The organism is Paenibacillus sp. oral taxon 786 str. D14, from assembly GCF_000159955.1.
In the GTDB taxonomy this organism is placed as follows: Bacteria; Bacillota; Bacilli; order Paenibacillales; family Paenibacillaceae; genus Fontibacillus; species Fontibacillus phoenicis.
Genome location: NZ_GG695974.1, coordinates 5,882 through 59,676, shown reverse-complemented (window position 1 = coordinate 59,676; position 53,795 = coordinate 5,882). Strand labels below are relative to the sequence as shown.

General features: G+C 53.9%; 72 protein-coding genes and 2 pseudogenes. 56 read left to right on the top strand and 18 right to left on the bottom strand.

Features of this window, described 5'->3' with window-relative positions:
• Positions 1-28 precede the first annotated feature (28 nt).
• Positions 29-1,804, bottom strand: coding sequence for a glycerophosphodiester phosphodiesterase (locus POTG_RS08930; protein WP_009224499.1), 1,776 nt, complete (start codon positions 1,802-1,804; stop codon positions 29-31).
• Between the two features lie 20 nt (positions 1,805-1,824).
• Complete coding sequence (locus POTG_RS08925) at positions 1,825-2,169, bottom strand: winged helix-turn-helix transcriptional regulator (protein ID WP_009224498.1); 345 nt, start codon at positions 2,167-2,169, stop codon at positions 1,825-1,827.
• A 209-nt stretch (positions 2,170-2,378) separates the two neighbouring features.
• Between POTG_RS08925 and POTG_RS08920 the strand changes: the two genes are divergently transcribed.
• The 3 genes from POTG_RS08920 to POTG_RS08915 all read left to right on the top strand — a co-directional run bounded on the left by POTG_RS08920 (position 2,379) and on the right by POTG_RS08915 (position 4,297).
• Positions 2,379-3,317 (top strand): aldo/keto reductase family protein, encoded by a 939-nt coding sequence (locus POTG_RS08920; protein WP_009224497.1) that lies wholly within the window; start codon positions 2,379-2,381, stop codon positions 3,315-3,317.
• Positions 3,318-3,335: 18 nt separating this feature from the next.
• Positions 3,336-3,560: an NAD-dependent epimerase/dehydratase family protein gene (locus POTG_RS23135; protein WP_332306501.1), complete on the top strand. Its 225-nt coding sequence runs from the start codon at positions 3,336-3,338 to the stop codon at positions 3,558-3,560.
• A 170-nt stretch (positions 3,561-3,730) separates the two neighbouring features.
• Positions 3,731-4,297 (top strand): 5' nucleotidase, NT5C type, encoded by a 567-nt coding sequence (locus POTG_RS08915; RefSeq protein WP_009224496.1) that lies wholly within the window; start codon positions 3,731-3,733, stop codon positions 4,295-4,297.
• Between the two features lie 8 nt (positions 4,298-4,305).
• Here POTG_RS08915 and POTG_RS24290 read toward each other — a convergent pair whose 3' ends face one another.
• Positions 4,306-4,497, bottom strand: coding sequence for a hypothetical protein (locus tag POTG_RS24290; protein ID WP_198136181.1), 192 nt, complete (start codon positions 4,495-4,497; stop codon positions 4,306-4,308).
• Between the two features lie 145 nt (positions 4,498-4,642).
• Between POTG_RS24290 and POTG_RS08910 the strand changes: the two genes are divergently transcribed.
• Positions 4,643-5,212 (top strand): thymidine kinase, encoded by a 570-nt coding sequence (locus tag POTG_RS08910; RefSeq protein WP_009224495.1) that lies wholly within the window; start codon positions 4,643-4,645, stop codon positions 5,210-5,212.
• A 52-nt stretch (positions 5,213-5,264) separates the two neighbouring features.
• Here POTG_RS08910 and POTG_RS08905 read toward each other — a convergent pair.
• Positions 5,265-6,149: pseudogene (locus POTG_RS08905) on the bottom strand (deoxyguanosinetriphosphate triphosphohydrolase family protein); the annotation flags it as partial.
• A gap of 110 nt (positions 6,150-6,259) precedes the next feature.
• Between POTG_RS08905 and POTG_RS23770 the strand changes: the two are divergent.
• Entirely contained in the window at positions 6,260-6,451 is a 192-nt protein-coding gene (locus POTG_RS23770) for a hypothetical protein (RefSeq protein ID WP_009224493.1), read from the top strand.
• A 275-nt stretch (positions 6,452-6,726) separates the two neighbouring features.
• On the opposite strand, the gene POTG_RS08900 is transcribed toward POTG_RS23770, so the two are convergent.
• Positions 6,727-7,671: a S24 family peptidase gene (locus tag POTG_RS08900; protein ID WP_036644870.1), complete on the bottom strand. Its 945-nt coding sequence runs from the start codon at positions 7,669-7,671 to the stop codon at positions 6,727-6,729.
• A 207-nt stretch (positions 7,672-7,878) separates the two neighbouring features.
• Here POTG_RS08900 and POTG_RS08895 point away from each other — a divergent pair, with 207 nt between their 5' ends.
• From POTG_RS08895 to POTG_RS08740, 32 genes are all read left to right on the top strand, one after another.
• Positions 7,879-8,094 carry a hypothetical protein gene (locus tag POTG_RS08895; RefSeq protein WP_036644869.1) on the top strand — a complete coding sequence of 72 codons (216 nt, stop codon included), beginning with the start codon at positions 7,879-7,881 and terminating at the stop codon, positions 8,092-8,094.
• 75 nt (positions 8,095-8,169) lie between these two features.
• On the top strand, positions 8,170-8,532 hold the full coding sequence (locus tag POTG_RS08890; protein ID WP_009224490.1) for a hypothetical protein: 363 nt from the start codon (positions 8,170-8,172) through the stop codon (positions 8,530-8,532).
• Between the two features lie 84 nt (positions 8,533-8,616).
• Positions 8,617-10,689, top strand: a complete 2,073-nt coding sequence (locus tag POTG_RS08885; RefSeq protein WP_009224489.1) for a Mu transposase C-terminal domain-containing protein — start codon at positions 8,617-8,619, stop codon at positions 10,687-10,689.
• Between the two features lie 16 nt (positions 10,690-10,705).
• Positions 10,706-11,692 carry an AAA family ATPase gene (locus POTG_RS08880; RefSeq protein WP_009224488.1) on the top strand — a complete coding sequence of 329 codons (987 nt, stop codon included), beginning with the start codon at positions 10,706-10,708 and terminating at the stop codon, positions 11,690-11,692.
• A gap of 13 nt (positions 11,693-11,705) precedes the next feature.
• Positions 11,706-12,035, top strand: coding sequence for a hypothetical protein (locus POTG_RS08875; RefSeq protein WP_009224487.1), 330 nt, complete (start codon positions 11,706-11,708; stop codon positions 12,033-12,035).
• Between the two features lie 14 nt (positions 12,036-12,049).
• The gene (locus POTG_RS08870) at positions 12,050-12,562 is read left to right on the top strand and encodes a host-nuclease inhibitor Gam family protein (RefSeq protein ID WP_009224486.1); all 513 of its coding nucleotides are present in this window, start codon (positions 12,050-12,052) and stop codon (positions 12,560-12,562) included.
• Positions 12,563-12,571: 9 nt separating this feature from the next.
• On the top strand, positions 12,572-12,985 hold the full coding sequence (locus tag POTG_RS08865) for a regulatory protein GemA (protein WP_036644868.1): 414 nt from the start codon (positions 12,572-12,574) through the stop codon (positions 12,983-12,985).
• Positions 12,978-13,130 carry a hypothetical protein gene (locus POTG_RS24285; RefSeq protein WP_009224484.1) on the top strand — a complete coding sequence of 51 codons (153 nt, stop codon included), beginning with the start codon at positions 12,978-12,980 and terminating at the stop codon, positions 13,128-13,130. The genes POTG_RS08865 and POTG_RS24285 overlap by 8 nt, the downstream gene beginning before the upstream one ends.
• A gap of 5 nt (positions 13,131-13,135) precedes the next feature.
• On the top strand, positions 13,136-13,498 hold the full coding sequence (locus POTG_RS08860) for a hypothetical protein (protein ID WP_036644867.1): 363 nt from the start codon (positions 13,136-13,138) through the stop codon (positions 13,496-13,498).
• Positions 13,386-14,237 carry an ATP-binding protein gene (locus tag POTG_RS08855; RefSeq protein WP_036644866.1) on the top strand — a complete coding sequence of 284 codons (852 nt, stop codon included), beginning with the start codon at positions 13,386-13,388 and terminating at the stop codon, positions 14,235-14,237. Before POTG_RS08860 ends, POTG_RS08855 begins: the two co-directional genes overlap by 113 nt.
• 223 nt (positions 14,238-14,460) lie before the next feature.
• Entirely contained in the window at positions 14,461-14,649 is a 189-nt protein-coding gene (locus POTG_RS08845; RefSeq protein WP_157273374.1) for a hypothetical protein, read from the top strand.
• 7 nt (positions 14,650-14,656) lie between these two features.
• Positions 14,657-15,082 (top strand): hypothetical protein, encoded by a 426-nt coding sequence (locus tag POTG_RS08840; protein WP_009224479.1) that lies wholly within the window; start codon positions 14,657-14,659, stop codon positions 15,080-15,082.
• A complete protein-coding gene (locus tag POTG_RS08835; protein ID WP_009224478.1) occupies positions 15,082-15,312 on the top strand; it encodes a hypothetical protein in 231 nt (76 codons plus the stop codon). The genes POTG_RS08840 and POTG_RS08835 overlap by 1 nt, the downstream gene beginning before the upstream one ends.
• A gap of 129 nt (positions 15,313-15,441) precedes the next feature.
• Complete coding sequence (locus POTG_RS08830; RefSeq protein WP_036644865.1) at positions 15,442-16,188, top strand: DUF1906 domain-containing protein; 747 nt, start codon at positions 15,442-15,444, stop codon at positions 16,186-16,188.
• A 54-nt stretch (positions 16,189-16,242) separates the two neighbouring features.
• Positions 16,243-16,551, top strand: coding sequence for a Mor transcription activator family protein (locus tag POTG_RS08825; RefSeq protein WP_009224476.1), 309 nt, complete (start codon positions 16,243-16,245; stop codon positions 16,549-16,551).
• 124 nt (positions 16,552-16,675) lie between these two features.
• Positions 16,676-17,098 (top strand): hypothetical protein, encoded by a 423-nt coding sequence (locus POTG_RS08820; protein WP_009224475.1) that lies wholly within the window; start codon positions 16,676-16,678, stop codon positions 17,096-17,098.
• Between the two features lies 1 nt (position 17,099).
• Positions 17,100-17,408 carry a hypothetical protein gene (locus tag POTG_RS08815; protein WP_009224474.1) on the top strand — a complete coding sequence of 103 codons (309 nt, stop codon included), beginning with the start codon at positions 17,100-17,102 and terminating at the stop codon, positions 17,406-17,408.
• Complete coding sequence (locus POTG_RS08810; RefSeq protein WP_009224473.1) at positions 17,398-17,706, top strand: hypothetical protein; 309 nt, start codon at positions 17,398-17,400, stop codon at positions 17,704-17,706. Before POTG_RS08815 ends, POTG_RS08810 begins: the two co-directional genes overlap by 11 nt.
• The gene (locus POTG_RS08805; RefSeq protein ID WP_036644863.1) at positions 17,706-18,263 is read left to right on the top strand and encodes a phage protein Gp27 family protein; all 558 of its coding nucleotides are present in this window, start codon (positions 17,706-17,708) and stop codon (positions 18,261-18,263) included. Before POTG_RS08810 ends, POTG_RS08805 begins: the two co-directional genes overlap by 1 nt.
• On the top strand, positions 18,256-20,019 hold the full coding sequence (terL, locus tag POTG_RS08800; protein ID WP_009224471.1) for a phage terminase large subunit: 1,764 nt from the start codon (positions 18,256-18,258) through the stop codon (positions 20,017-20,019). The genes POTG_RS08805 and terL overlap by 8 nt, the downstream gene beginning before the upstream one ends.
• 18 nt (positions 20,020-20,037) lie before the next feature.
• Positions 20,038-21,588 carry a DUF935 domain-containing protein gene (locus POTG_RS08795; protein ID WP_009224470.1) on the top strand — a complete coding sequence of 517 codons (1,551 nt, stop codon included), beginning with the start codon at positions 20,038-20,040 and terminating at the stop codon, positions 21,586-21,588.
• The gene (locus POTG_RS08790; RefSeq protein WP_036644861.1) at positions 21,572-22,315 is read left to right on the top strand and encodes a phage head morphogenesis protein; all 744 of its coding nucleotides are present in this window, start codon (positions 21,572-21,574) and stop codon (positions 22,313-22,315) included. Before POTG_RS08795 ends, POTG_RS08790 begins: the two co-directional genes overlap by 17 nt.
• A gap of 115 nt (positions 22,316-22,430) precedes the next feature.
• The gene (locus POTG_RS08785; protein WP_009224469.1) at positions 22,431-23,450 is read left to right on the top strand and encodes a phage protease; all 1,020 of its coding nucleotides are present in this window, start codon (positions 22,431-22,433) and stop codon (positions 23,448-23,450) included.
• 3 nt (positions 23,451-23,453) lie between these two features.
• Entirely contained in the window at positions 23,454-23,852 is a 399-nt protein-coding gene (locus tag POTG_RS08780; RefSeq protein ID WP_009224468.1) for a hypothetical protein, read from the top strand.
• Positions 23,853-23,867: 15 nt separating this feature from the next.
• Positions 23,868-24,755 carry a Mu-like prophage major head subunit gpT family protein gene (locus tag POTG_RS08775; RefSeq protein ID WP_009224467.1) on the top strand — a complete coding sequence of 296 codons (888 nt, stop codon included), beginning with the start codon at positions 23,868-23,870 and terminating at the stop codon, positions 24,753-24,755.
• Positions 24,700-25,215: a DUF1320 domain-containing protein gene (locus tag POTG_RS08770; protein WP_009224466.1), complete on the top strand. Its 516-nt coding sequence runs from the start codon at positions 24,700-24,702 to the stop codon at positions 25,213-25,215. Before POTG_RS08775 ends, POTG_RS08770 begins: the two co-directional genes overlap by 56 nt.
• Positions 25,216-25,220: 5 nt before the next feature.
• Positions 25,221-25,724 carry a phage virion morphogenesis protein gene (locus tag POTG_RS08765; RefSeq protein ID WP_036644857.1) on the top strand — a complete coding sequence of 168 codons (504 nt, stop codon included), beginning with the start codon at positions 25,221-25,223 and terminating at the stop codon, positions 25,722-25,724.
• Between the two features lie 3 nt (positions 25,725-25,727).
• Positions 25,728-26,231 (top strand): hypothetical protein, encoded by a 504-nt coding sequence (locus POTG_RS08760; RefSeq protein ID WP_009224464.1) that lies wholly within the window; start codon positions 25,728-25,730, stop codon positions 26,229-26,231.
• Entirely contained in the window at positions 26,224-26,442 is a 219-nt protein-coding gene (locus POTG_RS08755) for a hypothetical protein (RefSeq protein WP_009224463.1), read from the top strand. The genes POTG_RS08760 and POTG_RS08755 overlap by 8 nt, the downstream gene beginning before the upstream one ends.
• Positions 26,435-27,856: a DUF2586 domain-containing protein gene (locus POTG_RS08750; protein ID WP_009224462.1), complete on the top strand. Its 1,422-nt coding sequence runs from the start codon at positions 26,435-26,437 to the stop codon at positions 27,854-27,856. The genes POTG_RS08755 and POTG_RS08750 overlap by 8 nt, the downstream gene beginning before the upstream one ends.
• 6 nt (positions 27,857-27,862) lie before the next feature.
• Positions 27,863-28,294 carry a hypothetical protein gene (locus tag POTG_RS08745; RefSeq protein ID WP_009224461.1) on the top strand — a complete coding sequence of 144 codons (432 nt, stop codon included), beginning with the start codon at positions 27,863-27,865 and terminating at the stop codon, positions 28,292-28,294.
• A 45-nt stretch (positions 28,295-28,339) separates the two neighbouring features.
• Positions 28,340-28,705: a DUF6848 family protein gene (locus POTG_RS08740; RefSeq protein WP_009224460.1), complete on the top strand. Its 366-nt coding sequence runs from the start codon at positions 28,340-28,342 to the stop codon at positions 28,703-28,705.
• 219 nt (positions 28,706-28,924) lie between these two features.
• Here POTG_RS08740 and POTG_RS08735 read toward each other — a convergent pair whose 3' ends face one another.
• On the bottom strand, positions 28,925-29,167 hold the full coding sequence (locus POTG_RS08735) for a hypothetical protein (protein WP_036644856.1): 243 nt from the start codon (positions 29,165-29,167) through the stop codon (positions 28,925-28,927).
• A 78-nt stretch (positions 29,168-29,245) separates the two neighbouring features.
• On the opposite strand from POTG_RS08735, the gene POTG_RS08730 reads away from it, so the two are divergent.
• From POTG_RS08730 to POTG_RS25140, 15 genes are all read left to right on the top strand, one after another.
• Positions 29,246-31,618, top strand: a complete 2,373-nt coding sequence (locus POTG_RS08730) for a phage tail tape measure protein (protein ID WP_009224458.1) — start codon at positions 29,246-29,248, stop codon at positions 31,616-31,618.
• 14 nt (positions 31,619-31,632) lie between these two features.
• A complete protein-coding gene (locus tag POTG_RS08725; RefSeq protein WP_009224457.1) occupies positions 31,633-32,232 on the top strand; it encodes a hypothetical protein in 600 nt (199 codons plus the stop codon).
• Between the two features lie 2 nt (positions 32,233-32,234).
• Complete coding sequence (locus tag POTG_RS08720; RefSeq protein ID WP_009224456.1) at positions 32,235-32,984, top strand: hypothetical protein; 750 nt, start codon at positions 32,235-32,237, stop codon at positions 32,982-32,984.
• A 12-nt stretch (positions 32,985-32,996) separates the two neighbouring features.
• Positions 32,997-33,281 carry a hypothetical protein gene (locus POTG_RS08715; RefSeq protein ID WP_009224455.1) on the top strand — a complete coding sequence of 95 codons (285 nt, stop codon included), beginning with the start codon at positions 32,997-32,999 and terminating at the stop codon, positions 33,279-33,281.
• A gap of 13 nt (positions 33,282-33,294) precedes the next feature.
• Positions 33,295-33,693: a DUF2634 domain-containing protein gene (locus tag POTG_RS08710; RefSeq protein WP_232282261.1), complete on the top strand. Its 399-nt coding sequence runs from the start codon at positions 33,295-33,297 to the stop codon at positions 33,691-33,693.
• A complete protein-coding gene (locus POTG_RS08705; RefSeq protein ID WP_009224453.1) occupies positions 33,690-34,820 on the top strand; it encodes a baseplate J/gp47 family protein in 1,131 nt (376 codons plus the stop codon). Before POTG_RS08710 ends, POTG_RS08705 begins: the two co-directional genes overlap by 4 nt.
• Positions 34,821-34,825: 5 nt before the next feature.
• Complete coding sequence (locus POTG_RS08700; RefSeq protein ID WP_009224452.1) at positions 34,826-35,551, top strand: hypothetical protein; 726 nt, start codon at positions 34,826-34,828, stop codon at positions 35,549-35,551.
• A gap of 12 nt (positions 35,552-35,563) precedes the next feature.
• On the top strand, positions 35,564-35,875 hold the full coding sequence (locus POTG_RS08695; protein WP_232282269.1) for a hypothetical protein: 312 nt from the start codon (positions 35,564-35,566) through the stop codon (positions 35,873-35,875).
• Positions 35,865-36,173 (top strand): hypothetical protein, encoded by a 309-nt coding sequence (locus POTG_RS08690; RefSeq protein WP_036644854.1) that lies wholly within the window; start codon positions 35,865-35,867, stop codon positions 36,171-36,173. Before POTG_RS08695 ends, POTG_RS08690 begins: the two co-directional genes overlap by 11 nt.
• A complete protein-coding gene (locus tag POTG_RS08685; RefSeq protein WP_009224450.1) occupies positions 36,166-36,447 on the top strand; it encodes a hypothetical protein in 282 nt (93 codons plus the stop codon). Before POTG_RS08690 ends, POTG_RS08685 begins: the two co-directional genes overlap by 8 nt.
• On the top strand, positions 36,401-36,748 hold the full coding sequence (avd, locus tag POTG_RS08680; protein WP_009224449.1) for a diversity-generating retroelement protein Avd: 348 nt from the start codon (positions 36,401-36,403) through the stop codon (positions 36,746-36,748). Before POTG_RS08685 ends, avd begins: the two co-directional genes overlap by 47 nt.
• A 256-nt stretch (positions 36,749-37,004) precedes the next feature.
• Complete coding sequence (locus tag POTG_RS08675) at positions 37,005-38,075, top strand: reverse transcriptase/maturase family protein (protein ID WP_009224447.1); 1,071 nt, start codon at positions 37,005-37,007, stop codon at positions 38,073-38,075.
• A complete protein-coding gene (locus POTG_RS08670) occupies positions 38,047-39,915 on the top strand; it encodes an Ig-like domain-containing protein (protein ID WP_009224446.1) in 1,869 nt (622 codons plus the stop codon). Before POTG_RS08675 ends, POTG_RS08670 begins: the two co-directional genes overlap by 29 nt.
• Positions 39,912-40,097, top strand: coding sequence for a hypothetical protein (locus tag POTG_RS08665; RefSeq protein ID WP_036644851.1), 186 nt, complete (start codon positions 39,912-39,914; stop codon positions 40,095-40,097). Before POTG_RS08670 ends, POTG_RS08665 begins: the two co-directional genes overlap by 4 nt.
• The gene (locus POTG_RS25140; RefSeq protein ID WP_269724331.1) at positions 40,094-40,228 is read left to right on the top strand and encodes a CD1375 family protein; all 135 of its coding nucleotides are present in this window, start codon (positions 40,094-40,096) and stop codon (positions 40,226-40,228) included. Before POTG_RS08665 ends, POTG_RS25140 begins: the two co-directional genes overlap by 4 nt.
• A gap of 117 nt (positions 40,229-40,345) precedes the next feature.
• On the opposite strand, the pseudogene dgt reads toward POTG_RS25140, so the two are convergent.
• The 8 genes and pseudogenes from dgt to POTG_RS08620 form a co-directional block, all read right to left on the bottom strand.
• Positions 40,346-40,873: pseudogene (gene dgt / locus POTG_RS08660) on the bottom strand (dGTP triphosphohydrolase); the annotation flags it as partial.
• A gap of 146 nt (positions 40,874-41,019) precedes the next feature.
• Positions 41,020-41,784 carry a hypothetical protein gene (locus POTG_RS08655; RefSeq protein WP_009224444.1) on the bottom strand — a complete coding sequence of 255 codons (765 nt, stop codon included), beginning with the start codon at positions 41,782-41,784 and terminating at the stop codon, positions 41,020-41,022.
• Positions 41,781-42,239 carry a flavodoxin gene (locus POTG_RS08650; protein ID WP_009224443.1) on the bottom strand — a complete coding sequence of 153 codons (459 nt, stop codon included), beginning with the start codon at positions 42,237-42,239 and terminating at the stop codon, positions 41,781-41,783. Before POTG_RS08650 ends, POTG_RS08655 begins: the two co-directional genes overlap by 4 nt.
• Before the next feature lie 346 nt (positions 42,240-42,585).
• Positions 42,586-43,413 (bottom strand): molybdopterin-dependent oxidoreductase, encoded by an 828-nt coding sequence (locus POTG_RS08640; protein ID WP_083791445.1) that lies wholly within the window; start codon positions 43,411-43,413, stop codon positions 42,586-42,588.
• A 47-nt stretch (positions 43,414-43,460) separates the two neighbouring features.
• Positions 43,461-43,706 (bottom strand): hypothetical protein, encoded by a 246-nt coding sequence (locus POTG_RS08635; RefSeq protein ID WP_009224441.1) that lies wholly within the window; start codon positions 43,704-43,706, stop codon positions 43,461-43,463.
• A gap of 215 nt (positions 43,707-43,921) precedes the next feature.
• Complete coding sequence (locus POTG_RS08630; protein WP_009224440.1) at positions 43,922-44,590, bottom strand: TetR/AcrR family transcriptional regulator; 669 nt, start codon at positions 44,588-44,590, stop codon at positions 43,922-43,924.
• A gap of 50 nt (positions 44,591-44,640) precedes the next feature.
• Positions 44,641-45,693, bottom strand: coding sequence for an ABC transporter permease (locus POTG_RS08625; protein ID WP_009224439.1), 1,053 nt, complete (start codon positions 45,691-45,693; stop codon positions 44,641-44,643).
• Positions 45,690-46,421, bottom strand: coding sequence for an ABC transporter ATP-binding protein (locus POTG_RS08620; protein ID WP_009224438.1), 732 nt, complete (start codon positions 46,419-46,421; stop codon positions 45,690-45,692). The genes POTG_RS08625 and POTG_RS08620 overlap by 4 nt, the downstream gene beginning before the upstream one ends.
• 225 nt (positions 46,422-46,646) lie before the next feature.
• Here POTG_RS08620 and POTG_RS08615 point away from each other — a divergent pair, with 225 nt between their 5' ends.
• Positions 46,647-47,399 carry a stalk domain-containing protein gene (locus POTG_RS08615; RefSeq protein WP_009224437.1) on the top strand — a complete coding sequence of 251 codons (753 nt, stop codon included), beginning with the start codon at positions 46,647-46,649 and terminating at the stop codon, positions 47,397-47,399.
• 107 nt (positions 47,400-47,506) lie between these two features.
• Here the strand turns inward: POTG_RS08615 and POTG_RS08610 are convergent, their stop codons facing one another.
• The 3 genes from POTG_RS08610 to POTG_RS08600 all read right to left on the bottom strand — a co-directional run bounded on the left by POTG_RS08610 (position 47,507) and on the right by POTG_RS08600 (position 49,791).
• On the bottom strand, positions 47,507-48,262 hold the full coding sequence (locus POTG_RS08610) for an exodeoxyribonuclease III (RefSeq protein WP_009224436.1): 756 nt from the start codon (positions 48,260-48,262) through the stop codon (positions 47,507-47,509).
• Between the two features lie 88 nt (positions 48,263-48,350).
• On the bottom strand, positions 48,351-48,686 hold the full coding sequence (locus tag POTG_RS08605) for an antibiotic biosynthesis monooxygenase (protein WP_009224435.1): 336 nt from the start codon (positions 48,684-48,686) through the stop codon (positions 48,351-48,353).
• A 43-nt stretch (positions 48,687-48,729) separates the two neighbouring features.
• Positions 48,730-49,791 carry an ABC transporter ATP-binding protein gene (locus POTG_RS08600; RefSeq protein WP_028539953.1) on the bottom strand — a complete coding sequence of 354 codons (1,062 nt, stop codon included), beginning with the start codon at positions 49,789-49,791 and terminating at the stop codon, positions 48,730-48,732.
• A 358-nt stretch (positions 49,792-50,149) separates the two neighbouring features.
• Between POTG_RS08600 and POTG_RS08595 the strand changes: the two genes are divergently transcribed.
• The 3 genes from POTG_RS08595 (at position 50,150) to POTG_RS08585 (ending at position 53,116) form a co-directional block, all read left to right on the top strand.
• Entirely contained in the window at positions 50,150-50,479 is a 330-nt protein-coding gene (locus tag POTG_RS08595) for an ArsR/SmtB family transcription factor (RefSeq protein ID WP_009224433.1), read from the top strand.
• A 102-nt stretch (positions 50,480-50,581) separates the two neighbouring features.
• Positions 50,582-52,360: a SulP family inorganic anion transporter gene (locus tag POTG_RS08590; RefSeq protein ID WP_009224432.1), complete on the top strand. Its 1,779-nt coding sequence runs from the start codon at positions 50,582-50,584 to the stop codon at positions 52,358-52,360.
• Positions 52,361-52,672: 312 nt separating this feature from the next.
• A complete protein-coding gene (locus POTG_RS08585) occupies positions 52,673-53,116 on the top strand; it encodes a hypothetical protein (RefSeq protein ID WP_009224431.1) in 444 nt (147 codons plus the stop codon).
• 63 nt (positions 53,117-53,179) lie between these two features.
• Here POTG_RS08585 and POTG_RS08580 read toward each other — a convergent pair whose 3' ends face one another.
• A complete protein-coding gene (locus POTG_RS08580; protein WP_009224430.1) occupies positions 53,180-53,632 on the bottom strand; it encodes a hypothetical protein in 453 nt (150 codons plus the stop codon).
• Positions 53,633-53,795 lie beyond the last annotated feature (163 nt).

Here is a 53,795-nt window from a genome sequence, read left to right as displayed (position 1 = left end):
TGGCGCCAGAAACCGGCGCCTTCACCATTTACAGATCCACTTCTACCATCGACTGGGCGGTCTCCGGATAATCGGTGATGATGCCGTCGATCGGATATTTGAGCACTTCCTTCATGTCCCTCCGGGTATTCACGGTCCACACCCAAACCTCGCGGCCGTCGGCATGGGCCTGGTTCACCAGGAAATCGGTTAACATCACCTGCTCAATCGTATAGAAATCGACGTCGAGCACCGATAGATCTCCGAGGGCGAAGAACAGAATTCGCCCGATCTTGATCTCGGGAGCCAATTCACGGATTCGGCCAAGCACTTCGCCGTCGAAGGATTGCACTCTCACCTCTTCCTCGGCTCCAGCTTCCTTGATGAGGCGGACAACCTCCTCCGCCAGCGCTTCACTAGGGGAGCCGTTGGGCTTCAGGTCCAGCAGCAGCTTGATTCGCCCTTGCGCCTCGGCGAGCACGCTGGACAACGAGGGGATATGTATCGGATAACCGTTCGCATCGATGCCGATGCTCAGTTGCTGCACTTCGTTGAAGCTCATATCCGCGATCCGCTTCCGCAAGCCTGTCATCCGTCGCAGGTCGGAATCGTGGTTTAACACAGCGACGCCATCCTTGGTCAACTGCACGTCCAACTCCACGACTTGAAGGCCTTTGTCGATCGCGGAGATCAGGGCAGGCAGCGAATTTTCCGGAGCATTCGACGTATCCCCGCGATGCACTGCGATCTGCACGTTCCATTTTGCGTAGACGAGACTCTCGTTCGCCCGCAAACCGATCAGCAGCGCTAGCGAAATATAAAGGGTCGCGCTTAGGACATACACCATCCTTTTCCACTTTAGCCCCTTCCACCAATCTACGATCTGGTTCTCCAGACGACCGATTCGGCTGCGGCGCACCTGCAGCTGATCCCTTGGCCGAATCCATTTTAAGCGGCCCAACGCATAATAAAGTCTCGTCAGCACGAACAGGTTGATTGGCAGCAGCAGAAGCTCCAGCAGATAAGCCAGTACCGTCGTAACCGGCAGTGAATAGTGCTGGGACACCAACGCAAGCACATCCAGATCAAGCCAGGAAGGGATGTGCCCAAGGGCAGTCACCACCGCGGAGGTGACCCCGACCACCGTACAGTTAAACAGAAGCAGCGTTCCAAACAGCCGCCACCGCCGACCTTGCGTCAGCTCATGGCTTTGGCGAACCGCCTGCCGGAGATTCATATCCTCGAGCACGATACAATGCAGGACGAAAATCCAGCGGAGCAAAGTATAGAGCAGCCCTGCGATCAGCACGAGATAAGCTACGGTCATGGTGAATGAGGCATCCAGCACTTGATTGTTCAAGAAGATCGGCACGTTAAACAACGCGTAAAACGAAGCCGACAGCGGCGAGTCCACAAACGGAATCAAGAGCAGCAACAACAGCAGCAGCTGGAATACGCCAAACCCGAACAGCTTGGGCATTTTATGCAGCACCGTTAACACAGCATCAGAAATGGCAATCGACTTGCCAAAAAAGCGCTGCTGAATCAGCACGATGAGGACCAACAATTCAATCAGCAGGGTAAAAGAGGCAACAAGCCCGATGAGAGTCAGTCCCGCCATACCTTTATAGCTCAACCCGATCCGGTAAACCTCCCCGTTCAACAGGGAACCGGAGCCGACCACCCGGAGAACCCGGTTGAACAGGAACGTCGTAACCGGCAGGACAAAGACGCTTGTGGCCAGCATATACAGCAGCTGAAACAGCAGCAGCTTACCGGAATACTTGCGGAAGTCACGGATGCTTCTGCCGATCAGTTTAAGCATGGACCCCCTTCCCTGTTCCATCAGGTCCACCGCGCAGCCCAAACCTTCATCTCATGACATATGACATGCAAGTCCATCCCCTTCGGCGTAAGCGTGTATTCGACCGTCACGGGAACGGTAGGATACACTGTACGCTCCAGTACGCCCTTCTCCTCCAGATGGCGCAACGTACTGGTTAACGCCCGTGGACTCACTTGAGGGATTCGGCGTTGCAGCTCCCCAAAGCGCAGCGTCCCTCCAAACAGCTCGCGGATCACGAGGAACGCCCATTTCCCTCCGAGGACGTCCAACGTTTTTTCGATATTGCATTCGATATGCTCCGGCGTTTTCGGAATGTAATTGCTAGCCTTGCGGATGCTGTTCATTCGTAAAAACCTCCCCTGGAAGTGTTGCTTTAGTGATGTATAAGAGTTGCTATTTCAGGCGATATAGGTTCGCTATAGAGCACTATACTTTTTATAGTAAGTATCACAGATATAATTTAGTGAAGGAGTTTTCACTTCTTTCAATTGTATATGAACTTTTATAGAATGAAAATGGTTCCAACACAAATGCTCAAGGAGGATGATGAAACATGGAATATAGAAGACTAGGCGGAAGCGGCCTCAAAGTCAGTGAAATCAGCTTGGGAAGCTGGCTGACTTACGGCGGGTACGTCGAACGTGAAAACGCGGAGAAATCGATCAAAACCGCTTACGATCTAGGGATCAACTTCTTTGACACCGCCAATGTATACGAAAAAGGGGCCGCCGAAGAGCTGGTGGGCAAAGCGCTTAAAGCTTACCCCCGGGAATCCTATGTATTGGCTACGAAAGCGTTCTGGCCGATGGGGGATGGACCTAACGATCGCGGTTTGTCGCGGAAGCACGTCATGGAGCAGGTCCATGCCAGCCTGAAGCGTCTTGGCCATGATTATATCGATATCTTTTATTGCCACCGTCACGATCCGGAGACACCGCTTTACGAAACGCTGCGCACGATCGATGACCTGATCCGTCAAGGCAAAATCCTGTACGCCGGCGTCAGCGAATGGCAAGCCTCACAAATTGCGGAAGCTGTTGGCTTGGCCGATCGTTACCTGCTGGATCGCATCGTCGTGAATCAGCCGGTATATAACATGTTTAATCGTTATATCGAGAAGGAAGTCATCCCGGTCAGCGAACGTCACGGCATCGGCCAGGTGGTCTTCTCTCCGCTGGCTCAAGGTCTGCTAACCGGTAAATATACATCTGCAACCGATATTCCGCAGGACAGCCGTGCAGCCAAGCTGGAATGGGTTCGCAAAGGCATTACGGAAGAGAACATCGCCAAGGTGAAGCAGCTTGAGGGAATTGCCGCTGAACTTGGCATCACGGTAGGTAACCTGGCCCTGGCTTGGATTTTGCGCCAAAACAACGTGGCCAGCGCACTGGTTGGCGCCAGCCGTCCGGAACAGGTGATCGAGAACGCCAAAGCTTCCGGCATCAAACTAAGCGAGGACGTGCTGACGCGGATCGAAGAGATTCTGAACTAAGAAGGAGTCGAAGCAGCCATGGCTAAAGTCGTAGTTACCGGGGGAAGCGGGATGTTAGGACGCTATGTGGTACGCGAATTCGTCGAACACGGATATGACGTGCTGAACGTAGACATCCGTCCATTTAGAAGACCCGGTCTGTCCGACATTGAGCGCCGATCTGGAGCAGCTTGGCGAATGCTACAGTGCGCTGGCCGGAGCGGACGCGCTTGTTCATCTCGCTGCCATTCCCGCTGCGCATGAAGTAAAGCTGTAAACCTCCTATGGCTGTTCATGCAGAAGAACCCGGTTCCGTTGATATGGAGCCGGGTTCTTTTTTTACTAGCCTTACTGTATCCCAAAACCGCGTTTTTCTGATATCTTAGAGGAAGTCATACCAATCAACGAATACATCGAATCAGGAGATTTCCGTTATGCGCAAACACATTGTAGCCATCGATATGGACGATACCCTATGCCATCTCGTGCCCAAAGCGATTTACTATCATAATCTGCAGTTTCCCGACCGTCAGCTCACCATGGACCAAATGACCAGCTTTGATATGACACAAATCTGGCATCCCGAGTGTAATGAAGATCTCTTCTTCGGACGCCCCGGCTTGTATGAGGAGCTGGAGATCTTTGATGAGCATACCGTCGAGGAAGTACGCAAAATGACGCAGGAGCATGATGTGATCATCGTTACGGCCGCCCGCCCCTCATCTGTACAGGAAAAATGGAACTGGCTGCAACGCTGGATGCCGTTTATCCCGTTTGAGAACTTCTTCGTCGCCAAGCGAAAAACGCTGCTGGACTTCGACCTGATAATCGATGACGGGCCGCATAATTTGCAGCCTGCCAAGGAAGCTGGCCGGCTCACCATCGGGATCCCACGCCCGTGGAACGCCTCGATTCAGCAGCAATTCCTCATGAAGGATTCATGGGAAGGCATGAGCGACTTGGTGAACCAGCTGTTGGCTGAACGTTTCCCAAGGGAATAGCTCAGCGGCTACTGCAGATGCCCCCGGATGGGAGCCGAAGTTGTTTCCCCGAAGGACACGTTTACGGCATGGCGGATCTCTACGCCTTCCTCCAGCAGTTCGATTTCGATGCTGGACCGGAACGGCGTCTCCAAACTCAGCTTCCCGCTCCGAATCCGCCTGCATCCGAGGCGGCTCCAAAACCAGCCCCTCCAGGACATGCCGCAGCTCTTTGATGCAGCGATGTAACATTTTCCAGGCGCTGAATATCTCCAAATTTCGCGCCAGCCTATCCAACAACCGAATCGAAGTATGCTAGAATAAAGAGCATGGTTGCGATAGAACGAATAGAAAGGGACGTCATCGTTGGCACAATTATTTTACAAGTACGGAGCAATGAACAGCGGCAAATCTATCGAAATTTTGAAGGTTGCCCACAATTATGAAGAGCAGAACAAACCGGTGCTGCTCTTTACTTCGGCGATCGATAACCGTGACGAGGTTGGTTATGTCTCCTCGCGGATTGGATTGCGCCGGCAGGCTATTCCGATTTATCCGGACACGAACCTCTTCGAAATTGTCAAAAATCATACCCCGCGCTTATACTGCGTATTGGTCGATGAATGCCAATTCCTCGGTGAGAACAACATTAAGCAGCTGGTCCGCATCGTCGATGAGCTGGATATTCCCGTGATGGCTTTCGGGTTGAAAAACGATTTCCAGAACCAGTTGTTCGAGGGCAGCCGCCTGCTGCTGATTTATGCGGACAAAATCGAGGAAATGAAAACGATCTGCTGGTTCTGCGCCCGCAAAGCAACGATGAACCTGCGGGTGGAGAACGGCAAACCCGTTTACACCGGCGAGCAGATCCAAATCGGCGGCAACGAGTCGTATTACCCGGTATGCCGGAAATGCCACGCCAACCCGCCGCTGTAATACTTCCGAATCTAAAAAAACGGACCGGCTAACGCCGGTCCGTTCGTCGTTTTTAATCCATATCGTAAATCGTGCCCACCTTCAGCCCGTACAGCTCGTTGTAGATCTTTTCTGCATAGGCGTCCGTCATGCCGGCAATATAATCGATGATCATATGCTCCCATGTCCAGATCGGTTTGGGCTTGGCCTGATCCCGGTCAAACCGGCGCAGCCAGTCACCGGGAATGATCGACTTGCTTGTCTCCGGATCCACGAAGGCATCCCACAGCCGCTTGATAATCCATGCGCTGCGCTTCTGCAGCCGTTGGACCCGCAAATCGCGGATCATCGTCACCCAAGCGAAGCTCTTCAGCACGCTCACCGTCCGCAGCATATCCTTATCCTCCTGCCCGTCCTTCACGAACGTGACCTTCTGCCAATCGCCGTCATCGATAACTCCCAGGCAGCCGACGAACAGGCTGACCCAATAGGCCTTCACCTCCCGGCGCGTGCGGGAATAGTCATGATCACACACCGGCATTTTGACATTCCAGATGCGCAGGAAATCGTCCAGCACCTCGGCCACCTTGACCTGAATTTGCTGCGGCTGCCATCCCGCCCAGCAAGCATCCTCCAACGTCATGATTTTCTCGACGATCAGTCTCTGAATGTGCGAGTCCTTGAGGAAATGCTCGTGCACCTCGATTTTTCCCGCCTTGATGCCATCCTCGAGATCGTGGGCCGAATAAGCGATGTCGTCGCAAAGGTCCATCAGCTGCGCCTCAAACGTCTTCTTCCCTTCGGGAATGCCCCAGCGGTCGCGAATGAAGGAGATGTACTCCCATTCATGCAGATATAACCCTTTCTTGTTGATCGTACCGGGATAAGGGTATTTATTTGTTCCAAGCAGCACCGCATCGGATAAGTTCAACCCGTCGATGTTTTCCCGCTTCTCCAGGTGTACTCTCTCAAAATAAATGACAAAAACGAGATACCAAAAAACGAACCGGGAAAACGCGGGAAAACCCGATTTTACTAGGGATTTGGTGGGATGAGGTTGGAAAACCTGTGACAAAAATCTTGAGAATGAAAAAACGGGCCGATGAGGTCGCAAAATTTGAATCAAAAGGCGCGGAAGCCTTGAAACACAAGGGAATCCGCGCTTTTTACTTTCGTGCTGCTATTTTACCACAGTTGGAGCGGGAGCAAAAAGCGGCGCGCCGTTTTAACGGGACGTTAATGGCCGTTATTCGGCGTTAATTCGAAAATGCGAAGGGCGGGAAAATCCAAGCATATCAAGGGATTTCGGAAATAACGCGCCCGTTAATGGGGTGTTAATGAAACGTCAAAAAACGCCATCAAAAAGCCGAATTCTTTAGTCCAGCAAAGTGACATTTTAGAAAAAACCGCAAAACCCTGTCACTTTGCAGTCGTGACGCGGGTTTGCGGTTTTTTTCTTGACATAAAATTTTAGTGCTTCAAAGTGACAAAGAAATAGCTGAAAACCAATCAAAAATTGGAAGAAAATAAGGGGGTCAGAACGGTTCTTCGCGAAGTTTTGCCCTCCCTTCTTCCCCTCGAATTTTGTATATGTATTTCCCGACCACCTGAACATTTCGTTCGGGTACAGCTCGTTTCGGATAGGCGGGGTTTGATGATACAAGGATAATCTTCCCGCCTTCTCGCTGAATACGCTTCAGCGTGATCTCATCTTCGATTCGAAGCAGCGCGATATCGCCATTCTCTACAACCGGTTGCTGTTTAATGACGACGAAGTCCCCGTGCTCAATACCGTCTCCGTTCATGCTATCCCCATCAACCTCTAAGACGAAGCATGTTCCTTTGATGACCTCTTTCGGGATCGGGACGTACCCGCGAATGAATTCGTAGTACGTTTTTTCGATCCCCGCTGCTGTCTTACCGACCAGAGGGACGAGGGTCTCCTCCACATGTTCCGCAGAGGTTTCTTCAAGAGCCGGTTGATCTTGCTTCGATTGAACTGACGTTACCGCGTGTTCCTCTCTCGCGGCGGCCTCCTCATTCTTGTGTTGCTTCTCAAAAAGTGCCAGCTCGATGAATCGTTTGATAAAAGCGCGATCCTTCTCGTCCAGTTCCCCTATCAGTTTTTCAAAGTGGGAAGTAGTTTCCCACTTGTCACGAAAAAAAAGAGCGGACGTTCCTTTGTCATCACTAGGTGTCTGCTCTTTTTGTGACTTTTCTAATCCTTCTAACACGCCTTCAACAAATGCTTTATCTTCCGATCTTTTGAAAGCATTCTCTTTACCAGTTAGCAGCCAATCTGTAGAGACATTAAAAAATTTTGCAAGAGCAATAATGTATTCCGCACTCGGAAGCCGCTGATCATTCTCCCAATAAGTGATGGTACTTGAACTTGAGTTTATGCTTTCAGCAAGCTTGTCCATAGAAATTTTTGCTTCGTTTCTCAGATAACGAATCCTCTTGCCTATAGAATCCAACATGATAATCACTAACCCCTCTCTCACAATTGTGAAAACACAAAAACCAGCACTCAATTAAAGGAAATTTTTACTCGCAAACAGGAGGATTTCTATTGACATTACTCAATATTAGGAGTAACATTTTATTGGGTGGTAGATTCCCAACAAAAGTATAACGCAAATGTGAGTAAACTGGCTATCACTAAGTTTGTCGAAGGAGGCGATAGGATGGCACGTAAACGGCCAATCACGGCATTCGGGTGGGAGATCAAGAAACGATTGGCTGAGCTGCGAATGGATCAGCGGGAATTCTGCCGACTGTACGACATCCCGGAAAACCGACTGGGAGACATCATGACCGGGGCGCGCAAGGCGACCAAGCACCGTGAGAAGATCGAGCGCGTTCTCGGCATCGGCAACTTCCCGGAGAAACGGGCAGAGTAACCGCGTCGTCAAGCATGCTCTTTGAAAACTGAATAGGGGGACACAAGCATATCGCGCGAAAGGAGGTGGGACGCCATGAAGGAAAAGAACGAACTGCCGACCGGGGAACGCCCCATCGATATCATCAGCCGTAGAATGCTGATAAACGCTGCACCCTGCACCATCGAACTGGCTCTGAAAGTGGATTATCTGGTTTTCCATCAAAGCATCATCGACCAGCAAATCCGCGCCCTGGAAGAAGAAGCAAAGAAGGCCATCATCGAGCGCGAACGTTGGAACCAAAGATTCCAAGCGTTGGATGTGGAGCTTCAGAAGCTGTATGAACGACACAACGAGCTGGCCGAAGCCATCGAAAAAAAGCGCGCGGAGTCGCATGATACGGAGGGGCAATCTGGTGATTCGGCTACCAAAAAGGAAGGAACGACTCATCAGCGCTGAGCCGTTCCTTCGGTCGAATCATGCGGAAAGCTGATTCCCCTCCATTATACACAGTTGCAAGTTCGTTGGAAAGGAGGAGACCGTTTGGGAGAAATATACATCACGCTCGAAGAAGCCGCTGGGCTTGAAAACGTGAAGTACAACACAATGATCCAGCGCATCAAGCGCAACCCGAAAGCTTTCCGGACGAAAACCGAGCCAGTCTCGGGCGGGAAAGACCGGGTGTTGATCGCGTTGTCATCGTTAAGCAAAAAAGCAAGGCAAGCATACAAGAAGGCTGCAAGCATAGATGGTGTGGACGTGGTCATCGAAGAAAACGCCAGCACAGAGGAAATGCCGTGGTACGTCGGCATTGACCTTGCCGCATACATCGAGAAGAACAGCAAGGAATATTACGAAGCGGTCGAGCGGGCCAAGATCATTCGCGAGTTTCTCAACTACGGAGACCGCGACCGCACCGAGTTCGCTGCCCGCTTTGCCGAATCGCACGGCATGAGCTGGCGGACGCTTTACCGATACGCACAAAGCTATCTCGAAGCCAGCGCGTGGGCAATGAAGATGAACAAGCAGGACGGAGGCAACTACGATTTCTTCAAGGTGCTGGCACTCTGCCGCAAACCAAAGCAAAAGCATACGTTTCCGTCGCTCACGCCGGAGGTCAGGGCGTTCATCGAAAACTTGTGGTTCGACCGCGCGTTCGCCGAGAACAACGGCACGCGGGAAATGTTGTACAGCAAGCTCATGAAAGTCGGTTCGGCGAATAGCTGGGACATTCCATCGTACCCGACGGTCGCCCGCTACATCGACTATCTCATGAATGTGAAACGCGGCAAGAACGCAAGGCTGCTCGCCGAAAAAGGGCTGCGCGAGTTCAAGAACCAGCGCATGGTCAAAGCGTCGCGCAATACGCGGGCGCTGCCGGTAATGGGACTGGTGCAAGGCGACAGCCACCACTTCGACCTCTGGGTCAAGTACACGTACCCGAACGGAAAGGTCAGGGCGATCCGGCCGCAGCTCGTGGCGTGGGTCGATACGCGAAGTCGGTGCATCGTCGGCGACGTGATCTGCGTCCAGCCGAACTCGCAAGTGCTGAAGCAATCGCTGCTCAACATGCTGTATAGCGAGATCGGCGGCGTGCCGGAGTGGCTGCTCATCGACAACGGCAAGGATTACACCGCCGAGACGATGACCGGACGCAAGCGCAGCGAGCGCGTCAGCTTCGACAGCGAGACGAAAGGCTTCTACCGCAGCATCGGCATTCAGGATGACATGCGCAGCTTGCCGTACCAGCCTTGGTCGAAGGCGCAGATCGAACGCTTCTTCGGTACATTGATCAGCAAGTTTGAAAAGTGGTTCGCCAGCTACACCGGCACGCTGACCGGCAAGAAAACGTCGGCGAAAGTCAAGAAGGACATCCAGAAGATGCTCGAACAGGACGAGCTGATTTCGTTCGAGGAATTTTGCGAGCTGTGGCGCAAGTGGCGGGATGAGTATCACCACTCGTTCCATCGGGGCCTGAAGGATCAAGGCGAAAAATGGCATACGCCCATCGAAGTGTTCCGAAATGCCGAGGAGCGCTACATAAAAGCGCCGCCGCCGAAGTCCTACGCAACGATCCTGATGATGAAGGCCGAACGCGTACTCGTCCGCAACATCGGGATCAAGAAATTCGGCTACGAGTACCGGGCCGACGAGCTCTGCCACTACATCGGCGAAAAGGTTGACATCAAGTGGGACCCGAACGACGTGACCAAGCTCTACGTGTACACGACGGACGGCGAGAAGATTTGCGAGGCGTACAGCCAAGAGCTGCTCCTCATCGCGCCGAAGGTTCCGCAAAAGGCGCTCGAAGAGCATCTGAAAATGCAGAAGCGCCAGCTCCGCCGGACGTTGGACGAGCTCGCCTACTACACGACGCCGCTGGAAGAGCGCGATCCAAACTTCGAAGGATACGGCAACGACGTGGCCGGGTTCATCTTCAAGAACGAGAAGCCGCAAAATACGGGCGCATCGAAAGTCATCGCGCTGCCGGATGACCAGCAGTTCAAAGAAGAGCTGCGCTCCCGGAAAGCGGCCAAGGCTGCAAGCAATGATGTGGATCATTTCTATCAAAAGAAAGCGGAGAAAACGCTCGCCGCGCTCCGCAAATTGAGTTGATAATGGAGGGATTGATATGGCGGAAACAGCAACCCTTTATCCGATTCATGGCGGCGGCACGCCGACCGCCTTGGCAATTCAGGTCAAGAGCCTGATGGACGAGAAAGGCATGACGATTACGGAGCTCGCGAAGGCGATCAACTATTCGCGCCCCGCGCTCTCGCAATACCTGAGCGGGAAATACCCTTCTGACCCGACGGAGATCGAGCAAGCGATCACCGCCTTCATCGTCGCCAACGGCGGCGAAGTGGCCGCGACAAGCGAACGGGTCAACGAGCCGCTGGCGAAGCCCGGCTTCATCGAAAGCCGCGATGCAACCGCGATCATCGGCGCGTGCCAAGCATGCCAAGAATTTACGGGGCTGGGCATCGTCGTCGGCAAGTCGGGATTCGGCAAGACCTACACGCTCAAGTATTATGCCAAGCTGCCGAAAGTCGCGTACATCGAATGCGACGACACGATGGGGCAGCGCGATCTGGTCAAGGCCATCGAGAAGGCGCTGGGCCTTCCGATCAGCTACGGCACGATCTGGGAGCGCGTAAACGGCATCCGCGAGTTCTTCAACGTGAATCCGGGGTATTTGCTCATCATCGACGAAGCGGACAAGCTCGTCAGCAAGTACAGCCAGAAGAAGATGGAAATCCTTCGCTCCATCTTCGACCAGTCCGACGTCGGGCTGATCATCGCCGGGGAACCGAAGCTGGAAGCGCAGATCAAAAGCTACATCACACGCTTTGCGAACCGGGTCGATTTCTACGTATCGCTCAAAGGGCTGACGCCGGACGAGGTTCGCCGGTTCCTCGCGAGTTACAACTTTGACGAAGAAGCGATTCAGGAAATGATCGTCCGCGCCACCAACCCGAAAAACGGCTGCTTCCGTCTCTTGGATCGCACGTTGAACAACGTCCTGCGCCGATTGAAAGTCCTTGGCGAAGGCGCGGGAAGCACGACCGTCATCACCGCCGACCTGATCGCCAAAGCCAGCAACATGATGATGTTATAAGGAGGAATGCCACATGGCCATGATCAGCCCGTATTACGAAAGCGGCATCAGCCGCCTGTACGTCTTCCTTGCGCACGTCAAGCATTTTCCTGCGCCGGTGCGGTTCGCGGCGATCACCGCCGGAATCAGCGAGCAGGAAGTTTGCCGCGCGCTGGAGCGCACGCCTTACACCGCCGTCTGCGACCAGATCATGCCGCGCGAGGAGCTGGATCGACTCGGACGGATGACCATCGGCGAGGCAAACGATTTGTATCACACGCGCGGGATCACCGTTCTCTGCCGGGACGGTCGCCCGGTCTCGCAAGGCACGGAAGACCCCGGCGCATTCGCGAATTTTGAATAAGGAGGAATTTCCCCATGGCAAGAGTACGCATACCGGATCAACCGGCACTCAAAAGCTGGGACGACGTGGATTTGACGCTGAAGGAGATCGGCGAGTGCCAGCTCGCCATCGAGCGCATCGAGGCGGAAATGAACGCCCAAATCTCGGACATCAAGCTCGCCGCCGAAATGAGCGCGAAGCCGCACAAGGAACGCATCAAGCTGCTGGAGCTCCAGATGAAGGCATTCGTAGAAGCGAATCGCGACGATCTCGGCAACAAGAAGACGAAAGAGATTAATTTCGGGCGGACGGGCTTCCGCAAGAGCACGAAGATCGTGCTGCCGCGCGCGGCGGCCAAGCTCGCGGAAGTCATCCGCCGCCTCAAGGAGTTTGGTATGACGGACTGCATCATCCAGCCGCCGGAGAAGATCGACAAGGACAACCTGAAGAAGTATCCGGAAAACGACATCCTGAAGGTCGGGGCGTCGCTCACGGTCGAGGATACGTTTTGGTACGAGGTAGACCGCGAGAAACTCGCCGATCTGTAGGTGGCCGCCATGAAGGGCATCACCTACCCGCAGATCAAGAAGATTTACGCGCTGGCGCGGGAACGCCAGATGGATAACGAAACGCTGCACGAGCTGGTTCACGCTGTGACCGGCTCGGACAGCATCAAGGCGCTTTCCTCGCAGCAGGCCGCGAATGTGATTGACCACTTGACCGGCGGCAAGCAGCCGACGCGAGCCGCGACGATCCGCCGCCCCGGCATGGCGACGCCGGGGCAGATTCATAAGATACGCGCTCTGGAACGCGAATTGGGCTGGACTGACAACCCGAAGCGCCTTCAGGCGTTTATGGACAAATACTGCGGCGGAATCGTCCGTCTGGAATGGCTCACGTTCAATCAAGCCGGGGCGCTGATCGAATCGCTGAAAGGCGTCCTGCGGTCGGAGCGTCGCCGTCATGGATAAGCAGCACAACAACGTGATCGATTACCGCGATGTATACGAACGGCTAAAGGATATTTCAGCGGCCAGATGGACGCGGGAAATGGAGTTGTTTTCCCGGCTGTACTTATGGAAACTGAACGATCAACGCGATGCGAAAGGAGGATAACCCAAGTGCCAAACTTGCTTGACCGATACACGCCGGAACAGCAAAAAGTTATCGAAGCGTATTGGGAAACCGTGCGCTTTACCCGTTCCACGGGCAAAATCTCGGACGGCATCAAGCGCAGGGAAATGGAATACTGGGCGAAGTACGACCCGGAGCTGGTCGTTCGGGCACTCCGCATCCATATGCAAAAGCACCCGAACATCAAGGAGAACTACACACGCGGCATCCTTCGCAACCTGAAAGGAGGGTCGGCTTATGCAGGGAATGAAAGAAGCGCTGTCCGGCATGATGGAACGGCTGCAAGCAGCGCGGGCAAACGCGACATCAGCGCCGAAGCAGCCTTCCGCCGAAGACTCCAAGGTCTATGAATGCCCGAAGTGCCGGGACGACGGCGTCATCTTCGACCCGGATCGCAACATCGCGTACCGCTGCGAATGCTTCGAACGCAAGAAGCTGAAGCGTATGCTCAAATCCACGAACATGAGCGAGGACGCGATGCACAAGACGTTCGACAACTTTTGTCTCGACGGCCTCGATCCGCGCGTCGTGGCGGCGTATGAGTTGGCCAAGGAATATTCCGACGGTCTCGTCGCCCGCGTGAAGAGCGGCAAGGACTTGCGCGGCGTGCCGTGGTTCGGGCTGCTCGGCACGAGCGGCTCGGGCAAGACGCATCTGATCACGGCAGCCGTCGCCCCGCTGATCCAATACGGCGTCTACCCGCTCTTCTTCAACTGGGTGCAGAGCTTCACCGAATGGTTTGCGCATTACAACGATCCGGACGGCGCGTACAAGGTCGAGGAAATTCGCCAGCGCATTTACAACTGCGAGCTGCTCGTCGTGGATGACATCTGCAAGGAGAGCCAGAAGGACACATGGGTGAAGGAATTTTACGGGATCGTCGACTATCGGTACCGCAAGCAGCTCCCCATCGTGTACACGAGCGAATATTACGCAGAGCTGATCGGCTTCCTCTCCAAAGCGACGGCGGGCCGACTGTTCGAGCGGACGCGCAGTCCGAAGGGCAAAATGTATCTCGGCAATTTGCTCCTGCGCGAAGGCGAAGACCCGCTGGCGCTGGACTACCGGTTTCGGGGGCTGATGGCATGAAAGGACTCACGGTCTTTCAAGATACAAGGGGCAATGTTTACGTATCAGCCGAACGCGCCCGGAACCTCCATAAGCTGTGTGACCGTCTCGGACGAGGGCGCAATACCATCCGCTGGAACAGCGATCTGCGCTGCTATGTGATCGTACTCTCGACCAAACAAGGCAAAGAGGTTGCCCGCGCGTTCTCAAAATCGCTGACAAAAACATCTAAGGAGGGGTGCGGGTGAACAAGCATGACCAGAGCCGCAGGAACAGTCTGATCAAAACGCTCAACAAGGCGCGGGAGCAAGCCGAGACGGCGCGGATGTACCTGATTGCGAACGAGCGCGATCCGGAGGACATCGCGGCAACAAGCCTCGCTCTCGAACATATCGAAATTGCTTTATCGCATTTGGGAGTAAAGGGGGATTGAAATTTGAATGGAAACGGCTGAAAAGCAGCGCGTGACGCGTGCTGTATCTGCGCAGGACTGGAAAGACATCGAGCGAAGGCTGAAAGGATTTTATGACCCGGTGAAGCTCGTTTGCGACGGATACGAGCTGACGCTCATACTCCAGCGCACCGGACAATTCACCAACGCGATTGCCGTTTATATCAACGGGAAGATCGACGGCAAATGGTTGATCGAAGATTGCGAGGAGCGACGCCGATTCTTTTGCCCGAAAAGCAGAAGCTTTTACTCCAGAAAGGACATGGCCAACATCAAGAAAATCTCCAAACGCATGTTCAGAGAAATGCAGGCCAAGAACAAATACGTGTATTACGAACCATTCTGGACTTCCTTCCGCTCGCTGAAGAATCATTTGATCAAGAACAACAAAAGCATCGAGTTGGTGGTCGACTGATGGCCACGAAGAAAACGAAGACCGAACCGAACCTCCTCGCCACACCGAAAAACCCCAACCTCTGCTTTGTCCTCTTCCCCAGCGCGCACCTGACCGCCTCCTCGGCGGCGGTGAGCCTGCGGAGCCTGTACCTTCAGCTTGAGCGCGAGGGCGACCGGGTGATCGAGTCAATCCAATACGATGAGGCGGCTCGCCGTCTTGAAATCAAATTTGAACCGAAAGGAGCATGAACATGGATATCTGCCCGAAGTGTTATGGCGATCAACGATTCGTGGGCTCCTTCGAGAAAGGCGTCGGCAAATTCGTTTGCGAAGATTGCGGCCATGAAGGAGCCATCGTTACACCCATCGGAAAGGAGGATGAAGGACGCGATGAAAGGGATTGATTGCGCCACTCCCCTCACCGCCCAGCTCGCCAAGCAGATCGCGGCGGCGGGATACGAGTTCGTCATCCGGTACCTCGTCCCGCAACGCTACGCATGGAAGCGCCTGACGAAAGCGGAAGTCGAGTGCATCAAGGCGGCGGGCATGCAGATCGGCTCCGTCTTCGAAACTACCGCCTCGCGCCCTGCTGGCGGCGCAGCCGCCGGAGAAGTAGACGGCCAAGAAGCGTACAACGAGGCCGTGCTGATTGGCCAGCCGCCCGGCAGCGCGATTTATTTTGCCGTTGACTACGACGCGCAGCCGAAGGACTTCAACGCCATCGAACAGTATTTGCGGGCGGCGGCAAAGAAAGTGAAAGGCTACGCGGTCGGCGTCTACGGCTCCTACGCCGTCATCGAAGAAATGGCCCGGCGCGGAGCGGCGCAGCATTTTTGGCAGACCTACGCATGGAGTCGTGGCAAGCGCAGCCAGCACGCAAACATCTGGCAGCACAAGAACGACACGAGGCTGCCGGGCATCAACCTCGCGTTGGACTTGAACGAATCCTATGGAAATGAAGGATTTTGGGGGGTGAAACCGAAGATGAAACCGGAAGACGCCGAAAAGATCATCGCCTTCCTCGGTGCCGCTTGGAAGGCCACCGAATCGAAGGAAGCGCGGGATGAGTTCCACCGTCTGGCCAACGAAGTCCGCAAGGCGGCAGGGATTCCCGTCCAGTCCTAAGCCCGCAGGGCTATTCAATCGTTTGACGTTCAGGTTATAATTGGGGGTGACGCCGTGAACCATCTGGCAAAAGAACTGACGATGGAGATGATACCGGAGCGATATCGACCCATCGCCGAGCTGATTGGCATAGACAATCTGCTGAAGCTGGCCGAATACGTCCACGGCGATGAGTTCTACATCCCAGCCCCTTCCTTCTTCTTGCGCCCCGTGCGCGACAAGAAAATCCGCGAAGAGTACGACGGTCGTAATCATCATGAACTGGCAAAGAAGTACGCGCTCAACGAGCGGACGATCCGGGAAATTTGCGAGGGGTTGAAGCCGGTGCCCGAGGAGGACGACCGACAGCTTACCCTGTTCTGAAGGGCCGTTGTCGTGGACTCCTCCAACTAAATCAATCGCGAAAGCTGGTATAAGCTACCTGTAGATAGGCGATACGCCTGCACAGGTAGCTTTTTTATTTTGCCAAAGCGAAGGAGGAATAACCATGCAAGAAACCCTTCAAGACGTCCTGCACAGTCTTTCGGTGGCTGTCATTACGCTGATGGGCACCTACGCGCTCTTTTTCATTCGCAAGGGCATCGCTAAGGTGCAAGCCGAGGCGGAGCAGATCAAAAGCGACGAGCAGCGGAATCTGGTGCTGATGGCGATTAAACGGCTGGACGATGTGGCCACCAAGACGGTGCGCGCCATTGAGCAGACGACGGCCAAGGAGCTGCGCGAGGCGGTCAAGGGTGGCAAAGCGAGCCGCGAGGAACTGAAGCAGCTCGCGAAACAAGCCTACAACGAGATCGTGCAGACGCTGGAACCGGAATATCTCCAAGCGCTACAGGGTACGCTCGGCGATCTGGACACGTATATCCGCAACACCATCGAAGCCAAGGTTTTGGAGCTAAAGGAGGCCATCTAGCTTGGAACTGTCCTGGATCATTCAAACGGCCACCATGCTCGGGATCGGCGTGATCGGGTACTTCCTGAAAACGACCATCACCGAAATGAAGGAACAAATCCGGATGAACAGCCAGCGCGTCGATCAGACGGAAGAGAAGATGGAGCAAAAGCTCATCGAGTTGAAGAAAGAGCTCGAAGACTTGCGCTCTGACCTCCCGTTCATTTACGTGACGCGGGAAGACTTCATCCGTGCGCTCAACAACGTTGACAACAAGCTGGACAAAATTTACGACGGGCTGCTGAAAGGAGGATCGGGTTATGGACGATAGGGACATCGCCCACAACAAGGCCGTTCGCGGGTACATTTTGCGCTCGCTGGCCAAGGGGTTCAACAACACGCTGCTTTGCCGCCAGCTCGTGAACGTGATGATTTCCGACGGGATCATCGTTTCGCCGGACATCTCGAAGCACTTGGATTACCTCGTGAACAAGGGGTACATCGAATTCACCAACAAGAAAGTGAACAGCTACAACGCGTATGCCAATGACGCGGCGATCCGCTTGACCGTGGACGGTGTGGACTTGATCGAAGGGTCACGCCCTGACGATCCGGGAGTGGACATCTGATGGCGGACAAACGACGCCGCACACGTTCGAAAGTGGACGATCTGCCCCTTCACATCAAAGACCAAGTGGACGCGATGTTGGCGGATACCCGAAACACGTATCAGGAAATTTCGGAATACCTGTACGAACAGGGTTTCCTCGTTTCCAAGAGCGCCATCGGGCGATATGCGCTTCGCGTGGGCCGAGCGACGCAGCGGCTTCTGGAGGCGCAAGAGCAAACCAAGGCGCTCATCGAGCTGATCAAGAAGAACCCGGATGCGGACTACACCGAAGGCGGGCTTCAGATCATGGCCGGAGAGCTGACAAAAAAGCTGGCCCAAGCGCAAGAAGAGTGGGACGAGATGCCGCTCGATAAAGCGGCGCGCGTCATGGTCGCCCTCTCCCGGACGAAGGTGTACAAAGATCGCGTCCGGCAGGAGATGCAGAAGAAGATCGAACTGGCTTTCGCGGGCATGGAAGCCGATCTGATGGCCGCGATTAAGTCCGACCCGCAGCTTGCCGCCGAGCTGAAGGCCGTGCTCTCCAAAGCCAAGGAAAAGATGATGGCCGATGATTAAGCTCGACGAGTACATTCGGCAGCTCGACGAGGATATTGGCCGCGAGGAAAAGGAATCAGCCCAGTTCCAAAAAGAGTTGTTCGAAGCGTACTGCCTGCGCAACGAAGAACACGGCGACCTGCGCAGACAGCTCTGGAAGGAATACAAAAGCGGCGCGGAGCTGACGGGATCGCGCGGCTTGCGGAAGCGGCTCGCTGCCATCGACCTCGGCTACTTCGGGCGGGCGTATCTCCCCCACTATTTCGTGCGGGAATCGCCGAAGTTCCACGAAGAGCTCGACGCGATCTGGACGAAAGGCGTCATGAAAGGGCTGAACCCGCTTACCGACCAGCTTCGGATTTCGCGCGCCAAAGGGTGCCGTCGGGCAGCGGCAGCGCCTCGTGGGCATGCCAAGTCTACGAACTTCACCTTCAAGGACACGCTGCACGCCATCGTCTACGGATACAAGCACTATCCGATCATCCTCTCGGACAGTTCCGAGCAGGCTGAGGGATTTCTCACCGACATTAAGACAGAGCTTGAGGAAAACGCGGCGATCCGCGAGGACTTCGGCAATTTGAAGGGCAAGGTTTGGAAAAGCAGCGTCATCCTGACCTCGACCGACATCAAGGTCGAAGCCATCGGCAGCGGCAAGAAGATTCGCGGACGGCGGCATCGCAACTGGCGGCCCGATCTGATCGTGCTCGACGACGTGGAAAACGACGAGAACGTCAACACGTTGGAACAGCGCAAGAAACTGGAGAGTTGGTTTTACAAGGCGGTTTCAAAGGCGGGCGACACGTACACGGACATCGTGTATATCGGGACTATCCTGCACTACGACTCCCTACTCTCCAAGGTGCTGAAGAATCCGGAATACCATTCGGTCAAGTATCGCGGCGTCATCAGCTTCGCGAAGAATCAGGCGCTTTGGGACGCATGGGAAGCGATCTATACCGATCTGGACAATCCGCACCGGCAGGAGGAAGCGAGGGCGTTCTTCGAGGACAACAAGGCCGACATGCTGGAGGGCACGGAAGTCCTTTGGGAAGCGAAGCTCTCCTATTACGACCTGATGGTGATCCGCATTTCCGAGGGCGAGGCATCGTTCAATTCGGAGATCCAGAACGACCCGATTGACCCGGACTCCTGCACGTTCAACGAGGAATGGTTCGACTTCTACGACGACGATCCGTCAATCGATTTTTCGGCCAGCAAATTCGTGTTTGTGGGGGCAAACGACCCATCGCTCGGCAAGAACAAGAAGAGCGACACGTCCTCGATCATCGTGATCGCCAAGGATACGGTCAGCGGCTACATGTACGTGCTGGAAGCCTCAATCGAAAAGCGGCATCCGGACGTGATCATCGACGACGCCATCGAGATGAACAAGCGGCTGCGGCGTGACTTTAAGAAGCCGCTCATGAAGTTCGGCGTCGAGACGGTGCAGTTTCAGCACTACTTCAAGGACGTGATGGCCAAGAAAAGCGCCGAGGCGGGCGAGTACCTCCCCATCGTGGAGATCAGCAGCGTGCAGAACAAGGACGTCCGGATCAGCTCCTTGCAACCGTTCGTCAAAAACCGATACCTGAAGTTCAGCCGCCGCCACAAGACGCTGCTCCAGCAGATGAAGGAGTACCCGATGGGCCGCAACGACGACGGCCCGGACGCCTTGGAAATGGCCGTGCGGTTGGCGCTCGACATCAAGACGACGAACCGGACGGAATACAAATCGGTGATCAGCCGGGCGCTAAAGTTCCGGCGCGGCGGCTACTAAAGGAGGGGGTGAAACCGATTGGCCAAACGAAACAGTCCACGCAAACCGAACCTTCTGGAGATCGCTGTCGCGCAAGTGCATGACAAATATTCGAGCTATCCTTCGAACGGCCTCACCCCGCAGCGGCTCGCGCAAATTTTCCGGGAGGCGGACGCGGGCGATGTGATGCGGCAGATGGAGCTGTTCGAGGAAATGGAGGAAAAAGACCCGCATCTGTTCTCTCAACTCCAGACCCGAAAGAATGCGGTGACGGGGCTTGACTTCGAGATCATCCCGTTTTCGGACGATGCGCGAGACAAGGAGATCGCCGAGTTCGTCCGGCAAGAAATCGAAGGGTTGGAAAGCATCGAGGATGTGTTCATGGACTTGCTGGACGCGATTGGCAAAGGCATCGCCTTCAGCGAGATCATCTGGGATTACTCCGAGGGCCACTCCACGATTAAGGACATCAAGTGGAGGCATCAGAAGAAATTCTTCTGGGACAACACGGACACGCTCAAGGTGCAGACGCTGGAGTTCCCGCAAGGGATCGAGCTGCCGGAAAACAAGTTCATCATCCACCGCTACAAGGCAAGGTCGGGCCATCCCTCTCGGGCGGGCGTCCTGCGCGTCGTCGCATGGATGTATCTGTTCAAAAACTACGACCTGAAGGATTGGGTCAGCTTCTGCGAAGTGTTCGGGATGCCGCTTAGGCTCGGCAAATACAACCCGTCGGCATCCGAGGAGGACAAGGCGGCGCTCATGCGGGCGCTTGTGCAGATCGGCAGCGACGCGGCAGGCATCATTCCGGAAGGCACGGAGATCGACTTCAAGGAGTCGAACAAGGCCACGAGCATCAACGTCTACGAGTCGCTGGCCAGATACTGCGACGAACAAATCTCGAAGGCGATACTCGGCCAGACGCTCACAAGCGACTCCGGCGGCGGCAGTTACGCGCAATCGAAGACGCACAACGAAGTACGCCACGATCTGACGGTCGCCGATTGCAAGGCGCTGGCGGCGACGCTGCGGCGCGATCTGATTCGTCCGCTCGTGTACTTCAACTTCGGAGATGACCGCCGCATCCCCTACCTCCGCTTTGATTGCGAAGAGGCGGGCGACTTAAAAGAAGCAGCGGAAATCTACACGAAGCTGATCTGCGAAATCGGGCTCAAAATCCCGACGAGCCACCTGTACAAGAAGTTCTCGATTCCCAAACCGGAGGCGGGCGAAGAAGTGGCGGCACCGCCCACCCCTTCCGCGCTGCCGCTGAAAGCCGAACCGTCCTCCCTGCTCATCGCCAACAAAGCAGGCGACGAGAAGCTCGGCACGCAGGAGAATGTGGACAAGCTGGCCGATGCGGCGATCCGGAAAAGCGGCAAGCTGTTCGCGGAAATCTTCTCCCCTGTTCTCAAGTTGCTTGACAAAACGGACAGTCTGGAGGAGCTGAAGGACAAGCTGTCGGACGACTCTTTCGTCGCGGAGCTGTACAGCCAGATGGATAATGAGGCGCTCGACGATCTGCTGCAAAAGTCGCTGTTCTGGGCGGACTTGCTTGGAAGGGTGAAGGAAAATGAACGATCTGTTTGATCTGCTGACGGACAAAGAGATCGTCTTCGAGGAGGCGGTGAAGTATTTCGGCGACAAGTTGCCGGTCACGGCGAGCGAGTTCCAGAAGCTCGCGGAAGAGTACAAAAGCCATGCCTTCACGGTATCCGGATACACCAAGATTCAGATTTTGAAAAAGTTTCACGACGAGTTGCTAAAGGCCATCGAGGACGGGCTGACGCTGAAAGAGTTCAAGGAGAGCATGAACGACTTCTTGGAACGACGGGGCTATACGGGGCTGACGAACTTTCAGGCGGACAACATCTTCCGGACGAACGTGCAGACGGCGTATCAGGTCGGCCACTACAAGCAGATGACGTCACCCGAGGTCATGAAGCTGCGGCCTTATTGGATGTATGACGCGGTCAACGATCAGAGGACGCGGCCTTCGCATCTGGCGATGGATGGCCGGGTATTCCGGGCGGACGATCCGATCTGGAACACGTGGTATCCGCCCAACGGCTTTCGCTGCCGGTGCAGCGTCGTCACCCTGTCGGAAAGGCAGGTTCGGGAGCGTGGCCTGAAAGTGGAAACGGAGCCGCCGGTGGCGGCGGAAGTAAATGGTCGGTTCGTCAACATTCTGCCTGACCCGCAGTTCGCGACCAATCCGGCCAAGAACGCGTTCAAGCCTGATCTGAAAGATTACCCTCCCGCCCTTCGAAAAGCGTATGAAAGGCGGCAAAGGGAGCGGGCCTCTAAAACGCCCTAGAATCGTTTTTGCGTGTTCCGGGGTATAAATGCTCCTGATTCAAATTATCCCCCCGTTATAACGCGTTTTAACGGGGTCTGGCGACGCGATAAAGCTTCCGGAAGGAGGTGACAAGATGGCGAAGCTGATTGCCTGCCAATCCCCGGCCACTCAAATTGAAGGGGTGCCGGACAAGATCAAGATCATACCGCTTGGGCTTGTAAAGAGCCAAAAAGGCAATTTTGTCGTCGATAGCGAAAGCTTCGCCGCCATGAAAAAGGCGTTTGAAGAACGAGGGGTTGACGTGGTGATCGACTACGAACATCAGACGCTCGCCGATGTTCAGGCTCCGGCTGGCGGTTGGATCAAGGAGCTCTTGCTCGAAGATGACGCCATCGCCGCGAAAGTCGAATGGACGCCGAGGGCGGCGGAGTATCTGAAGAACAAGGAATACCGGTATCTCTCGCCCGTCGTGCTCGTGCGGAAATCCGATCAGAAAGCGGTCGTTCTGCACTCGGTCGCGCTGACCAACACCCCGGCCATCGACGGGATGTTCCCGATCATCAATTCGTTGGATATCAACACTTCCGAAGGAGGAGAAAACGACATGGAAGAGTTTTTGAAGAAGTTGGCGGCCCTGCTGGGGCTGCCGGAAACGGCAACGCAAGATGACATCATGAAGGCGCTGCAAGAGGCGCTCGGCGGCGGAAAGAAGGACGACGGCGGCGGAGAACAAGAGGTCGTGGCCAACAAAACGATCCTGTCTTTGCTCGGCGTTCCCGAAAACGCCAAAACGGAAGACGTGGCGGCGGCCATCATGGCGCTGAAGAACCCGACCGGGTTCGTGCCCGCAAGCGAGTTCGCCGCGCTCAAGGCGCGCCTCGACAAAATGGATGCCGACAACCTGGTCGCAAAGGCGCTGAAGGAAGGCAAGATTTCAGCCGCGCAAAAAGCATGGGCGGAAGAATACGCGCTGAAAGACCCGTCCGGCTTCCAGAAGTTCGTCGAGAAAGCGCCGCAAGTCGTGCCGGTCGGTGAACTGGAGATCGACAACAAGTCGCAAGCGTCGGCCAAGCAGGACGAAATGACGATGACCATCTGCAAGATGCTCGGCGTTACGAGCGAAGACCTCGAAAAATACGGAAAGGACGTGTAATCCATGTTGACGCAAGGACGCAACACAACCGAACTGGCAGACGGAAAGACGCTGGTGCTGCCCGTCAAAGGCGGCGTGAAAATTTTCGAAGGCGCATTCGTTGCCGTCGATGCGGATGGCTTCGCGATCCCCGCGACCAAAGCGCCGGGACTTTTGGCGGCTGGCCGGGCGGAGCAATTCGCGGATAACACGCAAGGAGAAGACGGCGACATCCGGATCGTCGTTCGCCGGGGCGTGTTCAAATGGAACAATGCGGCGAGCGGCCCCGTGACCGAGCGGGACGTGCTGAAACCGTGCTACATGAACGATGACGAATCGGTCACGATCACGGAGACAGACTCCAGCGTTGCAGGAAAAATCATTGGCATCGACGGCGACCAAGTCATCGTCGAAACGCTGTAAAGGAGGAACTGACACATGATCATCAACCAGCAAGCGCTTCGCGGCCTGTACACGGGCTTCAAAACGATTTTCTCCAAGGCGTTCGATACGACGCCGACCCTTTGGAACAAAGTGGCCACGAAGGTCACGAGCGAAAACGGCGAAGAGAACTACAAGTGGCTGGGCCGCATCCCGCGCATGCGCGAATGGATCGGCGACCGCGAAGTGCAAAACCTGTCCGCATCGGACTACACGATCAAGAACAAGGACTTCGAGCTCACGATTGGCGTGGATCGCAACGACATCGAAGATGACCGCATCGGTCTGTACACCCCGGTCATTCAGGACATCGCGCAAAGCGCGGCGCAGTTTCCGGACGAACTTGTGTTCCAGCTTCTGAAAGACGGCTTCGTCAATACGTGCTATGACGGGAAACCGTTCTTCTCCACCGACCACAAAGTCGGTAAAAAGACGGTTAGCAACAAGAGCACCAAACGGCTTTCCCCGGAAAGCTATGCGGCAGCCCGCAGCGCCATGATGTCGCTCGTCGATGAAAACGGCAAAAGCCTGAAGCTCGTCCCGAACCTGCTCGTCGTACCGCCCGCGCTCGAAGATGTTGGCCGCAAAATCCTGAAGGCGGAAATGATCGACGGTTCCACCAACATCTACAAAGACACCGCCGAGCTGCTCGTCGTGCCCGATCTGGCCGGGGCGGATTCCGCTTGGTATCTGCTCTGCACGACCAAGGCTCTGCTCCCGCTCATCTATCAGGAGCGCAAAACGCCGAAATTCGTGGCGCTCGATACCGAAACGGACAACAACGTCTTCATGCGTAAGCAGTATTTGTACGGCGTGGACGGGCGCGCGAATGCCGGGTATGGCTTCTGGCAGATGGCCTACGGCAGCACCGGCGAAGAAGCGTAAGGACGTGGTGCGCATGTACTGCACCACGGAGGAAGTCCGGAGCATGATCAAGGATGACGCGCTGAACGCGCTCATCGGCGACCGCTATATCGAAGACGAAGCGGAGCGCGAGGCGAAGATCGCTCCGATCATTGCGGAAGCCATCGCGGACGCGTGCGGGGAAATCGACGGGTATCTGGCCAAAAGATACCCCGTCCCCCTCTCCCCCGTTCCGAAGGCGATCAACAAATTCGCCAAGGATATCGCCGTCTACAACCTGTTCAGCCGGATCGGCATCGATGAGAGCAAGGAGGAAAAAAACTACCTGAACCGCTACAACGCTGCCGTCCGCTTCTTTGAGAACGTGGCCAAGGGCATCATCGACCTCGGGATCACGGATAACACGCAGAAGGCCGCAAAAGGTTTTGCGCTTGACTCCGCTTCCCGGCGCTTCTCGCGCAACAGCCTGCAAGGGATGTGACGGCGATGGCAACGACGAGCATACGGCTGGAAGGCGATATCAGGCGGCTGCGGAAACGCCTGAATCAATTGGAGAATGTGGACTTGAAGGGCGTGAGTCTGGCGCTCGCCGAATCGCTCCGAACGTCTACGAAAGAGAGGTTTAAGACCGAAAAAGACCCGGAAGGCAAACCGTGGCCGAAGTCCATCCGCGCCTCGCAGACGGGCGGTCAGACGCTGACGGACAGCGCGAGGCTTAAGAATTCGATCAAGTCCGAAGCCAATGCGTCGGGCTTTGCCATCGGGACGAATCTTGTCTATGCCCGGACACATCAGTTTGGCGAGAAAGGCCGAATGGTCACGATCAGGGCCAGAACGCCGAAAGGGCTCGTCTTCAAAATCGGCGACCGCTGGATACGCAAGAAGATGGTCAGGGTCAATATCAAGATTCCGGCGCGACCGTACCTCGGGATCAGCGAGGAGGACATGCTCGAAATCAAAAGCACGCTGGAAAAGGCGCTGGAGGAATGACGCATGATCGGAACGTGCAGAGAGTATCTGGTCGGCAAATTGCGGCAAGCGGGCATCAAGTCCACCGTCCACACCAGCATGAAGAAGCTGAAGGCATCGCAGGAGAGTCACATCGGCGCTGTTCTCTTCGAAGGCGACAGCTTCATCCGCGAGTTCGGGAAGCGAATCTATTACGACGAAACAGGGAAACACAAGCGCCGCAAGCAGTTCGCGCGCGAGACCTCCTTCGTCGTCGTGATCGGCGAATACGAGCAGGAAGCCTGCGAGCGCATCTTCGAAAACTTCATGCTTTCGCTCGACCGCGGCATCTACATCGACGGGAATTTCACGGAGATCGAACCGGGCGAAGCGGACTGGGTGGATGAGGAGGACAGCATTTTGAAGTCGAAGATCGCGGTTCAGCTCAAGGTCAAGTTTTTGGGCGGCCTGTACCGCGACAGCGATTTCGCCAAGATCAGCGAACTGGACGCGGAAGTCCAGATCGAAAAGGAGGAAGAACATGGCTAAGACGCAAGCAGAAACAACGGGCGCGCCGCAGCTCGTGCCCATTGAAGAGCTGCAATCCCGGCACAAAACACCCGTTGCGGTCTTTCGCGGCGTGCTGGCCGCAAAAGGCTGGAAGCCGGGAAAACACGTGGAAGAAAACGAATATATCCGGGCGGTCGCTGAGTTTCTCGGCAGCCCGGTCAGCGGAAAGAAGGTGAAATCCGATGCTTAGGGACGTGAAGACCATCGTTTCCGATGGCGGGCTGGGTGTTCAGACGGCTAAGGGCGAAGGGGTTCACGTGAAGATCGGGGCCTCCCCCGTCGCCTCAACCTCCCCGATCCTGATCACGGGCAGCATGAGCCACCAGAAAATCAAGGAGCTGCTCGGATACAGCCCGCTCGCGGATGCCGTCATGGACAGCGTCGAAAACGGTTCGGGCAAATTGTACTGCCTCCCCGTTCAACCGTCCGTGGCGGGAACGATTGGCACGGTAAACAAGGAAGGCGGCGGAACGGGAAGCTGCACGGCAAACGGAATCCCGAACAATGCCTATGATGTGGTGGTGGTGTTCACCGGCGCAGGCGGCTTCAATCAGGCGACGCTGCAATATTCCATCGATGGCGGGAACTCTTTCTCTGGAGAGCTCACATTGTCGCCGACCGGCGAGCTCGTCATCCCGAACACCGGCGTCACGCTCACGTTCAGCGAAGCCATTGACAACCCGTCGGATTCGTTCAAGGTGGGCGATCAGTACACGGTGAAAACGACCGCCCCGCAACTTTCGAATCAGGACGTGCTCGATGCGCTGGCCAAGCTGCGCAATGCCGTCATCCCCTTCGAGTTCGTCCACATCGTCGGCGAATCCGCCCGGCCTCTGTGGGTTGCGGTCGCAGAAGAAGTCACGGCGTTTTTCGAGGTGTACAAGAAGCCGCTGTTTGTCGTGATGGAAGCAACCCGCAAGGCTGACAGCGAAACGCTAAACGACTTCTACAACCGGCTTGCGGCGGATCGGCGTGGCATCGACCATACCGACGTGCAGATCGTCGCCTCGTGGTCGCAGTACAAGCGGATGGACGGTCGCGTGGCCGAGATCAACAACGCCGGTATCGTCTGCGGTTTGTACGCGAGAGCCCTTGTCCAGCAGTCCATCGGGGAAACGAAGTCCTTCAGCATCCCTGAGACCAAAATGCTCAAGCTGCTTCCGGAGGGCATCGAAGATTACATCGGTGCGCTGGATGACGAGAAATACCTCACCTTCCGCCAATACGAGGGGCTGAGCGGATTTTACGTCACCAACGCCCGCATGATGGCCCCGGATGGCTCGGACTACCGTTACGCGGAGAACGTCCGGGTGAAAAACAAAATCATCCGGGAAACGCGCAAAGAGGCGCTGAAGCAGCTCCAGAGCATGGTCGATATGGAGGATTTGCAGGGCAGCCTTGAAGCCATCGCCAAGTTCATCGAAATTCCGCTCGACGATATGGTTCGGGCGAAAGAAATCTCTTCGGCCCGCATCGAAGTGCCGGAAGATCAGGACATTTTGGTCTCCGAAAAATTGCGGGTCGTGATCCGCTTCGTGCCGGTCGGCTACGTTCGCGAAATCGAGATCGACCTCGGCATGGAAAATCCATTCAGGAGAGGGTGATGACGCATGATCATAAACGGCAGAGCCTACGACTGGGGCGACGTGAACGTCCAGATTCCGGGGCTCGTTCTCGAAGTGCAGGAAATCTCCTACGACGACGAGCTGGAAAAAGAAGTCGTCTACGGCAAAGGGCAACGCCCGCGCGGGTACGGCGAAGGGAACTACAAGTCCGAAGGCAAGCTCTCCCTCCTTCGGGACGACTTCGACGATCTGATCGCCTACTGCAAGCAGCAGGGTATCGGGCTGTACAAGCTGGTCATCCCGAAGATCGTTGTCAGCTACGCGAACGGCGCGGAGAAAACGAAAACGGACGTGCTGAACACCGTCACGTTTACGAAGGCGAGCCACAAGAATGCGCAAGGCGACAAATCGCTCAAGATCGATCTGGATTTCATCATCGTGGGCGGCATCGAGCGAGACGGCGTTAAGCCGCTTTGATGCGGTTCATTCTCAAAATAAATGACAATTTTGGAGGGATAAACGATGAGCGAAGTGAAAACTCAAGCGGCCAAAGAAACGAACAAGGAAGGACTGGCGGAAAGCTACAAGGCCAAGTACGGCAAGGTGTACCGGGTGGTCGTAACGCTGGAGCCTGACGACTCCACGAGCATTCAAAACGAATACTTCTTCAAAAAGCCGCCGGTGGCCAGCTACGACCGCTATATCAAGACGACCGCCCAAAGCGCTTCGAAGGCGCTGAAAACGTTCGTGTTGGACAACGTCGTCGAGGAGCAATACAGCAAGCTTTCCGACGATCTGGAGGAATATCCGGCGCTCGCGATCTCGCTTGGCGAGAAGCTGCTGGCCATGCTGGGGCTTAGCAAGGACGTAAATTTGCGGCAACTTTAGAGAGCTGTCTCCGGGAGGTAAAATCCAATTTCCTTGAAGCGGCGACGCTGGAAATCTATCGGTTTTTGCCTCCTGCTCTTCTAAAGAAGGAACCCGGAGACATGGATATCGAGGAGTTTATGATGGCGCTCGCCAAGGCGAGATATGTGCAGGAGCTGGAGGAAAACATCGTGGCGAGGGCGATCTACAAGGTGTTCGGCGAATAAAAAAACCGCCCCCCTAGAAGGACGGTTCTTTCCGCGTGATCCAGCTCACGTACAGCTTGGTTGCATTCCGGACGGTGCGCCAAAATCGCTCCTTTTTCTTGTCGAGATGTTTGCCGACCTGATTTTGGAATCCAACCCAAAGCGCATAAGGAATGACGTATATCATCAGCGGCAAATAAATCAAGATGGCCAACACCACGCCCGCACAAATGACGTAGAAGAAGAAAGTCAGTAGAGCCATGATAATTCCGAACATGATGATCGCTCCTTTGCAAAATCTTCTGACTCTACTATAGCACATTAGAAATTTATGTAAAAGACAGGAGGTGAAAGCGTGGGCTTGGAATCGGTTTTCCGCCTCTCCGTCATCGTCAGCATGATCGATCGTCTGTCCGGCCCGATTTCTCGCGTCAACGCGAACGTCGATAACTCGGTCAGCCGGATCGATAAGCTGAATGAAAGTTTTGGCGGAATGGCGAAATCGGGTCTGGCGTGGGCAGGGATCGGAGCCGGGATTGCACAGGCTGCTCTCGCCCCTGTCGAAGCGACATTCGAAACCCAGCGGGCGCTCGGCGTGCTCAAGTCGATGGGCGTGGAAGACCTCAAAACGTTGGAAGATGCGGCGACGAGCTTCAGCAATAAATGGCCCGGAACGACGAAATCGGAGTTTCTGCGGGCGGCGACGGACATCAAGGGCGGTATCGATTCCCTGACGGACGAAGGGGTCGCGCAGTACACGGAGATTGCGGGCATTACGGCCAAGGCGACCGGCGCAACCATCGACGAAATGACGTCGCTGTTTGCAACGGGGTACGGGATTTATAAAGGGTACTACGACGAGCTGTCCGATCTTCAGTTCGGAGAGATGCTGTCGGCGGGTCTGGCCAAATCGATTCAGGTCTTCAAGGCGTCTGGCAAAAGCATGGCGGACAGCATATCCACCTTGGGCGCGGCGGCCACGTCGGCGAATGTGCCGCTCGAAGAACAGCTCACGGTGCTCGGGATGCTTCAGGCCACCATGAGCGGCAGCGAGGCGGGGACGAAATATAGAGCCTTCCTCCAGTCGGCGGCTCGGGCAGGGCAAGAGCTCGGACTGAAATTCACGGACGCGAACAACCAGCTCCTCTCGATGCCGCAGATTTTAGCCACGCTTCGCAGCAAGTTCGGCGAGACGATTGACGCCGCCGAAAAGCTGAAGATTCAAAAAGCGTTCGGGACGGACGAGGCGGTCGCGCTCATCGACTTGCTGTACAACAAGGTGGACAACCTTCAGGAGAACATCCTGACGATCTACGATTCGATGGGTCAAGGCACCGCCCTTGCACGGGAAATGGCAATGGCCATCAACGAGACGGAGCCAGAGAAGTTCGAGCGGCTGAAGCAGCGCCTCCACAACGTCACCGAAGAGCTCGGGCACCAGCTATTGCCTACCTTCAACTCGTTTATGGCCAAAGGCGAACAATGGATCAGCAGGATCAGCGCATGGATCGGCAGCCATCAGGAACTCGCGAAAGCGATCATGATTGTGCTGCTGGTCATCGGCTCCGTTTTGATGGTGGGCGGATCGTTAATCGCGGTGATCGGCGGTATTGGGCTTGTATTTACCCGGACGGCAGGATATGTTTCCGGCTTTGTGGGAGTAATTCGACGCATCCCTGACACGATTACGACCATACGAATCATGGCCATGTACGCCGGGGACGGCGTAAGGGCTGCGTTCAACCAGATGATGATCGGCGCGAGAATGGCAGTCACCAGTCTGCGAAACGTCGCCGTCGGCATGGCGAACATGGCGAGGCAAGCCATCTTCACCGCCGCGCGCGCGATGCCGGGGCTGATCGCTTCGGTGTGGAGCTTCACGGCAGCTTTGCTCGCGAATCCCATCACGTGGATCGTCGTCGGTATTGTCGCTTTGGTGGCCGCACTCATTTTGCTCTGGCAGAATTGGGACTCCGTGGTCTCGTGGATACAAGGCGTTTGGAACGGCTTCGTGAGCGGCATCAGCGCCGGGTTCGACTGGATTCGAAATCTGTTCTCGTCCATGCCGACATGGCTGCAAATCGCGATTGCCGCATTCATGCCGTTCATCGGGATTCCGCTGCTCATCATCACGCATTGGGATTCCATCGTCGCCTTCTTCTCCAATCTGTGGACTCGCATCAAGGACGCATTCGTCAACGGGATAAACGCAATCAAAAATTTCTTCGCGGGCATTCCGGCATGGTTCAGGGAGAGCGGCGCGAAAATCATCGACACGATGGTCGAAGGCATCAAGAGCGTTGCCATGAAGCCGGTCGAGGCGGTAAAAGGCGTCCTTCAGAAAGTCAGAAACCTCCTTCCCTTCTCCGACGCCAAGGAAGGGCCGCTCTCCGAGCTGACGCTTTCGGGCCGACGGGTGTTTGAAACGATTGGCGCGGGGATGGAAAAAAGCCAGCACATCCCCGGCGAGATTACGGAGAACGCCTTTGCGCAAATGGGACTGTCCGCAAGCGGCGGCGAGCCCAAGAAAATCAACCTTCGTGAGACGGTTTCGGAAAGCTCGACCGACAGCTCCTCTTCCAAAGACAAGGAAAACGGCACGGTCATTCAGCAGCTTGTGCTGAACATCGACCTGAATAACCTGAAGGACTTGCAGACCTTGTTCAAGCTCTTGAGAGAGATCGAAGACCAAGTCAACGCGAACGGGGCTACCCCGTCGCCCGCATAAGGAGGGGACGAGCCGTGATACTGGTGGACGAAAGTACAGTCAAAGTCGGGGGCGTCGTCCTCCCCGGTCTCTTCAAGAGTATCGAGGTTAAGGCCGACGCACAGGTGGAAGAGCAACAAGTCGAAGGCAAAACCCAAAAGCCGAAGCAGGCCATCGGGTATGAGGATGCGAAGATCACGCTGGAGCTCGTGCTGGAGGACGGGCCGCAGCAGACCAAGCTGGAGAAGTTGGCCGTCATTCAGAACCTGTTCAAGAAGCCGGGTCAGCAAAAGCCGGTCGTGCACGACTTCGTTCATGCGCACACCGCCGTCCGAGGCATTTCGAAGGTGATCTTCAAGAACCTCACGACCAAGGAGCAGAACAAAAAAAGCGAGCTCGCTGTCACAATCGAATTCTGGGAGTACATCCCAATGAAGATTACGGCAACCAAGTCTGCCGCTGCCGGACGCAAAGCTTCCGGAAGCGACATCAAATTGAACGCAGATTATAAGCAGTATTTGACATCGCGCGGCGCGGCACCGAAGATGAGCGACAAAACAACGGCCACTCCGGCGAGAGACGACGCGAAGACGGCTTACTACAAAGCCAAAATGGCGCAACTGGAGGCGATGTAAGCATGGAGGTCGATCTATTCTACCCCGACATGCTGGCGCAGATTGGCCGCTACGCCTTCCAACAGGGCATCCAAATCGAAGTTTATTCCTCCGCCGATTCATATTTCGATTGGGCGAAGGTACGGTTCACTGAGAAGTTCAGGGACAAAATCGCGATCAATCGCCGGGACGAAGCAAGCATCCAGCTCGGCTATCACGAACAGTTCGTCACGGTGTTTGACGGGTATGTGGTCAGCCCGTTTAGCGGCGTCGAGCAAAACGAGATCGTACTGAAGGACGACATGATATTGCTGGAGGACACGATCATCACGAATACATTTCTGGATGCAACGCCGCAGGAGATATTGTCCTTCTGCCTCAACAAAGCCGGTATCCAGAACGTGCAGCTCACGACGAGGATTTTTCCGAAGAAGAGCGTTGTCCCAATCCGGCAAAAAAACGTCATCGCCGTGATCGAGGCAATCCATGCGATCTGGGGGATAAAGGAGCGGTTCTTCTTCGCTGACGGAATTTTCTATTGGGGGCAGGAGCCCAAACAATCCTACATCTACACGTTCGAGTACGCGGAGAACATCATTTCTTTGCGCCGCGCAGATGGTTTGTGGGAACTGGAAACGGTATCCGCTCCCTTCATCCGCCATTCCAACCTGATCCGGGTGAACCATCCGCAAGTCACGGGGGAATTCGCGGTCAAGAAAACCGTGTTCCGCACGAACGACAACGGGTTTATCCGAACGAACATTTACTTTTAAGGTGGTGATCCCATGCTGGAGCAATATGTGCATACAGTCGTCAATCGAAAAATTCGGCAGGAGTACCCGCACATCGAGTTGCCGGGCGCGGTCTTTGCGCAAATCACGAAGGCGCGAACCGACGGAAGCGGCTACGTGTACAACGTCAAAATTCTCGATGCAAACCGCAACGTGGACGAGCGCTTCCCGGAAATCCCGAATGTGAGATCGGAGCTCGCGCTCGATCCGGACGACATCGTGGCCGCGTTGCTCCTGTATGGGCAGCTTAACCTGTTCATCGTCGGGAAGGTGATCTGATATGGCGGGATTGATGGACACAGACATCCGGCTTGACGAAAGCTGGCAAGTCACAGCAGCGGCGAACGGCGACGCGCTGCTTATTTCCGGGCTGGATTGCTTCCTGCAAGACATACGGATCGAAGCGCTGACCCAAGAGGGCGAAGTCTTTTATGACGAAACGTGGGGCTGGTCGCTGCTCGACTTTATCCAGTCGCAAGACGACGAGTTGCTCCGTCTGGAAATTGCGCAGCGAGTCCGTTCGAAGCTGGCAAGGCGAACCGAGATCGACCCCGAAACAATTAAGACGACCGTTGATTTAAGGGAAGACGTTATCGCCATTCAGGTCTCTTTCGGATTCGCGGATAGCGATCAGACCGCCATTCTCGACATTGAACTGGACAGGGTTTCGGTGGAGGTGAGATTGGTTTGATCGAAGAGAAAATTTTGGATGAAATATTACCCGTCCCGGATCGCGACGAACTGGCCAGTTCCATTCAGGAAGAGCTGAAGAACGAAGGGTTTGCCATTACAAACTTTGCAGCAGGCGGAATCTTCTACACGCTCATGATGATCTTCATCCAAATCCGGATCGAGTTCGTTAGGCTCCTGCGAACGGTGCTCAACAACATGTTCGTGCAGCATGCGGAAGGCGACTGGCTGGAGCTTAAGGCAGCGGATTTCTCGAAGAAGCGAAAGCAGCCGCAGAAGACCAAAGGATACGTCACGCTTCAGCGCGATACGCCGGGAAATGCGGTCAAGATTTCGAAGGGCGATATCTTCAAGACCGAGCCGGATATTCTGGGCGAGGAGCTTCGGTTCATTGTCACGGAGAATGCCACGATGCCCGCGAATGCCACCAGCTTCAAGGTTCTGGTCGAGGCCGAAAAGCCGGGGTCAACATATAACGTTCCGCCGGGTCAAATCAAAAAGTCGCTGACGCATATCGAGGGCGTGGACAGGATCACCAACGAATCCGATTGGATCGTCCAAGAAGGCAGCGATCTCGAAGATATCGAGAGCCTGCGGGAACGAACGCTGAACGCATGGGCGGAGCTGGCCACCCTCCCCATCGCGGACAAATACAAGAACGTATGCGAGGCCGTGCCCGGCGTGCTGTTCGTCCGTGTGGACGACCTCCACCCCAGAGGGCAAGGCACCATCGACATCATCGTCACTGGCACGGCTGGAGAAGCGACGGAGGGGCTTTTGGCGGCCGTCAGCGCCGCCGCGAATCAGATCAAAGGGCCGTATGACGATGTGCTGGTGAAGTCCTCCGAAACGGTTCCGCAGGATGTGGCCGTGACGATCTGGATTCCGCCGGATGCGGATGCCACGGGGCTTGAGTCCCGCGTAAAAGCGATCCTGACGGACATGTTGCGACTCCAGAAAGGGCGCAATCTGAATGAACTCTACCATGCGGACATCATCTTCGGGATTCGAAAAGACATCCCTATCGTTCGAAATGTACGGGTAACAAGCCCGTCCGCCGACGTTGTGCTGGATACCGACAAGGTGATCGTTCTGGGCGAAGTGTCCGTCACGATTGAAAGGGGGTAACGGAGATGTTCGAGAAGTTTGGCGACTATATGTATCATCTCCTGTTCGGCCCCCTCAAGAAAGTAGCCAAGGCGAAGAACCAGCTTTACATCTTCCTGAAGGTGATCGGGAAGCTCGCGGATCAAACGAAGCAAGACATCCTGCGCGTCCGCGAGGAGTCCATGATCATAAGCGCCAGCGAGCTGATGCTGGAGCAACACGGCCAAGAACGCGGCATGCGGCGGCTCAAAGGCGAGAGCGTCGAAAACTACCGGATGCGGCTGATGATGAAGCACAAGATTGCCGAGCTGGCGGGAACAGAGCAAGGCATCCTGCTCTCGCTTCGGATGCTCGGATATGAGCAATCTTACATCGAGCCCTATCGCCTTTACGATCCGGAGCGCTGGGCGGAATTTATTATCTATTTGGCTGGCAAAAACCCGAGCGGCGTCAACGACATCGCTGTCATCGACAGCGAAGTCATGAAGGTCAAACCGGCCAGCGGCAAGCCGAGCTACGCCGTCGAAGAACAAAACCGTCTCATGATCCGCTCGGCCTTTCAATCCGGCTATTCCGGATATGCGCTCTGCAATACGTTCGCATGCGGCACTTGGCCGACACAGAGCAATTTTGGGAGCTTGGCGCAATCGGACGCCGCGATCAAGTCGCAGTTCGCATTTGGGCAAGTGCAGTATCCGCTGGCGGACACGATTCGTGCTTCGGAAAAACTTTATCAGCCAAGGGGTGGTTAAAACGTGAAAACAATGACGGAAATCGGCTTGCGCAAACAGGCGCAGCGGTTCGTCGATTCGCTCGCCCGCGCCGAATACGAGCTGAACGGCGCGACCCAAAGCATCGACCTGTTCAGGACGAGCGTCGAGGGCGACGTCGTGAAAGTGTTCGTGTTCTTCGATGACTCGGTCGCAGGCGAGATCGGCAACGTCCGGCTCGTTGATCAGGACGGCGATATCGTCGCAAACGCGGAACGAACATTCGTCAAGCCGCAGTCCAAAGGGTTGTATGTGGTATTCAAGTACAGGTATTCGGAAATGGAGGTCGAGGGAAATGCCTTATAACAAAACGGACTGGAAAGACCACATCGTCGATACGACGACAGGCGAAGTCATTCAGGAGGGGACGCCGGTCAGCGCGCGGAACCTCAACAACATGGAAACCGGCATTTACGAGGTCACGGAAGCGTCAGCCGCCAACGCGGCGGCCATTGCCACCCTTCAAAGCGAAGTGGAGGTACTGAAGAACGCCTCGCTGAACAACCTGACGAACAACGTTTTTCTGGAAAACTTCAGCACGCTCGATGCGATCAAGCTTTCCAATGGCATTTATGACCCGGCAGCCAGACGACTCTATGTATAAGGTGGCCTGCACGAAAAAGGAAATGAGCTGCCTGATTTCCAACTTGTTTCAGGAACTCATTCCCGCGTGCGAACCGTGCCGTTCCCAACGCTTCGATGACGACTTCGTTTTAACCGGCGTGCTGGCCGGGATGAATGAAATCGCCACGATCCGGGTGACGGACTACGGATTTGAATACTACGGCAACATCGACGTGCTGAATCAAATCAGAGGGAGAAAGTGCTTGTATGCAACCATTGCTCCTACAGAAGAAAGCGGAAGTATTCTTAAATAACCTCTATCCCCTGCTGAAGAACTTTCCGAAAGCGGAAAAATTTTGTCTTTGTCAGGAGATGAAGCAGGCATGTTACCGCGTGATCCGCAATGCCATGACGTACAACTCGCTCAAGATGAATGACAAAATTCATTATCTGCACCAAGTCGATGCCGATATCAAGCTGCTGCTCGTGCTCATTAGCGTGGCTCGCGGACAAAAGTACATCACGGAGCGAAAAGCATACGAGTTGCAGGAGAAGGTTTCGGAGTTGGGACGGATCACCGGCGGCCTGATCAAATCGCATCACACGAAACGATAGGATCATAGGGTTGGCTCTGTTTGGTCTCCTACCGTGCGATTCGCGGCTACAACTCGGCCCGCAACTGGAATTACAACACGTCGTCCAATCGCAACGACAACATCGGCTGGCGGCCCGCCTTGTTAGTCGTTCGTCCGGTGCGGCTACGGCTTCACCGGCGAGTCCTTGAAAACTTCAAGGGAGAGCCAATCCTTCACCGCAAGGTGTAAACACATGAACAAGTCATATTTGCCAAGCCCGAAGGTGGGATGCCAAAGTGACGAAAAAACATTACGATCTGTTCGCGAAGGTGGCGGACTACCAAAACATCAAAACGAGCTACAAGAACGTATTAAAGGGTTCCAGAAAATTCAAGAAAGAAGCTGTGCTTTTCGACATGTGCCGGGAGAAGCAATTGATTGGCATCTGGAAAGACTTGCGGAACAAAAGATACCGGGTAGGCGAATACATCCGCTTCAAGGTGTATGAGCCTAAAGAGAGGATGATCAGCGCGCCGCGAATCAGAGACAAGGTCGTTCAATTTGCCGTCCATAACGTGCTGTACGAGGTGTACAAACCTGTTTTTATCAAGACCTCATTTGCCTGCCAGAAGGGTAAAGGGACGCACGCGGCGGTCGATCAGGTTCAGCGCAATATGCGCCTGTGCAAATGGAAGCACGGAACCGGCTGGATTCTGAAAATGGACATCAAAAAGTTCTTTTATTCCATCGACCGCGACATTCTAAAGCGCATTTTGCGCAAGAAAATCGCCGACCCGGACATGCTCAAATTGCTTGACGACATCATTGATTCCAGTCCGGAAGGCGAAGTCGGCATTCCGCTCGGGAACGTAACCTCGCAGGATTTTGCGAACATCTACCTGAACGAACTGGATCAGTATTGCGTGCGGTATCTCGGCGTCAAGTGGTACGTGAGGTACATGGACGACATCATCATGATTCTCCCAACAAAAGAGCAAGCGCAAGAATGCTTGAAGAAAGCGACCCGATTCTTGAATGAACGCCTGAATCTGGAGACGAATTCGAAAACGAAGGTATTCCCCTTAGAGCAAGGCGTCAACGCATACGGCTTCAAAATATGGACGACGCATCGCCTTGTTCGGGATCATTCCAAGCGGGCGATGAAGCGCCGCATAAAAGCGATGGATCGAAAGTTGAAAGCCGGGATGATCGGGATGAAAGAAGTGCAACAGGCGGTCAACTCTTGGCTGGGCCACGCAAGGCACTCGAACAGCTACAACTTGGCCAAGAAGATATTTCGTAAGTACCCATATATCAAAGTGGAAGGAGAGATGAGGTTTGGCGGCAGAATACTTGGGAATCGTTGAATTGGGCGGTCTGTACAAGAATGGGGTCGTCCAGAACAGGCCGACAAAACCGTGGAGGATTGATTCGGAGCCGGTTTCCGGAGTCGGGGTTGGGGACATTCCTGATTTTACCACCTTGGCCGATATGACGAAGTGGACAATCGGCAACACTCCGGGAAATGCCGCGCAAAGATTGAAGTGGCACAAAATCAAAGACGGGTCGAAAACGCTACTCATAAGCGACCGCGTCATCTTGGCAAGGGTGAGCTGGGACGACCTGAACGGTCAGAGTCTCGTCACCGGTAAAACGATCACCATCGATGGCCAGCAGTATCTATGTAGGCTTTTGACGGGTGGTAGCGATAGAAGAAACGGCGATTACTATGCTGGCGGCTCGCCTTCTGCCAACGAATGGGATCGGTTTATCACTCGCGAAGAAGCGATCTCCGGGCTCCCGGTTCCTACTTCTACGGACTTGGATACTACTCTGAATACGACAGATCAGTCCAGCACGCACAACCAAACATGGAACTGGTTCGGCATGTATTCGTGGGTGCAGGAGACGTATACAGGGAATTCCTCCTCCCGTGCGATTCGCGGCTACTACTCGGCCCGCTACTGGGATTACAACACGTCGTCCGGTCGCCTCGACTACCTCGGCTGGCGGCCCGTCCTTGAAGTTCTGAATACTGCCCCCCTGATCTCTGACTCGGATCGAAACTTGGGGAACAAGAACGCGAACTTCAGCGTGACGTATCAAGTCAACGACACAGACGCGGGCGATGTGCTGACGGTGACGGAGAAACTCGACGGTAACGTGATCCGGACGATCAGCCCTGCGCAGCGCCAATATGACTATACGATCAACATTAACATCAACTCCGTGTCACTCGGGTCGCACACGATAACCATCGAAGTGAATGACGGAAAAGGCGCATCGGCGACAAGGACGTTCACATTCACCCGCGTCAATGCGGCCCCGACCATAACCGGGACAGATCAGAATCTCGGTGACAAAAATCGGGGATTCCAGATCACATATCGAGTAAACGATGCTGATGGCGATTCGCTCACGGTGACCGAAAAGCTCAACGGAAATATACTTCGGACGCTGAACAACCCGCCGAAGAATCAGGACATCACCCTCGAAATCACGGATCAACAACTTTTTGCTCTGCTGCTCAATTCGACCAATACGATTGTGATCGAGGCGAAAGACCCTGCTGGCGCGACGGCTTATCGAACGTACACTTTCAGGCGCACAAATACAGCGCCGCTCATTAGCGGAGCAGATGAAAACCTTGGACTTGTCACCGGCCCGTTCTCACGTGATTATTCGGTGACTGACGCCGAGGGCGATACTGTCGTCATCCAAGAAAAGATCGACGGAAACTTGATTCGTTCCATCGTCGCGACGCTGGGAGACACATACACGGTGGATCTCCCGCAGGATGTTTGGTTTACGCTTGCGAACGGCCACCATGCCCTGACGGTGGAAGCGACCGACGCAAATGCAGCGACATCGGTCAGAACTTTCGGTTTCGAAAAAAACGAAACGACGATCAGGTTCGAGCTCCAGCATCCATTCGAAACCGACGCTCGCGCGACCAAAATTCTGGTAACGCCCATTTGGGAAGTTGAGGGTGCCGAAGTCGCTGTCTACGCCTGCAACAACGCATTTGATGAGAACCCGACTTGGGAAGATATCACGGCGCAAGTATTCATCAATCGCGTATTCAACTTCATCAACACCACCAAGACGGCGGATAAGTGGGGCGTGAACATCCGGTTCGAGATTTCGAAGTATCCGGAATACACCGGAACGGTTTCGATTCGTGGGTTCGGGGGTGCATACGAATGATCCTGTTCAACGGGAAGTCCTTACAGCAGATCAGGGCGGAGAAGGAACAAGCCCAGATCGAACCGCTGCTGGATGTGTACGAAGTGATTGCCGCTATCGGCGAAGAGTTGGAAGCCTTGAGGGCTGATAACGAAGCGTTGCGGGCCGAAATCGAGGCCCTGAAAGGGGGTGCTGGGGAATGATCAAGGAGTATATGGTCAAGGCGTATGCCATACTGGTGAAAGGCGGCAGGCGCGACATCGAGTCGCTGCCGGAAGCGTATCGGATACCCGTCGCGGAGTACCTTGCAGAGCAAGAGGAAGCGAACGTATAATGGTGGCCATGAGGGAGTGATCGGTGTTGGTCGCTCCCTCCTCTTTACCTCGGGAATCCCCTCTGATTTTTGCCAAAAATCTTGAGAACTTTTGCCAAAAATTTTGAGCGGCTACACCAGGAACATCATCAGCCGGAAATTGTGGGCGTTGCCTTCAAAATGCTCATATTTCTGACGGAATGCTGCCCTCGTTTGCTGCTCTTCCTCCGGAGTGGGCTGTTTGCCTTTAAGGGCAGTCCGTACCTTCTCCTCAATGAGCTTCTCCAATATTTGATCCAGCACCTCTTCGCCCTTGTGGCCAAACGGCGGATGGCCAAAATCATGGCAAATAGCGGCGCATTCCACCACCTCCGGATCGATGACCAAGCCTGGATGCTCGGCGCGGTCGGCCGCCAGCTCCGGATACGTGCGCAGAAGGCTGCGCGCCGCTTCCCGGGCGATCTGGGCGACCTCGAGCGAATGCGTCAGCCGGGTTCGATAATAATCGCCTGTGCCGGCCCCAAATACTTGCGATTTCCCCTGCAGCCGGCGGAAGGTCGGGGAATGGATCAACCGCGAATAGTCGCGTTCAAAGGTGGCACGGTTATTTTCGTGTCCGATATTGTCCGGGTATTGGCGGTGCTCCCTGAGTTCGTGGATATTCATGGCTCTTGCACTCCTTGTCGCGTTCTCTCTTTTCTGTTATTGTAGCCGTCCGCAGCCGGAACATAAAGCGCCGCCCCCCAAATTTGTTACCCTACAAAAAAATCACCCCGCAAACGCGGGGCTTTGCTCTAGCCGCTTTATTGTTCTTACGATACGCCAAGCCTCCAGGGTTCACCGCCTCCGGTCCGATTGATGTCGGCGCCAGGTTCCTCGCTCTCCCGATGACAGCACCCGCATTCCCAGGCCTCCTGCAACAACCACACATAATCCAGTGATTCCTGCAGGTCCAGCGATTCTCCTGGAATCACCTGCCTCCTTCCCTCCATTAACGCATAGACTTCGATATCGCCGGGCGGACGGCCAAATGCGCTGTGCCAAAACACGTTGACCAGATGGACAAAAGCTTGCGTGATGCTCTCATTCTCCTCCACGAGGAACTTCTGCACGGTCACCCGATCCGGGTTCCCCCGCTCTTGCCATACCGCTTGAAAGATAATAGACAAATGCAGATCCAGCCCCGCGACGTGCGTTCCCCAATTCTCATATAAAGCTAAGGGATACTCGTATATCCTCGTCCCCGTAATGAAAGTTAATTCCGACACCATCCGGTGGTACACCTGCCAGTAGAACAAGGGATCCGGAAAATCACGCTGATTCCGCGGCCAACGCCGGTTCAGCAGCACCTGGATCGGCGTATGCAAACGGACCGCCGGGAGAAGCGTGAAATAATCGTTGATGGCGTGACCCACTGCGTATTGCACGCGTTGCTGCCAGGAGATGCAAGAACCGCCGCCTGTTGGGCCGTACGATTGGCTGTACGTTTGGCCGCACGCCCCTGCCGGACCGCTCGAGTCCAACTTCAGCGAACGCAGCCATTTTTCGAGCTCATAATCCGCAAGCTGCTTGGTCATGGCTGATTCAGCGCTCCTATGCGTTGTGCGAAATTGGCCCCGAACTCCCGGCACAATACCTTCTCCTCCGGACTTGGGCCGTATTCCACCTTGAGCGGCGGTTGGACGATGACCGCCCCGTTTTCCCGAAGCCGCTGCTCTAATTCATCTACGGCGGCGCAATACAGACGGTAGGAAGTATCTCCGCTGCCAAATACGGCAGCCCGGAATCCCGCCAAATTCAGCTCCTTCATTTCATCCACGAAATCGGCAAATTCGTCGGGAAGCTCCCCGTCTCCCCATGTATAAGCACCCAACAGGCAGGCATCATATTCCAACAAGCGTATGGCGTTGCAATCCTCCACCATCTTCAGATCCACAGCCGCTCCGGTTCCGCGAATCCCTTCAGCGATTAGTTCAGCCATTTCCTCCGTATTCCCGGTCAAGCTGGCATAGACGATGATGATATTGCTCATTCCCTCCCCAACTCCTTCCAAGTACATGACTTGATAACCGAAGTATAATTGATAATGATTATCATTGTCAATAATAGGGCGGCTAGTATCTTCTTCACACCTCTTTGCACGATTATCCCTTTCGTTCAGAACTGGGGATTGAGTGGAAGTATCGAGTGGAAGTGGAAGTTCACTGGGGGAGCCTTGCAGTGGAAAGGGACCTGGTGGGGATCGTCGGTTTTGGATTACACTACCTATCTGATGCAACGGGATAATCCTCAAAAAGAAGGGAGCGGATAGACACCATCAATAATAGCCGGAACCCCTTAAATGGAGTATCCGGCTTCTTCTTTTACTATACGAGCGATCAGCTCATTCCTACCCACGCATCGTTGGAGTAGCCGCGCTGCTCCCAATATCCGACATGCTCGCCTTCGATGAGCTCGATGCGGTTCAGCCACTTCACCGACTTGTAGGCGTACATTTTCGGCACGATCAGTCTTACCGGACCACCCAAGTCGCTCGGTATCGGCTTGCCGTCGTGCATCACCGCGACCATACAATCGTCCATATTCGCCTGATCCAAGGTGAGGGTATCGGTGTAGACGCCGTCCCCCGAATAGAACTTCACCGTTTTGGCGTTTGGCTTTACGCCGGCTTTTTGGAGCAGCTCCCGCAGCGGGATGCCTTCCCAAGTATTATTGTACACCGACCAGCCCGTCACACAGTGAAAATCACTCACCTGCACCTTCCGCTTCAGCTTGAGGAAGTCCTCCCAGCTCCATTTGAACTTGTTGTTCACCAGACCGTCGATCGTAAACGACCAATTCTCGTTGGAGAAAGACGTAATGTCCGTGACCGTATATACCCGAAAATGTCCCTGCGCCCCGCCGCCAACTGGGCGAGCCTCGGGTTTAATCGACCGTCGGGCCGGTTCCTTCAACCATTTGGTCCGGGTTAAGGAGTGGTAAATGATGTACGGCAAACCGATCCAGGTTAATAAATCGTGCACGGTCAGTGCCGTATTGGACACTCTCGGACCCACCGCCTTGAACTGCCACAGCAGCACGCCCGAGCCAAACCAACCCAGCAGTAAAGTTTCTTGCCATACCCTTTGCGCAGGCGCTCCAGCATTCCCTTCATACCTCCCCTCCTCCTTATTTTTGTTGTATATTCTCAGAACGCCTGCCATCATTCGCCTCAAGCACCGTGAACCAAAACGTACTGCCCATCGTCTCCGATTCAACAACGCCGAAAGATCGAGCACCAGTAAATCGGGATGACCATCATTTCGTTGTCCTTCATCTCATTGCCCATCATGTCCTGACCCATTTCGCCGTCTTTCATCTCTTCGCCCATCATCTCTTGCCCCATTTCGTTACTGCCGGAAGAATTGTTCATCTCGGTGGAGGCGTTGGCCCCGTCATTCATCATGTTCCCTTTGTTCATGTCATTGTTTTTGGCACCGCAAGCGGCTAACGTCAGCATGGCCCCCCAGCATAAGAATCAATCCGATTTTTTCATAATATTTCTTCCTTTCGTTATTTTTAGCTTTGTTCGTCCATCATCTTAGCGAAAAATGCTAACCATCTAAGAACAAACCGCTTGCGAATGTGTTAGAAAAGTCTTACGAAAGTCCTACAAAACCGCCACAAAATCAGAAAACCCGTCCCAGGTTAAGCCTGAAACGGGTTCAATTCGATTTAACGGGGACGACCCGCAATCCCATACATCAACAGGTCCACCGTGTGTTCAATTTCTTCGTCTTCATCGATCGGAAAATCCGGCACGAGGAGTACATGAACCAGAATCATCCCAATCATGACGCTGGCACCGGTTCTGACGATCCGCCATGGCGGCGCTTCAACAAGCTGCCCCTTTTCCTGAAAATGCAGAACAACTCGCTTGATCCGCTGAAAGACGATCTCGGAGGCCAAACTCTTCACCTGCTCCAGCAGCTCCGGCTGAAACGGGACCTCCTGGATCAGTATTTTGATAATCCGCATATTCTCCCGAACAAACTTGAAACGATCCTTCGCCAGCGCGCGAAAAAAGTCCTCCGCCCGCTCATAGGGCATCTCGATCATTTTGGCAAAATCCCGCAGCAGAAACGGCGCAACCAGCTTGATCACAATTGGTCCGGCGATAGACAGCAGCAGATCTTTCTTCGTCTTATAGTGGCGGAAAATCGTTCCCTCAGCTACCCCGGCCTTTTGCGCGATTTCACTGGTGGATGTGGCGGCATACCCTTTCTCGGCAAAAATCTCCGTCGCCGCCTCCAAAATTTTGATCTGCTTCTCCGTCTTCTTCTCCGTATCTTCTTCCGTCAACCGGATCAAGTCCTCCAGCCACTGCTCTTTCTTCTCCGACATAGAGGCCTCTCTCCTTTCCCTTCGTATCGTAGGCTTCTTTGTTCAGCGTACTATATTTTGCGGTGCTTGCGCAACGCGAGGACATTAGCGAGCATAAAGACGAAGGACAAGCCAGCCAGCACATACACATCCAGCGCGATTCCGCTCCAGCCTTCGCCGCGGATCATGATGCCGTGCAGCGCATCCGCCCCGTATTTCAGCGGTGTAATATGAGTAATCCAGCGCAGCCAAGGCGAAATGCTCTCCAGGTCAAACAATCCGGAGAAAAACACCTGCGGCACGATGACGATCGGAATGAACTGAATCATCTGGAACTCTGTGTTAGCGAACGCCGACAGCAAGGTGCCGAAGCTCAGAGCCGTGAGAGACAGCAGCAGCATGATGAGCAGCACGTATCCAAAGGAGCCCACCATCAAGCTGCCAAGCGCATACACCGTAAACCCGGCGATCAACACCGCCTGCAGACTGGTGAAGATCCCGAACCCGGCCATATAACCGACGACGATTTCCCATCGGCGCAGCGGCGTGGCGAGCAACCGTTCCAGCGTGCCGCTTGTTCGTTCGCGCAGGAAAGACACGCCCGCGATCAGGAATACGAAGAAGAAAGCAAACAATCCGATTAACACTGGACTAAAGCTGTCGAAGCTCGACATGTCTGCAGATCCGTGCAAATATTCGAACTCCGGCGCAGCGGCGTTCCCATTCGGATTTTGCGTTATTCCGGCTGGAGTTGCTTGCCCCTGAAGCGTTTTTTGCATGAGCAGCATGACGGCCCGGTTTTTGGATGGATCGCTGCCTTCCAGCTTCACCTGCGCCGCCCCCTGATCTAAGCGAATAAACGCATCGATCTCTTGATCAGCCAAGGCCGCCTCGGCCGCTTCAACGGTATCGTAGGTGGTGACTTCCGCATCAGCAGCGGTTAATTTCTCCGTAATCGCAGCAGGCAGCTGCACGGTACCAATCTTCGGTTGGTAGGTGTCTCCATTAAACACAAGATACATTAAGGATAAGACCAGAAGCGGAGCGACGACCAGCAACGCCAGCGTTCTTTTGTCATGGATAAACTGACGGACGATACGGACAATCACAGCCCGGATTCTCATGCACGAACACCTCCGTAATGCAAAAAGGCTTCCTCAATCGTCGCGCTGCCAGTCTCCTGTTTCAGCGCCTCCGGCGTACCTACGGCGATCAAATTACCGTCCCTTACCATCCCTAGCCGATGACATTTGTCGGCTTCGTCCATGACGTGGGTGGTGACGAGAATCGTCGTGCCTTTTTGGCTCAGGTGTTCGAATTCGTCCCAAATGGACTTGCGCAGCACCGGGTCGATCCCGACGGTAGGCTCGTCGAGAATGAGCACCTCAGGCTCATGCATAAGCGCGATCGCCAGCGACAATCGGCGTTTCATCCCGCCGGAGTAAGCGCTGACCGGACGTTTCAAATGATCCGTCAAATTGACAAGCGCCATAACTTCTTCGATTCGCCGCTTCATTTTCACACCTTTTAACCCAAATAACGCCCCAAAAAACTCTAGGTTCTCCTTTGCCGTAAGCTCGTTGTACATCGCGTCAGATTGAGCCATATAGCCGATGCGGTTCATCATGCTGAGCTTTGGCATTCGGATGCCCAGCACCTCAACCTCGCCGCTGGTCGCTTCGTCGATGCCGGCGATCATTTTCACGAACGTTGTCTTGCCAGAGCCCGACGGCCCCAGCAGTCCAAAAATCTCATTGCGCCGCACCTCCAGGCTGATCCCGTGCAGCACCTCTTTATCGTTGAACTTGCGGGTCACTCCTTGAGTTCGAATACAAACTTCTTGATTAGACATCTGCACCACTCCTCTATGGGACAGGTTGTTGACGTGAGTACTTACTCACATTTTCTTGATGGTTCAAATATACTCCTCGCCGAGTAAATAGTCAAGTGAGTAATCACTCACTTTTGTTGGATTCCTGTCATGGATTGTCGGCGATTTAGCGCTGGATGATATGGAAGTACTCCCCTTTTCTTGATAAACTGTTGTTACAAAACACGGTGAAAATTAGGAGGCAGTATGAAAAAGAAATTTCTAATTTCAGCGATTCTCACAACGGTTCTTATGCTTGTGTCTATTCCTGCATATGCTTCTGCACCCGCCGCTACACTGATTATTAACGGCAATGTAATCCATGCAGATCTTAAAGTGATCAATGGAACAACATACGTTCCGCTTAGGGTGATATCGGAACACCTTGAGGACGTCGATCTGTACTATAACTCTGCGACCAACACAATTACCATGAATCAACGAAAGACGAATGATCCCTCACAGACCCCAATGAACCCCCCATCAACGACAGCTTTAACTGGCAAAGAATTAGAGGAATATTTATCAAATCATTTCTCAAAATTGACGACTTCTCTGGGTGAAACTATCCTTTATTTTTCAATTGAGGAGAACAACTCCGATCTGCACCCTTACGATTATTGTATCAAAGTTAAATATGATCCGAAATTCTACGGAAATTTAAAAGACGTAGCCGATAACCCATCTGCACAGCGAGAAAAGATAATTCTAGATGTTAGATCTGAACTCCGTGCTCATATGGAATCTATAGCAAAATCCGCAATTGCTGTCATGCCCGGGAAAAAGTTATGTGGATATTACTATTACGAGAACGCCAATGAGCCAGCTAAACAAGCTGAACTTGCCAAATTCAAGACCAATGCCTGGCAAAATTACGATGGTTCTTCTTCAACCAAATATACGGATTCCAAAATCACTCAATTTCAGTGGACCACATCCGAAGTGAACGGAGTGAAATAAAAGGCAGTCTCCGGTTCCGAGCGTGACGTCTCTCCATAACAAAAGAACGCCCCTCTATCGCAGCTTGTACGAGATTAGGGCGTTCTTTGTTTTATTTTAGTGAGCGATCACCATTCTACCGTCAACGACACTGGGCAATGATCACTGCCCAAGATGTGGCAGTCGATGCCTGCATCCTGCAACTTCGGCGCAAGCCGGGAGGAAGCGAGGAAGTAGTCGATCCGCCAGCCGATGTTCCGCTCGCGAATTTTCGGCATATATGACCACCAGCTGTACACGCCTTCGCGGTCCGGGTAGAAATGCCGGAACGTATCGATAAACCCGGAGGCCAGCAGCTCGGTCATTTTGCCGCGCTCTTCCAGCGTATAACCGGAGTTGCCTTCATTGGACTTGGCGTTCTTGATATCTATGGGATTGTGGGCGACGTTCAGGTCGCCGCAAACGATGACCGGTTTGACCGCATCCAGGCCCGTAAGGTAAGTGCGGAACCGGTCCTCCCACTCCATCCGGTAATCCAAACGGGAGAGGTCGCGTTTCGCATTCGGCGTATACACGGTAACAAGATAAAATTGCTCGAATTCCAGCGTGATAATCCGCCCCTCCGGCTCATAATCCTCCTCCATGCCATAACGCACGGACAAAGGTTTGATGCGCGTGAAGACAGCGGTGCCGGAGTAGCCTTTTTTCTCCGCATAGTTCCAATACTGCTCGTATTCGCTGCCAAGGTCCAGCTCGATCTGCCCTTCCTGCAGCTTCGTCTCTTGAAGGCAGAAGATGTCCGCATCCGCCTCTTTGAAATAGTCCAAAAATCCCTTGCCCACGCAGGCGCGCAGTCCGTTGACGTTCCATGAAACCAGCTTCATGATAATCTCCTTGCCTTGATGTAATCGAGAATTGCGAAAAACCCAATCTAGCAATCTCGTCTATGAATCATGGTTCCAGTTTAACACGTCATACGCCGTTCAAAAAGGCTTTGCCCTTCTTCACGACCTGGGCATCGTACAGGTTCACCGTCGTGCTGAGGATGTAAGAAGGCGGCTGCTTTCCGCGGTTATTTTTATGGCCTTGGATGTGTGCGTCGCTTTTTTCCCAGTTCTTCCATGCTTCCTGCGACTCCCATCGGATCACGACCACCACTTCCTCCTGCTCTTGGCTCTTTCGATTCACCATCACGCTGATGTCCACCAAGCCCTCCATCTGGTCGATGGCGCCCTCTTGGCTAAATCTAGCAATCACCTTGTCGCTGTTGCCCTTCTCAATGACCATGGTCCTTGTCATAACAAACATTCCGGTTCCTCCCTATGGAAAAAAATATCACTTCTCTTCTCGCTTACGCTTCCGCAAGCACAGGTACCTCATAGGTTCCTGGCAACCAGCGGCGCTTCCGGCTCACCGCTTCAGGCGGCATAACCTGCGGCGCCTGCGGATGCAGCAGCCACGACTTCACCGCATGGGTATCGGATACCCGATACAGCGGCGGCTCCTGCTCGAAGTCGATCTTCATCGCGTACGAGCTCCGCAGTGCAAACGCGTCCCCTTGCGGTGGACGGATCAAGTCCGGCGGCGTGCCGGGGATCGCCGCCAGCTTCCCGCCGCCATGTCCATCGAGACTTGGCATCGAGGCCAGCAGTCCCCACGTATACGGATGGCGCGGGTCATAGAAAATTTCCTCCGCCGTCCCCGTCTCCACGATCTGCCCGGCGTACATCACCGCGACGCGGTCGGCCATTTTAGCTACGACGCCAAGGTCGTGTGTAATAAAAATAATGGCCGTGCCGATCTTCCGCTGCAGCTCTTTCATGAGCTCCAGAATCTGCGCCTGAATCGTAACGTCCAGCGCCGTGGTTGGCTCATCGGCGATCAGCAGCTTCGGGTTGGCCGCCAGCGCGATAGCGATCATGACCCGCTGCCGCATCCCGCCGCTGAACTCGTGCGGGTATTGGTGAAAGCGCCGCTCGGGCGACTTGATCCCAACCAGACCCAGCAGCTCCACGGCCCGCTGGTACGCGGCTTCTTTGGACATATGCTCATGGGTATGAAGCACCTCGGTGATCTGCTTCCCTACCTTCATGGTTGGGTTGAGCGAGGTCATCGGATCCTGAAAGATCATCCCGATCTCCTTGCCGCGAATCCGTTGCATCTGTTTCTCCGTTTTGCTGGTCAGCTCTTGCCCGTCAAACCAAATCTCCCCGCGTTTATATACGCCCTGCGGCCGGGGAATCAGTTGCATGATGGCCTGAGACGTGACGCTTTTGCCCGAGCCCGATTCGCCTACGATGGCCAGCGTTTCCCCTTTGTCGACGTAGAAGTTCACGCCGCGAATGGCCTGCACTTCCCCCTCCCGGGTATGAAACGAGATGGCCAAATCCTTCACTTCCAATAAGTGTTCCATGTTATCCCGATTCCTCACTCTCCACTCCCCTAATCGGAGTCTCTCTATAGTAAGATGACGGAGGGCAGAACCTAATGAAACGGATGAACTAGATTAACTAAGATAACTAGGTTTAACCCGTTGAAGTTCTCCTCGCCATTTAATGATAATGATTATCATTATTAAGTATAGCATATTTGTCTGTCAAAGCTCAAATGGAAAAACCCAGTCCCTGTGCCCTCCTATCCCCCTGAGCTCTCGCGAAATTTTCAATTTTAAGTCAGACTATTTCTCTATACACTCTGCCGAGGCTATGATAAGATATCAAATATGCAAAGATTCAGAGATATGAAATTTATGATTTTAAGGAGTTTAATCGATGGACGCGAACTTGCAACAATTTAAAGCGGAATTCTTCAAAGCTCTCGCCCATCCGATGCGAATTCGTATTCTGGAGGTGCTGAGCGAAGGCGAACGGAATGTCAACGAGCTGCAATCGATCCTTGGATCGGAAGGGTCAGCCGTATCTCAACAATTAGCCGTTCTTCGGGCCAAAAATCTGGTCAATACCGTCAAGGAAGGCACGACGGTTGTTTACTCGCTTCGAGATCCACTGCTGAAAGATTTGCTCGCGGTAGCCCGGCAAATTTTCGACAATCACTTGGTCGAATCCATTTCCTTACTGCGCGGGATCCGAAAACAAAAATAAGGATCCTCAAGTTTCCCCGTCGGGCTGCGGGGGTCTTTTTTGTTTGTGGGAAAGTACTTGCTCTATGAAATGCAGATTTTTAAGAAAAGAAGGGTTTAACGGATGAAGTGGAGTGGAAGGTTCACCAATGTTAATGCGACAACGCTGCGCAAAGATTTGATATCGGGGTGTATTGTTGGCATCGTGGCCCTCCCGCTTGGGATGGCTTTTGCAATCGCGTCCGGCGTCGAGCCGGAGTATGGGCTGTATACAACGATCGTCGCCGGGATCTTGATTTCGCTGTTAGGCGGATCCCGATTCCAAATCGGCGGCCCTACCGGGGCGTTTATTCCGATTCTGCTCGCAATTGTGCTGCAATACGGCTATGAGAATCTCCTGATCGCCGGCTTTCTGGCCGGGATCATGCTGGTGTTGATGGGCCTGCTGCGGCTCGGAACGCTGATCAAATTCATCCCGAGGCCGGTCACGATTGGGTTTACCGCCGGCATTGCGGTGACGATCTTCAGTGGGCAAATCGGGAATTTCCTTGGTTTGACCGGGATGAAGCGGCATGAATATTTTCATGAAAATATTAAGGAAATCTTCCTGCAGCTTCATACGTTTAACTTCTACAGCTTCCTGACTGCAGGTATCTGCCTGGCAGCCCTGCTGCTGACGCCCAAGTTTCTCCCGAAAATCCCCGGATCGCTGGTTGGCATCCTCGTGTCTACGTTAGCTGCGACGTGGCTGTTCCCCGACCGGGTGACGACCATCGGCTCCGCTTACGGGGCGATTCCCCGCGGCTTGCCGGATTTCCACCCGCTGGCCTTGTCCTGGGACAACATCGTACCGATGCTCCAGCCAGCGCTGATTATCGCCTTGCTTGGCGGCATCGAATCGCTGCTCTCTGCCGTTGTAGCGGACAGCATGACCGGCACCCGTCACGACAGCAACCGCGAGCTGATCGGGCAAGGTCTCGCCAACATGGCCGCTCCGCTGTTCGGCGGCATTCCAGCGACCGGGGCGATCGCCCGCACGGCGACGAATATCAAGAACGGAGCAGTGTCTCCTTTTTCCGGCATCATTCATGGCGTCGTTGTGCTGCTGATCGTCGCGTTGTTTGCGCCATATGCATCCAACATCCCGCTGGCCAGCATGGCCCCGATCCTGATGGTCGTCGCCTGGAACATGAGCGAGCGCAAAGCGTTTGTCCACATGCTGAAGACACGGACCAGCGATACGCTCGTACTGATCGTTACGTTCCTGCTGACCGTATTTACGACGTTGACCATAGCTGTCGAGGTGGGATTGGTGCTGGCTGTTCTGCTGTTCGTCAAACGGATGAGTGACCTGCTCACCGTTGACAAGGTGCTGCCCGATTGGGCCTCCGGCAAGGAGAAGGTACGGGCGCATATCGTGTCCAAGGATCATGATTGCCCGCAAGTTTCCATTTTCACCATCGACGGACCGTTGTTCTTTGGCGCTTCGCAAGCGTTTGATCGGTTTGTCTCGCAAATTGAAGGCGGACTGCTGCGAGTGGTGTTGATCCGAATGGGCAAGGTACCGTTTATGGATACGACCGGCGAAGCGAATTTTGCCGCCCTGATCAAGCGGCTGCAACAAGCCGGCATCACCGTCCTCGTATCCGGCCTTCGTGCGCAGCCGCGCAAGCTGATGGACAAAGCCGGTTGCTATGCCATGATTGGCGAAGAGCATTTTTTTGAAAGCACCGGGGAAGCCCTCACCTACGCCTTAAGCCAAATCAACAACGACAAGTGCCGCGGCTGCAAGCATTTCGCTTTCCGCGAATGCGCCGCCCTGTGCGGGGCGGCGGAGCCCGAGCGGCACAAGCGTACCGAACTCGCCGGGTCGCTGGCTCGGGAAAGCAAGGTTACGGTGTAGCTCTGCTGGGGCTGTAAATCCGGCTAAAACCTCCCAAATAGGATGTAGTACATTCTATTTGGGAGGTTTTTTATGCTGTTTTGAAGGGATCCTCCATAACTATTTCCCCTATGACATTCGGTTTAATTACTATTCTATATCTAGTTCTCAAAATCAATATTATTGCCCAATGAAATAGTCCAATCATTTCTTTCACAGTTTCATAATTTAAGAGATGTGAGGGATATTTTTAAGAAGCTATGAAAGTCCCTTATAGTTGAGAAGCAATAGGTACCTAGCTCTCGACAAATCAGAAGAGGAGATGTTTAGTCTATGGCATTTACAAAGGAGTATGCAGCTAAAGTTATTTTAAGTTTGGACGGTGTAAGAAAAACTGAAAGAGCGCAAAGGGAAATTTATGACAAGGGTATTGTTAGTCCTACCGATTCTAGCACTTTAGCAGATGCGTTGAGTGCATCAGCTACTATCTTAGGACTTGTATTTCTTAAAAGTACAGCAGTAGGCTTAGCAACTGCCGTTCTCGGCATTGTAACCGATCTTATTCCAAATGAAAAAGAGATTCTTAAAGAGATGGTATACGATGGATATTGGCATTTAGGATACCTCGAAGACTTTTTGGTTGATAATCCAAACTTTGATTTACTGGAAGTTAACTTTCCTTTTATTGAGTACGAAACGGCTGGCGTTCGTTTCATCACAGGTAACGGCGTAGTAACTCGAGTTCATTCAAAAAGTGGGGGATGGCAAATTCTGTAATATTTATCAAAAAAAGCAACCTTTTTTTAGTAGAAGGGTTGCTTTTTTTATACTCCGGAAAACTTACTTTTTAAATAATTCCTGAATAACGACCGGTGGATCAACCTTGCTTGTTATTTTGTAATATGAAGATCTGCCCCTGTTATACTCAAAAATATTGATGTAATGGTTATCATAAAGGATTAAACCAAACGCTAGCTCCCTGTTGACTTTTATAGTTATCCAGTAGGACTCTGTGTAACTAATATTTGATAAATTCGTTCTCTTTAGCTCAAGCTGTGAAAAATAATCTACAATTTTATTGATTTCATTTTTGTCAGTTATAGATCGTTCATCTTCATCTGCAGAGTTATATAATCGACTAATGACTTGTAATGAGCTTATTTCATCAGTATTTATATCTTTCATCACAATCTCGTTAAATGTAGTATTTTTTGAATGGTTTAAAAAAATCAATGTACCGGCAACTAATAAAATTAAAATTATTCCAATTGCAATGTATTTATAACGTTTCATAGAACATCACCTCATCTTCTCCATATAAACTTTTCATTTTAGTACATTAAAACTCCAATCATTCTTCAAACTTTAAGATACTCTATGAACTGGCTCCTTCTGTTTTACAGCAGGAGCCAGTTTCAGATTTTTTACTACTACTTTGAAAATTAAAATTTATCCT

Bases quoted from the DNA above. Each gene is read 5' to 3' on its own strand.
- POTG_RS08930 (WP_009224499.1), bottom strand. From the start codon at position 1,804: ATGCTTAAACTGATCGGCAGAAGCATCCGTGACTTCCGCAAGTATTCC.
- POTG_RS08925 (WP_009224498.1), bottom strand. From the start codon at position 2,169: ATGAACAGCATCCGCAAGGCTAGCAATTACATTCCGAAAACGCCGGAG.
- POTG_RS08920 (WP_009224497.1), top strand. From the start codon at position 2,379: ATGGAATATAGAAGACTAGGCGGAAGCGGCCTCAAAGTCAGTGAAATC.
- POTG_RS23135 (WP_332306501.1), top strand. From the start codon at position 3,336: ATGGCTAAAGTCGTAGTTACCGGGGGAAGCGGGATGTTAGGACGCTAT.
- POTG_RS08915 (WP_009224496.1), top strand. From the start codon at position 3,731: ATGCGCAAACACATTGTAGCCATCGATATGGACGATACCCTATGCCAT.
- POTG_RS24290 (WP_198136181.1), bottom strand. From the start codon at position 4,497: ATGTCCTGGAGGGGCTGGTTTTGGAGCCGCCTCGGATGCAGGCGGATT.
- POTG_RS08900 (WP_036644870.1), bottom strand. From the start codon at position 7,671: ATGTTGGATTCTATAGGCAAGAGGATTCGTTATCTGAGAAACGAAGCA.
- POTG_RS08895 (WP_036644869.1), top strand. From the start codon at position 7,879: ATGGCACGTAAACGGCCAATCACGGCATTCGGGTGGGAGATCAAGAAA.
- POTG_RS08890 (WP_009224490.1), top strand. From the start codon at position 8,170: ATGAAGGAAAAGAACGAACTGCCGACCGGGGAACGCCCCATCGATATC.
- POTG_RS08880 (WP_009224488.1), top strand. From the start codon at position 10,706: ATGGCGGAAACAGCAACCCTTTATCCGATTCATGGCGGCGGCACGCCG.
- POTG_RS08875 (WP_009224487.1), top strand. From the start codon at position 11,706: ATGGCCATGATCAGCCCGTATTACGAAAGCGGCATCAGCCGCCTGTAC.
- POTG_RS08870 (WP_009224486.1), top strand. From the start codon at position 12,050: ATGGCAAGAGTACGCATACCGGATCAACCGGCACTCAAAAGCTGGGAC.
- POTG_RS08865 (WP_036644868.1), top strand. From the start codon at position 12,572: ATGAAGGGCATCACCTACCCGCAGATCAAGAAGATTTACGCGCTGGCG.
- POTG_RS24285 (WP_009224484.1), top strand. From the start codon at position 12,978: ATGGATAAGCAGCACAACAACGTGATCGATTACCGCGATGTATACGAA.
- POTG_RS08855 (WP_036644866.1), top strand. From the start codon at position 13,386: ATGCAGGGAATGAAAGAAGCGCTGTCCGGCATGATGGAACGGCTGCAA.
- POTG_RS08840 (WP_009224479.1), top strand. From the start codon at position 14,657: ATGGAAACGGCTGAAAAGCAGCGCGTGACGCGTGCTGTATCTGCGCAG.
- POTG_RS08835 (WP_009224478.1), top strand. From the start codon at position 15,082: ATGGCCACGAAGAAAACGAAGACCGAACCGAACCTCCTCGCCACACCG.
- POTG_RS08830 (WP_036644865.1), top strand. From the start codon at position 15,442: ATGAAGGACGCGATGAAAGGGATTGATTGCGCCACTCCCCTCACCGCC.
- POTG_RS08820 (WP_009224475.1), top strand. From the start codon at position 16,676: ATGCAAGAAACCCTTCAAGACGTCCTGCACAGTCTTTCGGTGGCTGTC.
- POTG_RS08810 (WP_009224473.1), top strand. From the start codon at position 17,398: ATGGACGATAGGGACATCGCCCACAACAAGGCCGTTCGCGGGTACATT.
- POTG_RS08805 (WP_036644863.1), top strand. From the start codon at position 17,706: ATGGCGGACAAACGACGCCGCACACGTTCGAAAGTGGACGATCTGCCC.
- terL (WP_009224471.1), top strand. From the start codon at position 18,256: ATGATTAAGCTCGACGAGTACATTCGGCAGCTCGACGAGGATATTGGC.
- POTG_RS08790 (WP_036644861.1), top strand. From the start codon at position 21,572: ATGAACGATCTGTTTGATCTGCTGACGGACAAAGAGATCGTCTTCGAG.
- POTG_RS08785 (WP_009224469.1), top strand. From the start codon at position 22,431: ATGGCGAAGCTGATTGCCTGCCAATCCCCGGCCACTCAAATTGAAGGG.
- POTG_RS08780 (WP_009224468.1), top strand. From the start codon at position 23,454: ATGTTGACGCAAGGACGCAACACAACCGAACTGGCAGACGGAAAGACG.
- POTG_RS08775 (WP_009224467.1), top strand. From the start codon at position 23,868: ATGATCATCAACCAGCAAGCGCTTCGCGGCCTGTACACGGGCTTCAAA.
- POTG_RS08770 (WP_009224466.1), top strand. From the start codon at position 24,700: ATGCCGGGTATGGCTTCTGGCAGATGGCCTACGGCAGCACCGGCGAAG.
- POTG_RS08765 (WP_036644857.1), top strand. From the start codon at position 25,221: ATGGCAACGACGAGCATACGGCTGGAAGGCGATATCAGGCGGCTGCGG.
- POTG_RS08760 (WP_009224464.1), top strand. From the start codon at position 25,728: ATGATCGGAACGTGCAGAGAGTATCTGGTCGGCAAATTGCGGCAAGCG.
- POTG_RS08755 (WP_009224463.1), top strand. From the start codon at position 26,224: ATGGCTAAGACGCAAGCAGAAACAACGGGCGCGCCGCAGCTCGTGCCC.
- POTG_RS08750 (WP_009224462.1), top strand. From the start codon at position 26,435: ATGCTTAGGGACGTGAAGACCATCGTTTCCGATGGCGGGCTGGGTGTT.
- POTG_RS08745 (WP_009224461.1), top strand. From the start codon at position 27,863: ATGATCATAAACGGCAGAGCCTACGACTGGGGCGACGTGAACGTCCAG.
- POTG_RS08740 (WP_009224460.1), top strand. From the start codon at position 28,340: ATGAGCGAAGTGAAAACTCAAGCGGCCAAAGAAACGAACAAGGAAGGA.
- POTG_RS08735 (WP_036644856.1), bottom strand. From the start codon at position 29,167: ATGTTCGGAATTATCATGGCTCTACTGACTTTCTTCTTCTACGTCATT.
- POTG_RS08720 (WP_009224456.1), top strand. From the start codon at position 32,235: ATGGAGGTCGATCTATTCTACCCCGACATGCTGGCGCAGATTGGCCGC.
- POTG_RS08715 (WP_009224455.1), top strand. From the start codon at position 32,997: ATGCTGGAGCAATATGTGCATACAGTCGTCAATCGAAAAATTCGGCAG.
- POTG_RS08710 (WP_232282261.1), top strand. From the start codon at position 33,295: ATGGACACAGACATCCGGCTTGACGAAAGCTGGCAAGTCACAGCAGCG.
- POTG_RS08700 (WP_009224452.1), top strand. From the start codon at position 34,826: ATGTTCGAGAAGTTTGGCGACTATATGTATCATCTCCTGTTCGGCCCC.
- POTG_RS08695 (WP_232282269.1), top strand. From the start codon at position 35,564: ATGACGGAAATCGGCTTGCGCAAACAGGCGCAGCGGTTCGTCGATTCG.
- POTG_RS08690 (WP_036644854.1), top strand. From the start codon at position 35,865: ATGCCTTATAACAAAACGGACTGGAAAGACCACATCGTCGATACGACG.
- POTG_RS08685 (WP_009224450.1), top strand. From the start codon at position 36,166: ATGTATAAGGTGGCCTGCACGAAAAAGGAAATGAGCTGCCTGATTTCC.
- avd (WP_009224449.1), top strand. From the start codon at position 36,401: ATGCAACCATTGCTCCTACAGAAGAAAGCGGAAGTATTCTTAAATAAC.
- POTG_RS08665 (WP_036644851.1), top strand. From the start codon at position 39,912: ATGATCCTGTTCAACGGGAAGTCCTTACAGCAGATCAGGGCGGAGAAG.
- POTG_RS25140 (WP_269724331.1), top strand. From the start codon at position 40,094: ATGATCAAGGAGTATATGGTCAAGGCGTATGCCATACTGGTGAAAGGC.
- POTG_RS08655 (WP_009224444.1), bottom strand. From the start codon at position 41,784: ATGACCAAGCAGCTTGCGGATTATGAGCTCGAAAAATGGCTGCGTTCG.
- POTG_RS08650 (WP_009224443.1), bottom strand. From the start codon at position 42,239: ATGAGCAATATCATCATCGTCTATGCCAGCTTGACCGGGAATACGGAG.
- POTG_RS08640 (WP_083791445.1), bottom strand. From the start codon at position 43,413: ATGATGGCAGGCGTTCTGAGAATATACAACAAAAATAAGGAGGAGGGG.
- POTG_RS08635 (WP_009224441.1), bottom strand. From the start codon at position 43,706: ATGCTGACGTTAGCCGCTTGCGGTGCCAAAAACAATGACATGAACAAA.
- POTG_RS08630 (WP_009224440.1), bottom strand. From the start codon at position 44,590: ATGTCGGAGAAGAAAGAGCAGTGGCTGGAGGACTTGATCCGGTTGACG.
- POTG_RS08625 (WP_009224439.1), bottom strand. From the start codon at position 45,693: ATGAGAATCCGGGCTGTGATTGTCCGTATCGTCCGTCAGTTTATCCAT.
- POTG_RS08620 (WP_009224438.1), bottom strand. From the start codon at position 46,421: ATGTCTAATCAAGAAGTTTGTATTCGAACTCAAGGAGTGACCCGCAAG.
- POTG_RS08615 (WP_009224437.1), top strand. From the start codon at position 46,647: ATGAAAAAGAAATTTCTAATTTCAGCGATTCTCACAACGGTTCTTATG.
- POTG_RS08610 (WP_009224436.1), bottom strand. From the start codon at position 48,262: ATGAAGCTGGTTTCATGGAACGTCAACGGACTGCGCGCCTGCGTGGGC.
- POTG_RS08605 (WP_009224435.1), bottom strand. From the start codon at position 48,686: ATGTTTGTTATGACAAGGACCATGGTCATTGAGAAGGGCAACAGCGAC.
- POTG_RS08600 (WP_028539953.1), bottom strand. From the start codon at position 49,791: ATGGAACACTTATTGGAAGTGAAGGATTTGGCCATCTCGTTTCATACC.
- POTG_RS08595 (WP_009224433.1), top strand. From the start codon at position 50,150: ATGGACGCGAACTTGCAACAATTTAAAGCGGAATTCTTCAAAGCTCTC.
- POTG_RS08590 (WP_009224432.1), top strand. From the start codon at position 50,582: ATGAAGTGGAGTGGAAGGTTCACCAATGTTAATGCGACAACGCTGCGC.
- POTG_RS08585 (WP_009224431.1), top strand. From the start codon at position 52,673: ATGGCATTTACAAAGGAGTATGCAGCTAAAGTTATTTTAAGTTTGGAC.
- POTG_RS08580 (WP_009224430.1), bottom strand. From the start codon at position 53,632: ATGAAACGTTATAAATACATTGCAATTGGAATAATTTTAATTTTATTA.